The sequence below is a fragment of the uncultured Paenibacillus sp. genome, from assembly GCF_963515335.1.
Classification (GTDB): domain Bacteria; phylum Bacillota; class Bacilli; order Paenibacillales; family Paenibacillaceae; genus Paenibacillus_I.
The window spans coordinates 1-51,466 of sequence record NZ_CAUPYC010000023.1 but is presented as its reverse complement, the minus strand read 5'-3'; the positions used below and the strand labels follow the sequence as shown (position 1 = coordinate 51,466).

The following is a 51,466-nucleotide window of genomic DNA, read 5'->3' as shown; positions in this document are numbered from 1 at the left end:
CGCGCCCGTGACTGCCATCATGATGAAACCCATCAGAATCGCCATGGCGGAACCCATCCCCAGCTGGTTGAGGTCAAACACCGTGCGCTGGATGCCCATAATGAGCGAGTTGGTCGTGCCTTCCGGACCGCCGCCCGTAATAAGCCGTGTCTGTCCGAACAGATTGAAGGAAGCAATGACCGTCGTGATCATGATGAACACGGCGACATTCCGGATGTCCGGGAGCGTAATGTGATAAAATTTCTTGAACGCGCCCGCGCCATCCAGATCGGCAGCTTCGTAGAGCGTATCGTCCACCTCGTCGATGGCATTCAGAAACAGAAGCATATTGAACCCGATCGTCCACCATACCGTTGCGATCAGAATCGTAATCCACGCCTGGGGCTGCTCATTCAGCCACCGGATCGGCTCGCCAAGCTTCAAAGCGGCCAGCGCATTATTGACGAAACCGCCATTCTCGTTAAACAGCCATCGGAAGACGGCGGATACGGCCGTTACCGAGATGGAATAGGAAATAAAAAACACCGTCCGGTAGATGGTTTTCAATCCGGCCGGCAGTTTGTCGATCATAAGCGCAAGCCCCAGACTGACCAATACGAGAGGGGGAACGCTGATAAGCACGAATATCAGGGTGTTTTTTAAAGCTTCCATGAAAATATCATTGTAAATCGTTCCTGGCGTCAGAAGCGCCAAATAATTATCGAATCCGGCAAATGTGCGTTTGCCGCTCGCCACGTTCCAATTGTAGAGACTGGCGAACACGCCGTATGCCAGCGGAATCAACCAGAACAACACGAATGCCAGCACAAACGGGGCAACGAACAATAACGCCCATTTGACGGTCGATTTGCGGCTGGTCATAGACACCGCCCCCTTCGACAAAATGTAGGACGGCCCCGAGCAAATAGCCATCTTGCCCGGCATACACGGAGCCGTCCGAATCCGAATGCATTACGGTTGTGCAGCCGCGATTTGCTGTGCTTTGCCCGTCGCTTCTTCCAGAAGCTTCATGACTTCATCTTTCGTGATATTTTCCGTCGTGACGATTTTACTGAACACGGTTTCATTCATGAAGCGCATCTGCTCGCCGAACTGGTAAACCTGCGGTGCCTTGATGAAGGTATCGAATTGCTGGATATTGGCATAGGGCAGCGGGTATTTGTCTTGATTCGCCGTCACCATCTCCATTGTCGCCTTGTGCACCGGAGCTTGGCCCGCATCCGCCCAATTGATCAAATTCTCCGGAGTAAACATGTATTTCAGGTAGGCGGCAATCCCCTCAAGCTTTTGTTCGTCTGTAACGCTCGCCGGTACCGCGATGGTATTGGAATTTCCGTAAGCGCCCGGTTTGCCGCCGAGCGTCGGTACGGGCGCCACGCCGAGCTTGTCCGCATATTTTTCTTTGGCGGCCCCGTAGAACCACGGACCCGTCAGAGCGACCGCGGATTGGACCGAAGCATTCGCGTCCTTCGCCTCTTTCATGAACGATTGAAACTCACCGTCAAGGCCGAGACCTGCGGGGGAAATCTTGTCTTTGAAAATCATTCGGTTAAAGACAAGCAGCGCATCCGCAAACTCGGACTGATTGAAGTTCAGGTAGTTGCCGCTTGCCATGTTGATGCCGTTTTGCCCCGCAATGGTCATCATGTAGAATTCAACCAGACCGCTGGACGGCACGCCCATCGCGTACAGGCCGGGATCTTTGGCCTGCAGTTCCTTCTGGAGAGAGACCAGCTGGTCGTAGGTTGTCGGAGCTTCCGCCACAAGATCCTTATTGTAGAACATCGTCAGCGGATGGATGTCGAGCGGCAAAGCGTACATGGCTCCATCCAATTTCACCAGATCGACTCCCGCCGGGTGGAAATCGGTCTCCTTGATCCCCGCCTTGTCCATAATCGGGGCAATATCCTGGATCAGACTGTCCAGTTTATAGGTTTGAAGATCGCTGGAGCGGATCATCACCAGATCGTAGTCGCCGGATTTGAATTTGGTGTAATGGTCCTTTTCCTGCATTTCTTTCACGACGTACTTGTCCTGCGACCGGTTAAATCCATCGGTGATTTTTTTCATATAGCCGCCGTCGCCGCCGGTGAAGCCGTTGATGAAGGTGATTTCGATTTTCTCGCCGCTGCCTTCCGTCGAACCAGCCGCCCCGCCTTGATTGGCGCCGCTTTCATTGCTGCCGCTTTCGTTTCCTCCGTTGCCGCCGTTCGCGCATCCCGCCAACACCAGCGACAAAACAAGCAAAAGACTTAACCATTTTACCGCTTTGCTCAAAATGATCCCCTCCGTGTCGGATGATTGAATCCACAATCTTGCCCAGCCGTTATTCCAATCGCCTGCTTCCGCCTTGCTTTTGCCCGCCGCATCACCACCTTCACCGATAATTTAAAACGATTTAAATTTTCTGCAAAAAAATTTACACGCCCTTTTTCGCCCCGCATGATTCACGGACAATCAGGTTTGTCGCAACGACGCTCTGTTTCTCTTCCGCCGGCTGTCCGTTCAACAGGGCGATCAGTTTCTGCGCGGCGATAATGCCTACCTCTTTCATCGGCTGGTGAATCGTAGTCAGGGCCGGCTGGATAAGCGATGCAAGCTCGATATCGTCGAAACCGACCAGGGAGATGTCCTCCGGGATGTTGATGCCTTTTTCTCTGAAAAGCTTCATGGCGCCTACGGCCATCAAGTCATTGCCGGCAAACAATGCGTCAAACGGAATTTCTCTGCCGACCAGCTCGGCCGCCGCCTCGTAACCGGCTTCCTGCGAGAAATCTTTTTCCAGAACCAGCAGCGGATCGAACGGAATATTGTAATCCCGCAGCGCTCTCCGGTATCCTTCCAACCGGTCGTTGCCTGCTTGATGATCCAACGGTCCGGAGAAGTGGGCAATCCGTCTGCGGCCGAGTCGAATCAGATGATCCGTTGCGGCATACGCGCCGCCGATGTCATCTCTCTCCACGCCAAGCACATCGTCATGCAGCCATTTTCCAAGGTAGACGAGCGGGAATCCGGATTCGATCAAACGCAGCAGGTTGCGGTCCTTCGTGGAGGCGGAGGACACAATAACCCCGTCCGCACGGCGATTGCGCAGCACCTTGTCATAGGCGGCCGACAACTCCTGCTCCGACGGATTAAGCGAAAGCAGCAAATTGTACCCGTAGCCGTTCAAAACCTCGGTTATCCCCTCTAAAAGCTGCGAATAATACGGATGGGAGAATACATGTTGGGAGGTGTTCGGGATAATCAGCGCGATCGTTTCCGTTCTCTGCAATCTCAGGCTGCGTCCGATTTCATTCGGTATATAGTTGATTTTGTCGGCGGCTTCTTTCACCAGCTGTCTCGTTTTGATGCTTACTCTGTTATCGCCCGATAGGGCAAGCGAAACCGTAGCCGGCGAAACGCCGGCCAAACGCGCGACATCTTTGATCGTTATATGTCTCGCCATAATACCCCTTATTAAATCGATTTAATTTATATATCAAAAATAGCACCGCTTTCAAACCGTGTCAAGGGGAGCCCGTATTTATTCCGATTGATTCCGCCTTCCTGATAGAGTCGGCCCCGGATTATTCATTCTTCCCCTGCGGACCGCTTGCTTCTGTACCAATACGTGTAGATCTCTTTATAACCGAATTTATCGTAGAGCTTGTTCGCAGGCGCGTTGTTCCGGATGACCAGCAGATAGCTTTTTGAGGCGCCGCCCAATGCCGGCCATGCGTTCAAAGAATACTCTCAACCGGCAAGTGCCGTATCACTCCGTTTCCTTGACTGCGCAAAAAAGCCGTCCCGGCAAAGTGAATCCGCCCGGGACAGCCGTTAGGTGCATGGTTATCGCCTTTATTGCACCGAAGCTTCCGCTTCCGGCGTTTTGTTCACGATGATTGCGCTGGATGTCTCCGCATCCCACGTTACATCGGTGTCAAGCGCTTCGCTGAGGAAGCGCAGCGGAACCAGGACACGGTTGTCCTTCACCTTGCCGGGAACGTCAAGCGTTACCTCTTTTCCGTTAACCGTAGCGATCTTGCTGCCGAGCTTCAACTTCACTTCGACATTGTCTCGCTTAACGGTGATCGTTTTTGTAGCCGGATCATAGGTCACGTCCGCCTTCAGCGATTCGGAGATCGCGCGGAACGGAACGAGGGTGCGTCCGCCTTCAGCGACGGGAGGCACGTCAAAGCTTACCGTTCTGCCGTTCACGTAAGTCTTGATGTATTTGTCGCCCAGTTTGGTTTTCAGCTTGCTGAGCTTCTTGTACCCGTCGATATCGGCTGGATCCTCCGCCACCGCCTCCGCCTGCACATCCGCTGCGGCCTTCAGGTCGCCGTCCTTCTCAAGCGAGTAAACGACATCGGTTACCGATATCTCGGCATTCACATTAATGTTGTATTTGATTTTCAGGAGCTTCGCGATGCGGTCGCCTGCCGGCTTGCCCTTCACGTTCTCATGTGCGTTCAGCAGACCTTTGGCGCCTTTTTTATCTTTTTTGTCTTCATCGTCATGCCCGGAGTCCGATTCCCTGTCGTCGCCGTACACCGAATCGGTTACCGTGCCGCCTTTCGCTTTGCCTTTATCCTTTTCCACTTTAACCTTCGCCTGGTCTTCCTTGTCTTCCTCGTCTTCCTTATGTTCCTTTTCCTCTTCTGCATCGCCTGTTTCCCGCTTGTCATGCGTTTCCTCTGCTTTCTGTGTTTCCTGTGTTTCCTGTGTTTCCCGGCTCTCTTTGCCGTGTTTTTCGTTGCTTCTAGCGTTGGCTCCTGCAGCGGCAAACGCCGTGGAAGCCATGAGGCCAAAAACCAGTGCAATAATTAAAATTGCCGATTTTTTCAATTCAATCCCTCCGTCGATAATGTAGTTGTCCTGTCATTATAATTTTCGGATGAAAAATGATTTTTGTGTAGGTATATGGTACGATTTGTCTATTTTTTTTAAAACATAAACCAAAAAAACCGACCCTTTTGCGCCGAAAAAGGACGGTTTCTTCAGTCAACTCGTCAACTTGATCAGTTTGTCGTTTCTCTCTTCCCGCTCTTCTTCAGAAACGAGATCATATTTCTTCAACAGATGAAACAGCTCGTTCAAGGTTTGCTGCGTACGCTCATTTTTTAAAAATTGCCGCATCCTTTCACCCACTTGTTCCGGCAAAAAATCTTTCTGGCTTTCCAGCTTCCGCAGCACGTCTTCAAGGGAATGATCCAAATTGCATTCTCCCATCGGCAATCACCTCCTCCGATCAGATTCGATTTCCGTAGATGCTTTTTCGCCCGCCGCGCTATTTTGATAATAGCAGAAACCGTTCAAAAAAGCGCATATTCCCCGGCCTTCCTGCAAATACTGGAAAAAACGTTGCGGGAGGCGCTCCATGATCACGTTATTTTTCTTTCTCTTTTCGGCAGCGATGTTCCTCGTGCTTATCGCATTTGATTTCATGATCTATCAGCGTCCGGCAACATGGCTCATCGGACATCTGTTCTCTCCGGTAACGGCCGCCGGAAAATGGACAGTTCTGTTGGCCTATACTGCCGGCTTGGCGTCAGCCGTATGGAACGATATCAGGCTGCGGCAATGAATAGCGAGAAACTATCTCCTTACCAGCTGTTCGTGCTTATCGTGTATCTGGAGATCGGGTCGGCCGCCGTGATCGGGTTCACGCCAGGGGCCAAACAGGACGCATGGCTATCCGTAATCATCGCCGCCCTTATCGGAACCGCGCTGACAGCCTGGCATAGCATGATTCTTCAGCAATATCCCGGAAAAAACCTGTATGAAATTTTGGGCCGGCAAATCGGCAAAAAAGGCGCGCTAATCCTCACCGCGGTCTACACGACCTATTTTTTGTATTTATCGGCACGTGTGGTCCGCGATTTCTGCGAGCTGATGAACACCGTCATTTTCGTAAGAACACCCTTTGAAATAATCGCTCTGACCGTCATGATGGTCATCGTCTACGGCGTTTATCTCGGGATCGAAGTATTGGGCCGAACTTCGGAGATATTTACTCCGTATTCACTCGGTTTTCTGCTGCTGGTCAGTATTATGCTTGTGTTCGGCGGAGACGTCCAGCTTCACCATATCCTGCCTGTGCTGCCGGACGGACTGCTTCCGGTATGGAAGGGCTTGTTCCCGACCGCCGTCACCTTTCCATTCGGAGAAATGGTCGCTTTTCTCGTTATCGGCGCGGCGTTGAAGCAAAGCTCCTCGCTTGCCAAGACGATGTTGTCCGGCATCGCGGCCTCCGGAGTGCTGCTCATTTATTTCTCCTTTCTAAAAGTTTTCGTCCTGGGCGGCGATGTGATGGAACGGTCTATGTTCCCCCTGCTGGAAGCCGCCAAATTCGTTTCCATTGCGAATTTCGTCGAACGGTTGGACGCGTTAATCGTGTTCACGATGATGACCGGGTTGTTCATCAAGATCAGCCTCTTTCTTTATGCCGCTCTCAAAGGCATCGGTTTCCTTTCCGGCAAAGATTACCGGCCCTTTGCGCTGCCTATGGGCTTGCTGGTGGTCGTGGCGGCGATCGTCATCGCCTCCGGCATCGGCGAGCATGTGCAGGAAGGGCTGATCCTGGTCCCCTATTGGCTTCATCTTCCCTTGCAATATGGGGTTCCGCTTGTTATCGGTTTGGTTGCCCTCCGGCATAAAAAGAAAAAAAGGGAGTTGACGGCTCATGGCTCCGACTAACGATACCTTCAATGCGCTGCAGGAAGCGATAGGAGACACGGCGGACTTTCACTCCGAAGAGTTCCTCGTAGGCAAGGAGCCCGTAACGGTTTCCTGGCTGACCTCGATGACGGATGGACAAATGATTGCGGATAAAATTATCGCTCCTCTTGCGATCTCGGCCGATGAGGCCGATCCGGCCGGGGATGAGACCCGGCTGGGGAAGCTGCTTAGGCGGCACATCCCCGCTTCGCAGCTGAAGCAAACGGACAGCGGCAAGACGGCCGTCCAACTGCTGCTTGCCGGTTATGTCCTGCTCCGCAGCCGTCAAGGCTCAGGTTGGCATGCGGTAGAAGCAGCCGCACAAAATTACAGGTCCGTTACGGAGCCCTCAACCCAGACGATTATCCGCGGGCCCAAGGAAGGTTTCACCGAGTCTGCCGAGGTCTCGATCGGTTTACTCCGAAAAAGGCTGCGGAACCCGAATCTTCGCTTCGAGCGGTTTACGGTCGGCAAAGAAACCGAGACCCCCGTCTATCTGGCTTTCGTCAGCAACATTGTGAATGAGGGCATACTGAGAGAAGCGCGGCAGCGAATGCGCCGCATTGAGATCAACTCGGTCTTTGATTCGGGAAACCTGGAAGAGCTCATCACCGACAAAATCCACTCGCCGTTTCCGCTTGTTTATAACTCGGAGAGGCCGGATACCATCGCATCCCATCTGCTTGCGGGCAAGGTAGCGTTGATTGTGGAAGGCAGTCCCTTCGTCCTGACCGTGCCGGTCGTTTTTCAGGACTTCTTTCAGATTTCGGAGGATTACTACCAGCCTTACATGATGAGCTCGTTCATCCGCTTCATCCGCTATCTCTCGTTCCTGTTGGCCTTGCTGCTGCCTTCCATCTATGTCTCCCTCATCACTTTTCATCAGGAGCTTGTCCCTACGGAGTTTCTGCTCAGCGTCATGGCTCAACGGGAAGGCATTCCTTTTCCCGCGGCCGTCGAGGCCTTCCTCATGGAAGTGACGTTCGAAATATTGAGGGAAGCGGGCATCCGGATGCCCAGAGCGATCGGAGCAACCGTCTCCATTGTCGGCGGTCTCGTCATCGGACAGGCCGCCGTCGAGGCCGGGATCATCTCGAACATTATGGTTATCATCGTGGCGCTGACGGCCATATCCAGCTTCGTTTCGCCGATCTACAGCTTTTCCATATCGACCCGGCTGCTGCGATTCGTACTGATTTTGCTTGGCGCAAGTTTGGGGATGTACGGCGTTCTCCTCGGCATGATCGTCATGGTGCTCCATCTGTCTTCGCTGCGCTCGTTCGGCGTACCTTATCTGACTCCTTTCGCGCCCTTTAAGCTTAAAGAAATGAAAGATGTCATGCTGCGCTTTCCCATCAAGAGCTTAAAGAAAAGGCCGGTTTACCTCAAAACGAAAAAACCGCTGAAGCAGGAGTGACAACCATGAAATCGACCACCGTCTTTTTGCGCCGGTGCGCTCTCCTCTTCTTGGTATGCGCATTGACAAGCGGCTGCTGGGACCGCCGAGAACTTAACGACATCTCAATCGTGACGGGCATCGCAATCGACAAAGGCAAAAACACCAAGTACCGGATGAGCATCGAAATCGTAAACGTCGCGAACATGAATCCCAAGCAAGGGGGGAACAGCGCCCCTTCCGTCGTTTATTCGCTTGAAGGGAATTCGTTGTCCGAGCTGTCCCGCAAAATGAATTTCGGCGTATCGAGATCCCTTGTTTATTCGCACATGCGCACGGTCATAATCAGCGAAGATATAGCCCGCTCCGGCACGATGGCTTTTTTGGAATACATGAACCGCGACCGCGAAATACGAAACGATTTCAACCTGCTTGTGGCGAGAGGATCGAAAGCGAGAGATGTTCTTACGATAACCTATCCGTTCCAGAAGGTGGCCACGCTCAAGATCCATAAACAGCTGCAAACCCTTAACGAGGAGTGGGGGGGCGATCCGAATATACGGATGAATCACGTCATCGAAGCTTACAGGTCGGAGGGACGCCAACCTGTCATGACGCTCGTCGAGATCCACGGCTCGAAGAGCAAACCGGAACAAAACGTGAAGAGCGTTACGCCGACGATGGTAACGCCGGTCGGTTTGGCCGTGTTCAAGCAGCTCAAAATGGTCGGCATGATGAACACCGAGGATTCCCGAAGCTACTTATGGACGCAAGACAAGCTGAAAACGACCTCATTGACCGTTCCCGAGAGCGGGCATACGTTTTTTGACGTACGCATCCTGCACAGCCAGACGCAGATCAAGACGAATTACGATGGCCGCAGGCCGCGTATACAAGTGTTGATCAATATGGAAGGCATCCTTGAGGGGCTTCAGTCCCGGATGAATCTTGATGAGGTCGATACTTTTGAGCGGCTGCAAAACAAGGTCAACCGAGCCGTCGAACGGAAGGTGCTGTCCACGATCCGAAAGGCGCAGACCGAGTACCGGTCCGATATTTTCGGCTTCGGCGACGTTATGTACAGGCAGCATCCTGCCCAATTCAAGAAGGTGAGCAAGGACTGGGACGACGAGTTCGCCCGCGCGGACGTAGAAGTTCACGCGAATATGGTCATCGTGCGTACGGGAACGGTACGTAATCCGTTTTTGTAGAAGCGCGCGGATCCCGGGGTTGCGCGCAGCCAGCGAGAAAGCACCGATTCGGCTCCTTCGAACCGCCGAATCGGTGCTTTCCCATGCCCTGCCGCTAATCGTCGACCGGCGCATACCGCTGCCTGGCCGCCGTCGGCCAGTCTTCGGCCGGCCCGTAAGGCGCCGCGGCCCCGTCGCTTGCTGCCGCAACGGCTCCCGGCTGCTCAGCCGACGCATCCGACACATCGGACACATCCGATGCGGCGGCAAGCGAGGCAACCATCTTAACGGCCTCTTCCTTGGGCGAGTTGACAATCTCATATAAAATACCCATCATCGCATCATCCTTCCTTCTACGGTGTCTTACAACGTATACGTGCGCGGGCCCGGCTAAATGCCAAGACAGCCCATTTTACGGATTCCTCGGTACAAGACGGACCCCTATCCGCCGACATTACGAAGGCCCCTGCTACTTTTTGCAGGGGCCTTCGGTACAGGCCAGGGCTAAGCTAAATGAAGTTTTAGTCGCACCCGTCCGGTCCACAAACCATGCCTTCGCCGGTATCCTGCCGCTGCGATTGTTTGGCCAACTCCTCCTCGATCGCTCGCTCCAGCGTTTCCCTCGTCCATACGCCGCGCAGCACCGTTTCGCCGATGACGATCGTCGGCACCGCCGTAATCTGCGCATTATTTCAAGCATGCGCCAACGCTTGCTTGTGCGCACCCCGGTATTTGCCGGACTCCAGCGCCTCGCGGTACTCCGCCTCGTTCAAACCGATTTCTCCGGCCAGCTTCACCAGCACATCCACCTGACCGATGTCCAGCTCCTCCTGGAAGAAAGCCTTGAACATGCGGTGATTATAGGCATTGCCTTTGCCCTGCTCCTTCGCATACTGGAACCCTTCGAACGCCAGATGGGTATGCGGCTGTGGAGAAACCCGCGGCAGCACCATTTTCACACCATATTGTTCGGACATCGGGTACACCGACTGCTTCCACACGCGCGTCTGTTACCGCAGGCACGATTATGCATAATTCGCATACTCCGCTACTGATCTGGTTTTGGGCGATTTTCCTTGTGGCGCATGATAAACGCGGTGTTTCCGCTGTTTTTCTGTCACGCGAACTGGAAATCTCCTACCCGACCGCGTGGCTATTGCTTCATAAGATTCGCAAAGCCATGGGAGATCGCGATGCACACTACCAGCTGGCTGGTTTGGTCGAATTGGATGATGCGTTCTTCGGAGCACCAACAGAAGGCGGGAAACGCGGTCGCGGCACGGATCAAACGCCAGTGCTTGTTGGAGAATCGCTCAATAAGCAAGGAGCACCGCAATACGTCAAGATGCAGGTGATTCCGGATGTCAAAGGCAAGACACTCGTTGAGTTTGCTAAACAACACATCGAACCAGGTTCGACGATCAGTAGCGACGCGTATCGTTCGTACAACGCACTCGCTGAAGAATATAAGGCTCTTCGCCGACAGCATCGCTAGTGGCGAAGAGCCAAAATTAGCAACTTTTTGTGGCCGATAAACCTTGATAACACAGGCTTTTTTCAGTTTTTAGCACATTACTTTCCGAATCCATGATAATGCTTATCCACAACCAATGTTGTGACATAGCCGACAAACGACTCCTGCCAAAAGCTGTTTTTCACCACCATCGCTCCAAACCCGACTAACCGGCCGTCAAGCTCCGCACTTATTAGAAAATCCGTGTTCGATTCAAGGCCGCGCATAAATACGGCTCTTAGAGAATCCGCATTATTCGGTTGGCTTGGTCAAAGCTGTTTTAGCAGTGTCAACACCTCGGCATAATCATCCGGTCTGGACCTGCGAATAGCCAACACAGCGACTCCCCTCATCGCCTGTATATATGAAGCCATTGTACTATAATTTGGGTGCATGAAAAATCCCGCACTTCGGGAACGTCCATTTCTGGAACCCAATGTTCTCCGTGCGGGAGCTCTGAACGACTTGCAAGCCGGGATTTCTAAAAAATGACCTGTCTCTTTCTTCTTTGAGGAATGACGGGAGACGTTGAGGTGGAGGTCGAGTTCAACTCGAACTCCCTCAACACTTTGTCCACGACCAGACGGGCAGCCGCGAAGCTTGGTGCATCCGACCGCGGCTTCGCCGCCTTGCCGCCGGCGCCGGGCTTCGCCTGCTCAATAATGGCCTGCTTCAGCTTCTCGGGGCTGTCGGCAATGCGCAACACGCCCCGCTCGGCCCAAAACTCGGCATTTCCTTCCTCCTGGCCGGGCAGCGGACGATACACCACAGCGGGAACCCGCAAGGCCATTGCTTCCGCAATCGTGATCCCTCCCGCCTTCGTGACGATACAGGAAGCTGCTCTCATCAGCTTCTCGATCTCCTTCACATAACCAAAAACATGGACATCCGAGACACCCGAATAAAGCGCCTCCAGCTCCATGTACATACGTTCGTTCCGACCGGCAACCAGGATAAAAGCGAACCCGTCATCCATCAGCAAGAGCTCACGCATGACGGCTTTGAGATCCGGCAAGGTGCCGTTCGCGCCGGCCATCACCAGTACATATCGCTTTTTCGGATTCAGGCCGTATTTTCGCTGAATTTCCGATACGCGAACGGGCTCGGCGAATCTTCCCCGCAGCGGGATGCCCGTGACGGATATCCGGTCCTGTTTTACCCCCCTTGCCACCATCGAATCCTTCAATGCTTTCGTAGCCACAAAATAACCGTCCGTTTCCGGATGGATCCAACGATTGTGCAGCACATAATCGGTAATCACTGTAAATCCCGGCGTACGGCAGTCCGAGGCGCGGCGCAGTTCGTACATCGCCAGGAACGGAAAAGTATGAATAACGGCATCCGGCTGCTCTTGATCGAGCATTTTTTTTAACCGGCCCGCCCCAAAGGAGTGAAGCCACCTGCCGAACAGACGATCCGGGCTCATTTCGTTTGTAATATGGTAGATCCACCCGTAGATATTCGGGAACCAGGCGGCGCTTTTGTCATAAAGAAACCGGAACAGCCCGTTAAAGCGAGGATGCGATTCCGCAAAAAGGTCGATCATTTTCACATCCTCGATCCCTTGTTCAAGGAATTGCTGTTTGAGCGCCTGAGATACCTGATAATGGCCGTCTCCAAACATCGCGTACAAAATCAGTATTTTGGGTCGTCGGTTCAACGGTAACATCTCCCTCTCTGTCTGCACTGTGACCCAGCCTATCCGGCCGCATATACAAACTGTACACAGGAATAGTCATATCGAAATCAACCCATTATAAATTTTTTATTAAGAAATATAGAATGTAGGCATTTCAAATATTCAAGTACCTGTCTGGAATGCCATACCAGCCCTTTTACTTGCCCTATGAGCTGCAAAGGCTCCCGGTATGAACCAGGAGCCAGAAAATTTTATTTTTATTCTTCACCAGGCTCAATTCCCCAAAATACCTGGGATAATCCGAGACTCCGTCCGCTTGTTCATTCGGTTCTCGACTTAAAACGAATTGTGATCGCTTAAATACATAATCATGATCTATATTAAAAAGCTTAGCCAGCGACTTGAGGGCCGGTCGTGTCCATAGAACACGATAGGGGTCCGGCTTATTTCCCATTACGAACCTCATTCATATAGCGGGTGTAAGCTTCAAAAGTTTCAATGTCGTGTTCCTCAGGTTCAAGGTCTGATTCGGCCAATTGTCTCAAAACATCCTCATTCGTGAATATGACTTTTGTCATTTTTTTCTTTTCTTCTTCCGTAAACTTTTTAGAAACAGAAACGTTATATCCAAATTGTTCTTCGATGAGATGTATCAAATCATCCAGTTCAATTTTGGTTTTGTTGCCCAAACTTTTATCAAACTGCTCTTTTGTAATGAAGTCCACGCCGATCACCGTCCTTTGTTTCATTATATCAAATCTTCATGTAGTTCTCACACGATAGTTGGCTTTTTTCGGATTTTCCACATTCCCTCAACATGCCATTAACGTTCATCGAACAATCGGGTGGTATTCTATCCGCAAACAGCATTCCGGGAGGGATTTCAATGCGGCTCGCATTGTTTACCGACACGTTCATTCCGCAAATGAACGGCGTCGCCCGCACGCTGGAGCGTCTGACCGGTCACCTGCAGCGACGGGGCGTGGAGCATCTCATCTTTACGCCGAAAAGCGCGGACGACGATTTCTATGTGGATCCGGTCCGTCCCATTGCCAGCATTCCGTTCTTTCTGTACCCCGAATGCCGGCTTGCGCTTCCGAATGTAACGGCCCTTCGCGCAGAGCTTGACCGCTTCAAACCCGACTTGCTCCATATGGCCACCCCGTTCAACATCGGCCTCTGCGGCCTCCGCTATGCCCGCAAAAACCGCATCCCGCACGTCGCTTCCTACCACACTCACTTTGACCGATACCTGGAATACTACCGCATGGGAATGGCGATCCCTTTATATTGGACCTACATGCGGTGGTTTCACCGGTCATGCGGCCTCACTTTCGCACCGTCCAACGAAACGATCGGTACGCTCAACCGGCAAGGCTTCCGCAACGTGCGGCTGTGGTCGCGGGGCGTGGATTGCCGGCTGTTCACACCCGACAAACGCAGCTCCGAGATTCGCGAACGGTACGGAATTGCAGCGCCGCTCATTCTGTTGTATGTAGGCCGGATTGCTCCGGAAAAAGATATCGATACGCTGTCCGCGATCATGAAGGCTTTGCCCGATTCTGTAAGCTCCCGTGTCCATTGGCTCATTGTCGGGGACGGCCCGCTGCTGCCGGAGCTGCGGGAGCAGGCGCCGGACAATGTGACGTTTACCGGCTATAAGGAAGGCGAAGAGCTTGCGCAGCTCTATGCCTCAGCCGATCTGTTCGTGTTTCCGTCCGGCACCGAGACGTTCGGGAACGTCGCGCTCGAAGCGATGGCTTCGGGCTTGCCGGTCGTCGGCGCCGATGCGGGCGGCGTGAAGGAAACCGTCGTCCACGGGCTCACCGGAGCATTATGCGCTCCGCGCGATCCGGCCTCGTTCATCCGGGGCATCGGCACGCTGGCGGAGAGACCGGAACGTCTGGCCGAAGCCGGAGCCGAGGCGCGCAGAACGGCCCTCACCCGTTCCTGGGATTCGGTATTCGACGGGCTGCTGGACAGCTACCGGCAGACCGCCGACGGACGGAGCCTCGTGGATTCCGGCGTTTATCCCGCTTAATCGGACCGGTCTGGTCAGGCGCCATAATGAACTGGACGGGGAGTCGCCCGAGCTTGTGTTGCGGGTAGCGATTAATTCCAACCTTGCATGATCTGCTTGGCTGCGCGAATGCCCGACAAGTATGCGCCGTGTACGGTTGCCGCATGATCCCGGCAAGTGGCTTCCCCTGCAAAAAACAAACGCGATCCGACCGGCTCCGCAAGCCGGTCATAATCTTGCGGATTTGCTTCGGTTGCCATATAGGAATAGGAACCGAAGGCATACGGGTCTTGCTTCCATCGGGTGACGAGCCGGCTCTCAGGCTCCGGAATCGAGGCTCCGAACATGTCCCTTAATACCTTCATCGCGGATTGGACAATCGCTTCGTCCGGGAGCCGTTCCATTTCGGCGGCTTCTTTTCCGGCGATGAAGGCAAGCAGCACGGGTGCCCCGCAGTACTTGCACATGTTAAAGATTTCTGTCCAGCTTCCACTCGTGCGGCCGGCATAGCCGAACAAGTCGCTATCCATCGGCCAGAATACATTCGGAAATTTGAGGTACAGTTTATTCAAAACACCCATTCCCAATCGCCGGATCGCCGTACGCTTCTTTTCCGGCAGCGGAGGCGCGAACCCGATTTGTTCCTGCTTGAGCACGCCTAACGGAACGGTTACCAATGCGCGACCGGCCTCAAAGGAAGAGGTTCGCGCAATGACATTGACGCCCTCCTCCGTATACGAGATGCCGGTCACCGGCTCTTGTAATCGGATATCCAATCCCTCGGCCAGATATCGGACAATTTGATCGTAGCCTCCCGGGAAAAGAACATCCTTTCCTTTACATTTGCCGTTACGTTCCCACCATTGCCCCGACAATTGTTCGACATCCGCGGCATACTCTTGCTCGATTCGGGCACGGACGGCGTAATTCAGCTTGATGCGTTCATCGTGCCCCTCAATGCCTGTCTCTTTTCTGGCGTGATGCAGCCGTGCCGCGAGCGACTTGCCCTCATCTGCTGCAATGGAGAGATTCTTAGCGCCTTGCATTACTTTATCAAGTAAAGCATTCACATGTTTAACTTCAGGCTCGGACATGATCTGCCCGCGGGAATCGAATAAGACGATCGAATCATAGTCCGTTGCTTTCGTCTCGATCTTCAGAGCCTCGGCCAATGCATAAATCGGGTTATCGATTATGCCGTGAATCCAGGATGCGCCCGTATCCAGCGGCAAACCATCGAGAGATCTATCCGTCCGAATCCTCCCTCCGATCCGCGCCCTCGCCTCCAGAACGGTAACCCGACGACCTGCATCGACAAGAAGTCTGGCGGCGCCAAGGCCGGCAATCCCGGCACCGACAACGATGATTTGTTCCTCTCTCGCATATTCCTTGTATCGATTCGACGTGTTCAACTGCTTACCCACCCTTTCAAGCTCTCCTGTGATGAATCAGCACCTACCTGCATTGTGCCCTGGAAGGAGACAGATTTTAACTCTGACATTTCCCGAATCACTGTCTCCTTCGTCATGACGTGCAGAACATACACCTTGTTATGCACGAAAAGCCCTTTTCGTGGAATCCAAGTGCAAAACATGCACCTGGACTCCACAAAAAGGGCGCAACAAAGGAAATCGGCACAATTGAAGTGCAGCTTCTGCACCTCATGTCCCCGGAACCGGCGATACCTCGAGACAAGGTGCATAAAATGCACTTGATCTAACCGGGTTCCGGCGAAAAACATGCCATTACCGGCGCGCTGCGGCGCCGCATGGCGGCGGCGTTAATGCTGCGGGGTTTCCAGCCGCCTCGCCGCCTGCGACAGCGTATAGTTGATCAGGAAATAGATGGCCGCGACCAGAAGCAGGATTGGAAAAACGAAATCGAAATCGGCCATTATGATTTTCGCGTTATGCATAAGCTCCGCAAGGCTTACGATGACGACGAGCGAAGTATCCTTGAGCAGCGATATGAATTGGCTGACGATCGGCGGCACCATGCGGCGCAGTCCGATCGGCAGCACGATATGCCGCAGCGTCTGCATGTAAGTCAACCCGGAAGCGCGCGCGGCTTCCACCAAACCTTTTTCGACCGAATGAAGACCGCTTCGCACGAGCTCGGATATCATGGCCGCCTCGAAAACGGTAAGCGCCACAATCGCCGACCAGAACGGCGTGATTTCCATGCCGAGCTCCGGCAAGCCGAATCGGGCGAAAAAAATGAGGAGCAGCAGCGGCAAATTCCGGATCGTTTGCACAATCGCGCCGAGTGCCTGAGAAAGCGCCGGCACGCGCGCATAACGGATCGCGCCGATGATGCAGCCCAGAATAAAGCTCAGGGCGATCGCAAGCCCCGCCAGCCTGAGCGTCATGCCCAGCCCTTCCATCAGAAACGACAAATTGTCGGGCGAATAAGCGCCGATGAAATCCATCCCCGTCCCTCCTCCTTATCCGGTGCGCGCCAGCCGCTTCTCCAGCAGCCGCGTCGCGTAGCTTAGCGGGAAAGTGAGCAGAAGGTAGAGCAACCCCGCCATAAACAGAGCGTTGACCGTCTGATACGTTTCCGAATTGACGATATCGGCGTAAAACATCAGATCGAAGCCGGAGACGACGCCGAGGATCGACGAGTTTTTGACGAGATTCAGGAACTGGTTGCTGATCGGCGGCACGACGATCTTGATCGCCTGCGGCAGCACGACGTGCCGCATCGTCTGAACATAGCTGAGACCGGACGAGCGCGCCGCCTCGCTCTGTCCTTTGGGTACGGCCATGATGCCTGCCCTGATCGCTTCCGCTATGTAAGCGGACGTATATACCGTCAGGCCGATCGTGCCCGATACGAAGCCGCTCCATATAATGCCCAACGCCGGCAAGCCCAGAAAAAAGATATACACAACGAGCAGCAGCGGAATATTGCGAAAAAACTCCACGTATGCCGTGCCGAGCCACCTCAGCGCCCTCACCGGGGTCATCCGCATCACCGCCACCACGGTGCCGAGCATGAAGCTGCCGGCCAAAGCGATCAGACTGGCGTAGAGCGTGTTGCGCAAGCCTTCCATATATTCATCCGAGTAATCGAACAGCAGGGCAAAATCGATCATCCGCCTTCACTCCTCCCTCTACAAAAAACGCCCTTTCCGCCATTCGGAAAGGGACGTTTTCCTTTCTCCGTCATTACTCTGCCGGCGGCGTCTCGCCCATCCACTTCTCATACAGCTTCGCGTACTCGCCGCTGTCCTTCATCTCCTTCAGGAGCTCGTTAACCGCCTCGACCAGCCCCGTCTCGCCCTTCTTGACGGCGATGCCGTACGGTTCGTCCGTGAACGTGCCGCCGACGACCTCGTAATTCGGATCCTGCTGCGCCATGCCGAACAGGATCGCGTTATCCGTCGTCAGCACTTCCCCTTGGCCCGCGCGCAGCGCGGTAAAAGCTTCCTGATAGTTCTCGTATTGCTGAACCCGCAATCCTTCCACTCTGTCCTCGATATTCTTGATCGAGGTCGCGCCCTTGACGCCGAGCACCTTCGTGTCGGCCGTTACGCCGTCGATGCTGCGGATCGGACTGCCTTTCTTCACGAGCAGCGACTGTCCGGCCTTGAAATAAACGTCCGAGAAGTCGACCTCTTTCTTGCGCTCCTCGGTGATCGTCATCGTGGCGATGATGAGATCGATCTCCCCGTTGTTCAGCATCGGCATCCGCGTCTTGGAGGTGACCTCCTTCAGCTCCAGCTTCGTTTCGTCGCCGAGCAGCTTTTTGGCGATCGCCTTGGCCATGTCGACGTCGAAGCCCTCTACTTCGCCGGTTCCCGGATCCTTCAGGCCGAACAGCTTCGTATCGTATTTGACGCCGGCGACCAGCTTGCCGCGCTCCTTGATTTCGGCGAGGATGCCGCTGTCCGCCTCTCCGGCCGCACCCGCATCGTTGCCTCCTGCGCCGGCGTTTGCGTCCGCATTCGCGTCGGCACCGTTGGCCCCATTGCCTTCTTCATTGCCGCCGGACGCGTTTCCTCCGCCGCAGGCGGACAGCACAAGCAGCAAACAGACCAGCAGTATTCCGACGAACGGCTTCTTTGCAACTCGTTTCATGAATCTTCTCCTCTCCGGTCAAGCGATTTATTTATCCAGGCGCTGCTTTCGTGGTTCATTCAGTGATGCAGCAGCCTGCTTAAAAACAGCTTTGCCCGCTCCTCCCGCGGATTCGAGAAAAAAGCCCCGGGCTCGTTCTCCTCCACGATCGCTCCCTGGTCCATGAACACGACGCGGTCCGCCACCTCGCGGGCGAACCCCATTTCGTGCGTGACCACGACCATCGTCATGCCTTCGCGGGCGAGCGTCTTCATGACGTCCAGCACCTCGCCGATCATTTCCGGGTCCAGCGCGGAGGTCGGCTCGTCGAAAAGCATAATGTCCGGCTTCATCGCGAGACCGCGCGCGATGGCGACGCGCTGCTGCTGGCCCCCCGACAGCTGGGACGGGTAAGCGTCCGCTTTCTCGGGAATGCCCACCTTCTCCAGGTAAAAAAGAGCCGTTTCCCTCGCTTCCTTCGACGAAACGCCATTCACTTTAATGGGGGCCAGCGTGATGTTGTCGATCACCTTCATATGCGGGTAGAGGTTGAAATGCTGAAATACCATGCCGATATTTTTGCGAAGCTTGTTGATGTCCGTATCCCGGTCATTCACGTTGACGCCGTTCACCGTCAGCTCGCCGCGGTCTATCGTTTCCATGCGGTTAATGCAGCGGATAAGCGTGCTTTTCCCCGAGCCGGAAGGGCCGATCACGACGACGACCTCTCCCTGCCCGATATGTAAGTTGATGTCGCGAAGCACATGATTGTTGCCGAAATGCTTGTTCACTTGGCGGAATGTGATCATAACCGGCAGCCTCACCCTCTCCTACCCAGCCCTTTTAACCATGTTTAAAACCATTTACCCTTAAGAGTATGCGGGTAAACCCCTGATTTTTCCAAACGACAAAAAAGAAGCGTGCCCGGCCGGGCAGCGCCTCCAACTTCTTGATTGAATACGGTTGATTGGTTTTCAAGCCGGATCGCCCGTTTATGTCCGACGGCGACGAACCAAGCCCAAGTAACAGCCCACGGCACACATATTGCACACGGTGATCACCAGACCCATCGGCAGAGCCGTCAGGCTGCCGCCGAGGCCGACCAGCGGTGAAACAACGGCGCCGAGCAGCATCGAGGACAGGCCCATCAAGGCTGCCGCGGTGCCGGCAGATTTCTGATGATTCTGCAGGGCCAGCGAGGAGCCGGTTGTGCTGACGATGCCTATACACGCGACGATGATGAACAACGGAGGCAGAACGTAGGCCAGGCCGGCTCCGGCAATCAGAATGAGCAGCAGAATCAAACCGTTGACCGCCGAGAGATAGAGTCCGAATGCAAGCACTCTTCTCTCCCCGAATCGCAAGGCGATCCGCGCCGCAAGCTGGCTCCCGACGATAAAGCCCACGCCGTTGGCGGCGAACAATAAGCTGAACACCTGCGGCGATACGCCGTAAATCTCCTGCAGAATAAAGGGAGAGCCTGCGATGTAGGCGAACAGCCCGGCCGAAACCAATCCCAATGCCAGCACATACCCCATAAATTCACGGTCAGCGAGGAGGCGCCGCATGACGGACAGCGACTTGCCCAATCCTCCCTTGACGCGGTTGTCGTCGGCGAGGCTTTCCGGCACCGCGTAGAAAGCCGCGAGCAGCATGCAGGAGCCGAGGGCTGCCAGCACCAGAAAAATGCCCGGCCAGGCAATGACGGCCAGTAATAATCCGCCCGCGATCGGGGCCAGCACCGGGGCGGATCCGCCGACCATCGACAGCATGGCGAAGAACCTGGTCAGCTCGGTTCCGGAATAATGATCGCGCACGATCGCGCGTGCGATCACGATGCCGAAGGCCCCGGCAAAGCCCTGGATAAGGCGCAGCATGACGAAAACCTCGATCGACGGCGCCGCCGCGGAGAGCAGGGAAGCAGCGACGTAGCTCGACATGCCGATGAGCAGCGGCTTCCGGCGGCCTGCCGCGTCGCTGACCGGTCCCGCAATCAGCTGACCGCAGGCGAGCCCGAGGAAAAAAGCCGTCAAGCTTAGCTGCGCAGTAGCGGAGTCTGTCTGAAAATCGCCGGCCAGCATCGGCAGCGCGGGCAAATACATATCGATCGACAGCGGCGCCAGTGCCGTCAGAGAGCCAAGCACCAGCACCAGCTGGAGCCGGCGGTTTCTGGCCGTACGCTTGGCTTGCGCTTCGGAAAGAGATGCCTCCATCTCAGCTCTTCACTGCCAAGAGCCCGTTCAGTTCCGCCAGCTCCCGGGCCAGCATCTCTTCCGTGTACTTGCCTTGCCCGAAGCCGATCATCGCCCGAAGCGGCATATAGCGCATCATCGCCAGGAACATCTCGGGATTGTCGCCGAGCGCTTCCTCCAAACCGAAATTCGTAATGAAGGCTTTGGCTTTCCCGGCGGTCTGCGGGTGCGCCATCAGATCGCCGATGTTCGTATTGCGGTCGAACACGACGGCAAGCGGCTGGCCCGACTCGACTTCAACCGAAGCCGACAGCACGATGTCCCGCGACGATTTGCCGACCAGAAGCTCGAACGTTCCGGTCTCCACATGCCAATCCTTGCGGTCGACATTGTAGTAAGCGAATGCTCTTTTGTCCAGCTCGAAGGTTACGGTCTTCCGCTCTCCCGGCTGAAGCTCGACCTTCGCGAACCCTTTCAGCTCCTTCCGCGGACGGATGACGCTGCTCTCCACGTCCCGTACGTATAGTTGCACGATCTCTTTGCCGGCCCGGTCACCCGTATTGGCCACCGTTACGCTGACTTGCAGCTTCTCGTTATCCTTAAGGCTCTGCTTGTCCGCCTTCAGATCACTGTATTCGAACGTGGTGTAGCCGAGGCCATGGCCGAAAGGGAATAACGGCTCCACTTCCTTCATGTCATAGTAGCGGTACCCGACGAACAGGCCTTCCTTGTATTCCACGCGATCGCCCTCGCCCGGGAAATTCAGGAACGACGGATTGTCGCTAAGCTTGACCGGGAACGTCTCCGCCAGCTTGCCGCTCGGGTTCGCGTCGCCGAACAGCAGCGCCGCCACGGCCCCGCCGAACGCCTGGCCGCCAAGGTAGCTTTCCAGCACGGCCTTCACCTTGCCGATCCACGGCATTTCCACCGGCGACCCGTTGCTGAGTACGACGACCAGGTTCGGCTGCACCTCGGAGACCGCTTCGATCAGCGCCCGGTGGTTGTCCGGAATCGCCATGTGGGTGCGGTCGTAGCCTTCCGATTCGTAGCGGTCCGGCAGCCCGACGAACAGAACGGCCGCATCGGCGTTCACCGCCGCCTCCTTCGCCACCGCAACCAGCGCATCGTCGATGTGGTCGCTTTCCAGCTTATAGCCCTGCGCATACATGAACTCGACCGACTCACCCGCGACCGCCTTCATTTCTTCCAGCGCATCGTCAAGCTTCGTCGGATTCACGTGCGAGCTGCCGCCGCCTTGATAACGGGGCTTCTTCGCGAACTCGCCGATCACGGCGATCTTGCCCCGCTTGGGAAGCGGAAGAATGCCGTCCTCGTTCTTCAGCAGCACCATGCTCTCCTGCGCCATCTCGCGCGCCAGCGCATGATGCGCTTCCGCATCGAAGGATGCACCGGGCTTCCGGTTTTCCGTCGTCTTGAAAATAAACGTCAGCAGCCGCTCCACGGCAAGGTTCAGCGTTTCCTCCGGCAATTCGCCGCTCTTCACCGCCGCGGCGAGCTTCGCATCGCCGATTCCGGCGCTCGACGGCATTTCCAGCTCCAGTCCGGCCCACAGCGCGTTCACGCGTTCGTTCACCGCACCCCAGTCGGACACGACAAAGCCTTCAAAACCCCACTCGTCCCGCAATATGTCGGTCAGGAGATACGCATTCTCCGACGCGTATTCCCCGTTGACCCGGTTATACGAGCACATGACGCTCCACGGCTGAGACTGCTTGACCGCGCCTTCGAAGCTCGCCAAATAAATTTCGCGCAGCGTACGCTCGTCGATGACGGCGTCCACGGACATCCGGCGATGCTCCTGATTGTTGGCGGCGAAATGCTTCAGCGAGGTGCCTACGCCCTGGCTTTGCACGCCCTTGATATGATGCGCGGCCATTTCCGACGAAAGATAAGGATCCTCGGAGAAATATTCGAAATTCCGGCCGCACAGCGGCGACCGCTTGATGTTCGCTCCAGGCCCCAGCAGAACGGCCACGTTCTCCGCCTGGCACTCTTCGCCGAGCGCCTCCCCCACGCGGCCGATCAGCTCGCGGTTCCAGGAAGCGGCCATGCCCGCCGCGGACGGAAAACAGGTGGCCGGCACGCTGTTATGCAGGCCAAGATGGTCGGCGCTTTCTTTCTGCTTCCGCAGCCCGTGCGGGCCGTCCGTCACCATGAGCGACGGAATGCCAAGTCTTTCGATGCCCTTCGTGTGCCAGAAATCGAGACCCGAGCACAGACCGGCTTTTTCCTCCAGCGTCATTTGATCGATCAAGCCACGAATATCTGCCTTCATCGCGCAAACCCTCCTATGATTGGTTAAGCGTTTTCTTATCATTAAGCTTAACCCGCCGGATACTGATTTTATGGTAATATTATTATACGAATTGTATTTATATGAGAAACTGGAGGCGTTATGCGCAACCTGACACCGGATGATACCGCCTATATTTGCAAGCTGATATGCGAGACTTTCAGTATACGGGCTCGCCCGTTCAGCCATGATGAAATCGCCGCCTTCATCGACTCCTCCGCCCCGGCGAATGTGCCCGTCATCCGGACATCCGCATTTCTGGAAAACTTCCTCATCGTGCGCCTCCCTGCCGGGCAGCAGGATGCAGCCGCCCTGGTGATCGGCCCTTCGCTTTTTGCGGAGCTGTCCGAGAAAACGGCGGCGGGTGTGCTGAACGACAACGATGTGCCCCATACCAAGCATTCAGAGTGGCTCCGACACTACGCGAGCCTCCCGGTGATCGATCAGATCAAGCTGCTGCACGCCGGTATGCTGATCCACTATCTGGTTCACGGCGAGAAGCTGCACATGGCCGAGCTGCTCAGCCACCACAGCCTTGTGACGCAAGCCGCCCATGTCCCCCCGGACGACGTCGATATGAGCCTCGCGAGACAGAGGGAGAACAGCCTGCTGCACCACGACCCGACGGAAGAGAAGCTTCTGATGCACCATATCCGCAGCGGCAACAAGGAGGAGGTGCTGAAAGCCCACGCGGCGTTCCCGAACCACAAATTCGGAACCCTCTCCAAGCGGAGCCATCTCCGCAACCGGAAAAATCTGGCCATCTCCGCGATCACGCTCGCGACACGGGCGGCCATTGACGGCGGCTTGCTCTGGGAAATCGCCTATACGCTGAGCGATTTGCATATCCAGCACATCGAGGAGCTCAAGGACATCGGCCAGGTGGAGCGCGCGCTCGTCGAGGCGTTTGCCGATTTCGCGGACCGGGTTCGGCAGAGCAAGGAACGGGAAGAATCCGGGACGGTGGCGCTATGCCGGAACACCATTTTCAACCGGCTATACGAGGACATCACATTGAAGCAGCTTGCCGAGGTTGCCGGCCTTAACGCCAACTACCTGTCGCAGCTGTTCAAGAAAGAGGTCGGAATCCCCGTCAGCGAATATATTCAGCGGGAACGGATCGAGGAAGCGAAGAAGCTGCTCGAGCTAACGGACATGTCCTTGGCGGACATCGGCGCGCGCCTGCAGTTCAACGATCAGAGCTACTTTACGAAGGTGTTCAAAAAGCACACCGGCATGACGCCGAAGCAATTCCGCAGCCAAAACAGCGCAGCCGCAAAAAACCATTGACGGCGGACCGATAGGCCGCAGTTCTCTTCGCCGCCCCCGGAAGGAGCTGCACGGCGAGATCAAGCCGGAATAGGTCTCCATTCCCGTCAACCGGCCGCAGGTGTCTGTCGCGGCATCTGCCGCCTCTTCCCCGACCACCATGCATGTCGCGGCATCTGCCGCCTCTCGCCGGCCAAACAGGCGGACTGCCGCGATACAGGTCTGGCCTCTCATGCCGATGTGACGTGAGTTGAATAGTGGCTGATGAGCAGTAGGGGCGGGTGGTAGGCGGTGGCGAGTGGTGAGTATAGCGAAATAACTTCACTAATAGCAACCTTTGTTGCTTAATTGAAGGCCGTTTCCCCCTCGGGTCACTACATAATGAAATCCGTGCTCTATTAATGAATCGAGTTCATTATTTAGTGAACTTGATTCATTAACCACGCTGTTCCCGCGTTAAGGCCGGAAATTAGCGCAACCAATTCGCTAATAACGCACTCTTTTCGCTATGCACCCATCGAACAACTCGTACCCTCCCGTCAGCCATCACCAGCCCAACATCCAATCCACCCATCAGGTCCATATTTTTACATCCTCAACTTCATTCAAATCATAATGCGCTGGGAGGAGTGCACAAACATCGGAACAATAACAAAGGGCTGCCTGCCAAACAGATTCACGACTTCGCGGACAACCCTTTGTGCCGTACTCTGCTGCTGTTGCTGCCGTAAACGGGAACAACCGTTATTCCATAATAATGCGGACGCCCCAAGGTTCGATCTCCAACTGCTCGCCGGACGCAACCGGAACCTCCGACAGCAGCTCCCGGCCGTCGCCGTGCGCGTAGCGGAACGAAACCGCCTCGCTTGAATAATTGAAGTAATAACGGATACGCCTGTCCTCCGCGTTAAACCCGGTCTTCACGATGAGCGGGAAGGCGAGCTCCTGGTCGGCTCCCCACAACCCGGCCTCCTGAACGGCGCTTTTCAGCACGCGGCTGATCGCGTTCGGGCTCGTCATGCAGCCGACATAGGTCGCCGAGCCCTGCCCGAACCGGTTGCGCGTAACCGCCGCGTAATCGCCCCATTGCGGATGATCGTAATAGGCCAGCACCTCCGCCGTCGTCGGCGTCAGCAATTCCATCCACGTTCCGACCGCCCCCGCTTCCTCATTCAAAGCCAGCGAGTTGCCCTTCAACCCGACGTTCTTCGGCTCGACGAACATGCTGTACCCCACGCCGCAAGCCTCGTGGATGATCCCCGGCTGCTGCGTGGCGCGAACCTTCACATGTTCGTCCGCAAACCCGCTTTTAAATGAGTAAACGACATGGCCGCCGGCCTTCACGAATGCGTTCAGCCGCTCCAACGCCTCGTCCGGCACCGCGTACAACGCCGGAACGACGATCACCGCATAGTCGCCCAGCCGTTCGCAGGACGGCTGAATGAAGTCGCACTCCACATTCATTTTGTACAGCTCGTCGTACATCCAGCGGACGACGTCGTTGTACGTTTTGCCGTCCGGCAGCTTGAACCATTCCATCGCCGACAGCGCCTCGTTGCTGACCATGACCGCAACCCGGCTGCGCTTGCGCAAATTGACCAGCTGTTTGCCCAGCCTGCCGAAATCGCGGCCGATCGTCTTCGCCTCGTCGTACACCGGATTGGGCAGAAAATCGTGGCTCAGCAGCCCCTTCCAATACGTCTCGAACGAGTTGTGGATCGAATGCCAGTGCCAGTATGCGACCATGTTGGCGCCCGATGCCAGATGGCTGAAAGCCAGCAGCCGCAACTGCCCGGGATATGGCGTCCAATGCGGGAATGCCTGCGCCTGCGTCTCCAGAACGAGGTAATTGCGGCCCTGCTTCAGCGAACGCGACATGTCGCCGCCGAACGAGATTTCAATCCCCGTCAATTCATCCTGCGAAGGATGATAAATGTCGACGCCCACGATATCGAACGGCTGGGATGCCGCAAAATGATCCACCGACGGCTGCACGCCATACGAATATCCGCGCCATTCGAAGTCGAAGTTCTGCGTTACGAACTGGTCCGGCCGCTTGTATTCATTGACGATCGCCGCCTGCCACGACAGGAAATCCGCCGCCAGCTTCCGCTGATACCGGGCGAACTCCGCGCCCAGACTGCCGTTGATCGTGCCGACGACCGACGGGAAGTCCTCCCAGCTGTTGATCCGGTTGCTCCAGTAATCGAGGCCGAACAGCTTGTTGATCCGATCGAGCGTCCCGAACTTCTCGCGCATGTACTTCACGAACCCCAGCTGCACGTTCGGCCCGGCCGTGTCGTAATGCTTCGTCTCGTTGTCCGTCTGATAGCCGATCACGGCCGGATGATCCTTCACGCGGCCGATCAGCTTGCGGATGATCCGTTCGGCGTAGAACAGGTACACCGGGTTCGTAATGTCCATAATCTGCCGCGCTCCGTAGCGTCCCGGCCCTTTGGCCGTTACGGCCAGCACGTCCGGATGCTCCTTCACCATCCACGTCGGAATCGCATACGTCGGCGTTCCCACAATGACGTGGATGCCGGCTTCATGCATCGCATCCAGCACCCGGTCCACGGAGCTGAAATCGAACACGCCGTTCTGCGGCTCGTGCGTGCTCCAGGTCGATTCCGCGATGCGGACCGTGTTGATGCCGGCTTCCTTCATCATCCGGATGTCTTCCTGCAGCCGGTCGCAAGGCATATATTCATCGTAATATGCGACGCCGTACAACAATTTATCCATCAGCCCTTGATCGCTCCTTCCGCAATGCCGTGCATGATGAACTTCTGGAAGAACGCATAGATGAGGATGACCGGAATTGCCGTCAGAACGAGTGCGGCCAGAATGAGCGACCACTCCTTGTTATACTCGCCGAACAGCATGTTGGTAGACAGAATCAAGGTGTACCGGTCCGCATTCGTCAGCATCAGCAGCGGCAGCAGAAAGTCGTTCCAGATCCACAGGAAATTCAGAATGGCAATCGTGACCGTAATCGGCAGCAATAGCGGGAAAATGATGCGGAAAAACGTCTGGAACTCGCCGCAGCCGTCGATCGACGCCGCTTCCTCCAGCTCTCGCGGAATCGATTTGACGAACCCGTGATACAGGAAGATCGCCATATTCACGCCCAGACCGATATAGATGACGGCCAGTCCGTACGTGGTACCCTGTACCGACAGCGTTTTGGCCATGCGGGTAAGCGGAATCATAATGGAATGAAACGGAACCAGCATCGACGCGATGAACAGGAAAAAAATGACGCCGCTCACGCGGCCTTCCGTGCGCGACAGCTTGTATCCGGCAAGCGCGGCGCAGAGTACGATGCCGGCGATGCCGAGCGCGGACACGGTTACGGAGTTCACCGCGCTGTTCAGCAAATTGATTTGCTTGAACGCCGCCGCGTAGTTCTCAAAGCTGAGGCTTGTCGGCAGCGACAGGAACGATTCGAACATTTGGCCTTGCGTCTTGAACGAATTGATCAGCACCATATAGATCGGGAAAAAGGAAAACGCGGCGCCGACGGCAAGAATCGCTGTAATAAGTCCGGATGTGAATGCTCTCGCCCTCATGCTTCCACCTCTCTTTTCTTCATGACGGTGACCTGGATCAACGTGAAAATCAGGATGATGACGAACAGGATGACCGATTTGGCGCTTGCATATCCGTACCGGAAGTTATTGGAGAATGCCTCCTCGAAAATATTCATGGTAATGACCTGCGTGCTTCTGCCTGGACCGCCGCCCGTCAAGCCGTACACAACGTCGAACACTTTAAAGGCGCCGTTCAACGTAAGGAACAGGCAGATCGTGACGGCATGCGTGATCATCGGAAGCGTCACGTTCCGGAACGTCTGGAACGGGCTTGCGCCGTCGATGACCGCCGCTTCCTTCAGTGACTGCGGCACCCCTTGCAAGGCGGCCAGGTAAATGATCATCATATAGCCGACGCCGTTCCAGAGCGACACGATGATAATCGACCAGAAGGATACGTTCGGATCGCCGATCCAGGCCTGATCCAGGAAGGTCAGCATCGTTTTCTCCGCGATTTGCGGCAGTACTGAAGAGAATATGAACGTCCACATGAAGGCGCTGATAATAATACTGATCATGTTGGGCATGAAGAAGATCGTGCGGAAAAAGCCTTTGCTTCTCGTTCTCTGTTCGATCAATACCGCCAGCAGCAGAGCGATCACATTTTGCAATACAATGATGAACACGACATATTTAAGCGTAAACCAAAGGGAATTCACAAAATCCGGATCTTCGCCGAGCGCTTCGGCGAAATTGGCGAAGCCGATGAAATCATAAGTCCGGTTCAAGCCGTTCCAATCCGTAAAGCTGTAAAACATGCCGCCGAGCGTCGGAATCAGCAAAAAGACGGCGTACAGCAAAAAAGCGGGCGCAACGAATGCAAACAACGATAAATATCTTTTATAGCTCTTGTTCGGCATGGTGTCTCTCCTCTCCGAGGTGTCCGGGCACAAAAAGGAAGGAGGCCAGAAGAGTCTCCTCTTTCCTCCTTCCGGGACCGCTCACCTTACTTGTTGACCTTGTTGAAATCTCTCCATGCTTTATCCAGCGCCGTCAATACGTCGCCCTGCTTAAGCTGTCCTGCGTAATAAGCCTGCAGCGCTTTGCCGACCTCGTCCTTGACGGATTGCGGAATCGCGGGATCCTGATACGATTTGCCTTCCTTGACGTAAGCGGTGGCGTCATTCACCCACGGGTAGCTCTCGAACGTGTGCACCGTGGCGATCGGATTGAATTTCAACGATTGGAAGAAGGCGTTCGAGGCCTGGTCGTCCAATACGTAATTGATAAAATCCTTCGCCACTTCCTTGTTCTTGCTTGCCGAGGACACAGCCAGCGAAGTGGATGCGCTGAGATTGATCATCGTCGCTTTCGGGTTGTCATTTATCGGCAGAGGCGCGACGCCGAAGTCCAAATCAGGATTCGATTTCAGAATTGTCTCGGCATACCAGGGGCCTTGCAGCCACATGGCCGCGTCGCCTGCCGCGAACGCCGCCGCTCCGTCGTCGCCGCCTACCTCGGTCGCCCTGGCGGTGCCGTTGGCATTAATCAGGTCAAAGATGTCGAACATCGCTTTCATTTCGGAGAACGAGCCTTCATTATTGTTCATGCGCTCAATGAAATCCGGGTTTTCCGTATTGACCAGCGCGCCTACAGCAAGCGGCAGTACCAACTGGGGAATCCAGGATTCCTTATAAGAGAGAAGGAAAGGCGTTACATTATTCGCTTTCAGCTTCTCTACAACTTGCTTCATTTCGCTGAGCGTTGTCGGCGGTGTCAACCCGTTGTCCGCAAAAATTTTCTTGTTGTACAGGTAACCCCAGGACAGCGTCTCCAACGGCACGGCCACCACTTTACCGTCCGTCGTCGTGACCGACGGCTTCACGCTGTCAAGCAGTTTGCCGACGAAAGGCTGATCGGACAAGTCCTCCAGATACCCGGCCTTGTAGTAAGACGGAATCTCGTTGATCGCATGAAGCGCGAAGATATCGGGTCCGTCCTGGGCCGCGAGACGCGTTTTCAGAATTTGGGCTGCCGTATCGGCGGTCGGCATTTCGAGTTGAACGGTGACGTCGATGTTCTTCTCGGCCTTCTCCTTGGCCGCAAAGTCGGCAATGAATTTGTCGTACTGCTCTTTCAAACGCGGCTGTGCAATGAACACTTTCAACGTTACGCTTTTGGCCTCTCCGACGCTGCCGGCATTGCCGCCTGCCGCCGTATCGGCATTCCCGCCATTGTTTGCGTTAGATCCGCAGCCTGCGAGCAACGATGCGGCCAATACCGTACCGATGACGCCTTTCCATACTTTCTTCATTCGTTTAGACCTCCCGGGTGATGGCTGTTGTTGTTTGCGTTTTCATTATAGCTCCAAAATGAAAGCGATTAATTGGACGGGATTAACCGCTTCGATTGGACGATTTTAAACCTCATCCGCCTGTTTTTTCATCTCACCGGGTGCAATGCCGAAATACTTTCTGAATACGCGGTAAAAATACGAAACGTCCTCGTAGCCGGCCATTTCGGCAACCGCTTTAATGGACAAATGCTCATCCAGCAGCCAGTCCCGGGCTTTTTCCATCCTAATTTGCAGCAGGAAGTCCGTGACGTTGCGGCCGTATTGCTGCTTGAATACCTTGCTTAAATATTCCTTGCTGACGAAAAATACTTTCGCCAGATGCTCCAGCGTAACCGGCTTGTCGAAATTGCGCTCGATATATTGCCGAACCTCTTCCAGATTCAATTTGTTTTTGTACTTGCGCTGCTGGGTAAGCTGCTCCAAGGCCTGCATGTAATGAAGCAGCAAAAAAGCGACCGCCTCCTTGGGCGAGGCCAGGGCGGCCTGGCTGACCGGTTCGTCGGCCGTTTCCAAATCAAGCGAATTATCGACCGTGAGCTCCTTCAAAAAAAGCATCATCTCTTGAACGACCCGCTCAAGCAGCTGCAGCCGCATCCCTTGGACGGCAGCCAAATCGACGGTCATTTGGCCGAAAACGCCCAGTACGCCTTCCGCGTTCAAGTCATTGAAATGATGGCGCAGCCGCTGCTTCAGCGCTTTGAGCGTTTGTGCCAGCTCAAAATCCATGAAAAGCAGACGCTTCTCCTCGTTCGCTAGCTCGAGCTCCGCTTTGCACTTCAGCAGCACGGCGTTCAATTCCTTCGGATCGATCGGCTTGAGCAAATAATCGACGGCCCGGTAACGAATCGCGTGTTTTGCATAATCGAAATCTTCGTACCCGCTCACGACGACGATTCTAATGTCGGGATACCGGTCGTTCAGGATCCGGAGCAGCTTGACGCCGTCGGCTCCCGGCATGCGCATATCCGTAATGACGATTTGCGGCGATACCTCCTCGATGACGCGCACAGCCTCGAGGCCGTCTTCCGCCTCTCCGGCGATTTCCATCCCGTATTGCTCCCATTGCCCGAACGTCCGTATGATGTCGCGGTTCCAGTTCTCATCATCGACGATGACGACTTTTATCATGCTTCGAGCTCACCCCCTGTTGCGGCGGGAATAATGAACGTGACGAGCGTACCTTTACCGGGTTCGCTGTCGACCGTAACGCCGTACGCTTGTCCGAACTGCATGCGAATGCGCGATGCCACATTGTGCAGGCCGATCCGGTTGCCGTGCGTCCACACTTGGCCGATCTCGGCATCGAGTCCCTTCCTCAGTTCGGCAAGCCGCCCGGCGTCCATGCCGATGCCGTTATCGCGCACGCTGATCCGGACATTTTCTCCGTCCCGCACGATTGCAACCTCAAGCTGCCAATCGCCGGGTTTGGCCTCCAAACCGTGAAAGAAGGCATTTTCCACGATCGGCTGCAGCGTCAGCTTCGGAATCCGGGCCGTGCTTGTCCGTTCCCCGACTTCGATGTTATAGCGCAGCCTTGTTGAGAACCGCTGCTTTTGGATCAGCATATAGTTGTTCAGGTGGTCGACCTCAGACCGGACGGTGGCCAGGTCCTCGGGCTCCCGGATCACATAACGAAACATATCGCTGAGCGACTTGACGATCTCATAGCTGTCCGCCGGATTTTTGGCGAACAGCATGCTGCCGATCAGCTGAAGCGTGTTTTGCAGAAAGTGCGGATTGATCTGCGCCTGCAGCGCTTTGAGCTCCGCCGTCTTTTTCTCCAGGCTCATGCTGTATTCTGTCTTGATGTGCTCCCGGATGCGGTGCGACATGCCGTTCAGCCGCGTTTCCAGCAGCCCGATCTCGTCGATTCGTCCGCTGTGCGGCGCCTCCGTTTCCTTGATCATGCTCAAGCCTTGCAAGGATCTGGCCAGCGCAACGATCGGCTTCGATGTCCGCCAAGCCAGCGCTACGGCAATTAGAAGCGCCACCATAACGGAGATTGCGCCGATGATCACCCCGTAGTACATGGTCGCTTGCGCGCTGCGGTTGATAAAGCTCGTCGGAATAATCTTGATGAGCTTCAACCCGACCGGATCAATCGTCGTGTAAAATACATATTCATGCTGCGTCCGGATGCGGCCCTGATCGTTCCCGGAGCGGTTTACCGCTTCCATGATGGAAGCGGGCGGCGCTTCCCCGTACGGCTGATACAGAATGCTCCCGTCCGGCCTGGCAATGAGCACCGTGTCCTCCTCGGAGGGATTGAGCAAGCTTAACGTCTGGTCGAGCATGGTCCAGCGCACTTCCAGCGATATCCCGCCAAGCACTTCCCGGTTCTCGAACCGGTTAAAGCTGCGGATTAACAGAAACTTCTCCCGGTCGCCGCTTTTCGTTTGGATCATGAAGTTCTTTTGCTGAGCGAACAGGTCCGCATAGAGGGAAGGCACTTGCGCCGGCGTTTCAAGATCGCTTTGCATGGCGTTGATGGTGAACAGCTTGTTCCGCTCCGTTAAATACAACTGAAGCCCGACCACATTATTATTCCCCGAATAATAAACGGAGGTCATCGTATCGATCATGTTCCGCTGGGCGGCGAATCGGCTGGAGAGGCTCGCCTCTTCCGATAGGGCCATATAATCGCTTAAGTTAGGGCTGATCAGAAGCGTATAGATCAGATTGTTCAGCCCGGCGAATTGCTCGCCCAAATAGATGCCGGTCCACTTCATGTTGGACAGGTTCGTGTCGATGACCTCATTCTCCATCGATCGGCGGTTGTTTTCCGCGGCCAAGGCGGTGACGGCTATAATGGGCAGCACCGACAGCACGACCATCGTCAGGATCAGCTTATTGCGGATGCTTCGGCGGAACGGCTCCGTCAATCGGCGGTACAGTTTCGCAAACATCATCTATTGGGCCAACCGCCTTTCTTGTCTGAAGTAGCTTAAGTATAGCCGATCGTTGTCAGAAAGGTGCAAGCAGGTAAACAAACGCCTTGCATGGCAAGGCGCTTGTTTGTCGAACCTATTCGGTTAGCGCAATACGATCGTGTTGAAAGACTCCGGCTCAAGCTCAAACGTGCGCACGCCCGTTCCGTCAGACAAGCTGAGGGTGCGCGTTACTTTGTAAGGATTCGCCGTCACCACGATTCGCGTTCCGTCCGGCTTCTCGAAAGCAAGCGAGTTCCCGGTCCAAGAACCTTTAAGGCCGATACGCTTGTCGCCCGGAGCGACAAAATGCGCGAAATGCTTCATCACGTAGTATTCGGGATTCTTGAAGGCTTGTCCGGCCGCAGGATCCACCGTGATCATCGAGTTCTGCTCCCAGCCCCAGGTGCTCCGCCCTTTCGGCTCAAGCGCCATGTTCCAGTAAATATAGGCGTTTACCCCGTTCGTGAAATAATGCTGGTACAGATTGAACACATATTTGGCGTAAAACCACGTGTTCTCCCCATCTCCGCATTCATTCTCCGTCTGCATGTAGCGAAGCTCCGGGTAGCTGAGGACGGTGCGCTGAATGCCGTATTTTCCCGCCCATTGATAGCCGACGCCTTTGACATATTTGTAGGCTTCCGGATCGCTCAGGACGGTATTCGCGTAAGCGTTGAAATCCTGATCCTTTTTCTTCATCCATTCATCCCACGGCTCCGGCGCATTGATCGTTCCGAGCCAGATTTCCGTGTCGAGCCCATGCTTCTCGAAGGCCGGCCCCAAATAATCGCGGATGAAATCGCGGAGCTGCTCGCCCGTCCATACGCAGGAAGGGAATTTCTGGTCGGCGACGACCTCGTTCTGGACATGGATCTGATGAATCGCAATGCCTTCCTCCCGGTAAGCTTGCACGAACTTCACGAAGTATAACGCATAAGCCTCGAGAATTTCCTTCTCCCAGCGCAGCGTGCCGTAATTATAAGCCTTGGGGAATTTCATCCAGGCCGGCGGGCTCCAGGGAGAAGCGAACAATTTGAGCTCCGGGTTCAGCTTCAACGCTTCCTTGATATAGGGAATCAGATACTTGCGGTCCCGCTCAATGGAGAAATGCTCCATCGCCAGGTCGCCGTCCGTCTCGTTCAGGCTGTACCATTCGAGCGCGTAATCGCTGGCTCCGATCGGAAGCCGGCAAATGCTGAATTTATGGTCGCCTTCGGGATGGAAAAGCGAATGAAGCACGTTTGCCCGATCCTCCGCGGACAGACGGCTCAAGGCGACGTAGCCCAATTCGTTAAAGCAGCCGCCGAACCCTTCAACCGTTTGAAACGTATCGCTCGTCATCGTCAGATTGGCGGTGCCGGCTGCAACGGCATCCGAAGCCTGCCGCGGCGTCCAGCGGCTCGCCTCCGTGCTCGAAATCCATTGAATGGCGGACTGTTCCATGCCAATAACCTCCATCGGTTATGTTCTTCTTGCTTTCTCACGCTCCTTATTATAAATTGAAAACAAATAGGAGCCGATTGTCCAAACAACGAGGAATTTACCCAAATCAAAGGTGGAAAAAGGCATGTCGAATATAACTCCCTCCGGCGACCGTTACCGTCATGTCCATTGGCTGCCTGCGATCGATTGGAACGTCAAGTTTTTCGGTGCGCATGAGCAGCGGGTTTCGCAGGACTGGAGCGTGCCGAAGGAATCCCATATCGGCTTCGAAATCGTCCTGGTTCTCGAAGGCTGTCAGGAGACGGTGATGGAGGAAAACCGCTACCTGCTCCGGCCCGGCGATATGATGCTCATTCTGCCCGGGTTCAAGCACGTCAACCGCTGTGTGTCAAAGGGCGGCATGCGTTATTTTTGCGCGCATTTCAACGTGGACGATCCGGCCTTCCGGCAGGAAATGATGAAGCACGACCGGGTTGTGTTTCCGGAAGGCTCCGAGGAGAACGGCAGGCTCAGGGGCGTGCTGGATCAATGGATCGCCATGCTGCGGCGCCGGGGCGGGTATTCGACGGCGGACCGTTTTCGGATGCAGGCCCACTTGTTTGAGCTGTTCGGCATACTCGCGCAAATGGTTTCTCCGAGGGGAGAGGCGGCCGAGACGCTGCCGCCGACCTCGGTGCAATATGCCAAAGCGATTGCGGAAGCGATGAAGGCCAATTTCAACCCGCATCTGCCGGATGAGGAGCATTCACAGGAAAGCGCGTTCCGTATCGAAAATATCGCCTCCTCCCTCGGTATCAGTCCGGGGTACTGCCAGGAGGTATTCCGCAAGGTGTACGGCATCTCGCCGCGCAGATATTTATCGGAGCTCAAGCTGCACGAAGCGAAGGTGATGATCGGACAGCCCGAGCTGACGCTCAAGGAAATCGCGTCCCGTCTCGGCTATTCCCAGTTGGCCCATTTCAGCAGACAGTTCAAGCGCTGGACCGGCATGAGCCCCTTGCGGTTCCGGCAATCCGGGAACGAAGAAACGCCCCGCTGATTGCGGGGCGCGATCGCCTGTACGATGCGATGAACGATATGGGCACCTGGAGGAAAAATTATTTTCGCTTATTCCCCAGCCCTTGTCCCCTCCCGTTTACATTTTTTCCAATGCGCTTTTCCGGCTGCAATCCGCCTGTCTTATATGCCTTCGATCGTAAACTCAAAGCTCATATCCTCGTCGGCCTTAATCAGGTATTCATCATGCACCGGAGCTCCCCAGCTGTCGTCTCCGCCGACCCCCATCTGTCTGCAGGCAACGGTGACAACGGAATAATGCACCCGCGGAAGCTCGAAATGGTGATTGGCATGCTCGAGCTCGAAGGCCGTGTACGGCGAGATGTTGCATTCCACCGGAGCGGCAGCGGACGCGGCGATCCGGATGCCGCGGCCCTCGCGGTTCGTCAGGTTTATCCGGCGCACGCCGGTGCGGTTGCCCGACTCCTGCGGGTAAACATAGCCGGACAGATTATCGGACACCTGGTTGCGGAAAATGCCGAGCCTCGCGCCTTTGACCCGGTCCGCGTAATTTTCCAAGGGTCCCATGGCGTACCATTCCATTTGGTCATAATCCGCCGGAACCTTGAAGGAAACCGCGAAAATCGGCAGTTGAGGGAGCCCCGCGGCACCCTCGTAATCGGACTTCACCCGAACGCTGCCGTCCGGATTGACGGTATACGCGATCCGGACAACCACCTTATCGCTGATCGCTAATTGATAAGTAAAGGCCACCGTCACACTGCCCTCGCCTTCCGCTTCCGCAACGTCGATACCGACACATTTCCGGGCCAAGCTTGCTGCGTACCAGAGACCGGAATGAAAGCTTTGGCCGAAGCCCCTGTCATTATCGGTTGTGGCGCGCCAGAAAAGCGGCGCCGGGTGCAGCGCGATCATCTCGCGACCGGCATATTTCAGCGATACCAGCGAGGCGGCCTGCTTGGAGAACAGCGCCGTGAAATCGTTGCCGTGTACGCCGATAATCACATCTCCGCGCACAACGCGCAATGGTGCGTGCACGGCTGCCCCGACATCCGCCGAATCAGCCTTCTCCTCGACCCGGAAAACATGCTCGCCGAAGGCAATCTCATAGCCCGCATCGGCCCAAAGCGTGCTTTCCTTCAGCTTGAATGCGACATGAACGGCATATTCGCCCGCTCCGGCCATGAGTTCTTCATCGGTCGGCCATTCAAACGCCACCCGCTCTTCAGTCTGCGGAGCGACAACCGCCTCAACCGATTTGCGGAACAGCTCCCTGCCTTCATGCAGCAGCACATATTCCAGCGTATAGCCGCTTGTATCCACGAACAGGTTCTCGTTTGCAATCGAGACGCCGTTCCTGTCCGGAATAAGCTTCACGTTCTGGTACAGGAACTTCACTTCCTGCATTTTCGGCGATTCCTCACGAGTGGCGTATACGATGCCGTTCGTGCAGAAATAGTAGTCCGTCGGACGGTCCCCGAAGTCGCCGCCGTAAGCCAGGAATTCCCTGCCGTACCGGTCCTTCTTGTAGATCGCCTGATCAATGTAATCCCAGATGAAGCCGCCCTGATACATCGGATATTTCCGTTCCAAATCCGTATATTTGTACATGCCCCCGAGCGAATTGCCCATGGCGTGCATATATTCGCAGCTGATATAAGGCTTTTCCGGATTCTCCGTCAAATATTTCTCAATATCCGCAGGCTTCGCATACATCCGGCTCTCCATGTCGCTCGTATCGTTGTAATCGCGGTTATGGAACACGCCTTCGTAATGGACCAGACGGCTCGAATCGACCGATCGGAAGTAGTTGCCGACGTTCCGGATCACTTCGCCGGCATACGACTCGTTTCCGCAGGACCAGATGAGAATGGACGGATGGTTCTTGTCCCGCTCATACATCGATACCGCCCTGTCAAGCACGATGTCCTGCCATTCCGGCTTGTTGCCGGGCACGTTCCAGGAAGGGTCGACCGCGCCCAATTTCTGCCACGTGCCGTGGGTTTCAAGATTCATCTCGTCGATCACATACAATCCGTATTCGTCGCATAGCTCGTACCATAAGGTCTGGTTCGGATAGTGGGAGGTGCGCACCGCATTGATGTTGTTGCGCTTCATCGCCGCGATATCCCACAGCATATCTTCCTTGGTTACCGCACGGCCCCTGCGCGGATTGAATTCATGCCGGTTCACGCCCTTGAACACGATGCGCTGCCCGTTAAGGCGCATAATCTTATCGGCCATTTCAAACCGGCGGAAGCCCACCTTCTGCGGCACAACCTCCACCAGCCTCCCCGATGCGTCGTACACCTGGATATACAACGTATGCAGGTACGGCTGCTCCGCGCTCCAAAGCGCCGGACTGTCCGCTTTAAGCGACAGCTCCGCTTGGTGTGCCGAAGCTCCCCCTTCCGCCGAGGCCGTCAGGCGGCCCTGCGCGTCATAGAGCTCGGCGACAATTTTCACTCCCTGCGGTTCCGGAGACATGAATGTCAGAGCCGCATACAGCGTCCCCTTCGTGAAGGATTCATCCAATTCCGTGCGGATACGGATGTCATAGACGTGGATTTCCGGCACCGTAAACAGATACACTTCCCGGAATATCCCCGAGAATCGCCAGAAATCCTGATCTTCCAGCCAGCTGCCGGTACTGCGCTGATACACCTCAACGGCCAGTTTATTCTCGCCCTCCGCCAGGCAAGGGGTAAGATCAAACTCGGCCGGCGTGAAGCTGTCCTCGCTGTAGCCGATGAACTCGCCGTTCAGCCAAACATAGAAGGCCGATTCCACACCTTGAAAGGAAATATGCACAGGTTTGTCCTTCATATGAACCGGTACATGGAATGTCTTCACATAGCTGCCGACCGGATTATGATCCGTCGGGATGTCAGGAGGACGAACGTCACTGTGTCCCTCCCAAGGATATATCGTGTTGACATACTGCGGTGTTCCGTAGCCCTGCAGTTGAATATGTCCTGGAACGGAGATGTCTCCCCATCCCGCGCAATCGAAATCCATACGGTAAAAATGCTCCGGCCGGTTCGCCGGATTGCCGGAATAGCTGAACTTCCAGCTGCCGCCCAGGCTATGACGCATGGTCATGGAGCCGCCGTCCTCCGCTTCCGCCAGCGTTTCATAATAACGGTGGTCTGAGTGCGCCGGAAGACGGTTAACCGCGAACACGTTCAAATCTGTGAGCCATTTAAGGCTTGGAGTAGTCAATATGGTCACGCTCCCTGTTTATATCAGCATAAAGTTTTATTATTTTACCGATCCCATCATCCCGGCCACGAAATGCTTCTGCATGATGAAGAAGATGAGCGCCGTCGGCAGCGTTGCGATCACGATGGCCGTCATAATAACGCCATAATCCGGGGTGTAGCCCGCGCCGAGGTTGGAGATGAGCAGGGGGATCGTCTGATTCTCCGGCGACTGCAGCACGACGAGCGGCCACAGGTAATTGTTCCAGCTTGCCATGAAGGTGATAATCGCGGCGGCCGCGTAAGTCGTTTTCATGGTCGGCACATAAATGCGGAAGAAGACGCCGAGCTCGCTCAAGCCGTCGATGCGGCCCGCTTCCAGCATATCCTTCGGGAACATTTGGGTGCTCTGCCGGAAGAAAAAGATCAGAAACGCCGACACCATCGACGGCAGCACCACGGACGACAAGGTATCGATGCCGATGAGAGGCATGGTCTGCGAAATCGAACCGAACATCCGGAACAACGGCACCATCAGTGCGGCGAACGGAATCATCATCGACAGCAGCAGAATATTGAATACGATATCCTTGGCCCGGCTTCTGAATATTTCAAAGCCGTAGCCTGCGAGCGATCCGATCAGCAGTGCGAGGATCGTAGTCGAAACGGATATTTGGGCAGAGTTTATCAATGCCGGCACAAGTTCGACGGTATCAAGCAATTTCGTAAAGTTTGCGCCCAGGTTGTTTCCCGGCAGCAGCTGGCCCTTGGTCACGTCAACCGATTTGTTTGTAGCGCTCACGATCATCCACAGGAACGGAAACACCGACGCCAGGGAGACGATGGTCAGAACGATATACGTAAGCGTGCGTTTCACTTTATGCATTATTTTCTGTCACCTGCCACTCTGAACTGAATGATGGAGAAGATGACGATCATAATCACGATCGCGTACGAAACGGTCGCGGCATAACCGAAGTCAGGCGTGTATTTGAATGAGAGATTGTAAATGTATTGGGAAATGGACATCGTCGCATTGCCCGGTCCGCCTCTCGTAATATTCATCACTTCATCAAACAGCTGGAGCGTACCGATCGTCGATGTGATGGACGTAAACAGAATAATCGGCTTCAGAATCGGAACGGTAATCTTGTAAAATTGCTGGAAAGCGTTGGCGCCGTCGATTCTGGCCGCTTCATAGATCGAATTGTCAATGTTCTGCAGCGCGGAAAGGTAAAAAATCATGTTGTAGCCCGTCCAGCGCCAAGTGATCGCAATGATGATGGTGATTTTCGCCCAGAACGGATCCGTGAGCCATTGGATCGGCGCGGAAATAATCGAAAGCTTGAGCAGCATCAGATTGATCAGACCGGCCTGGCCGAATAGATATTTGAAAATAACCGAATACGCGACGAGCGAGGTAACGGCAGGGAGGAATATGGCGGTACGGAATAAGCCTTTGCATTTCAGCTTCGGGTCATTGAGCAAAACCGACACGAACAGCGCCAGCACAATCATGATCGGTACCTGCACAAGCAAATAAATAACGGTGTTTCTCACGGAAGCCAGGAATGTCGGATCCTTGAACAGCCGGATGTAATTATCGAAGCCGACGAATTTGAGGTTCGTGCCGGCACCGGACTGAAAAGACATCATAAGCGCTTGAATCATCGGATAAAAATAAAACAGCGCAATCATGGCGACGGCCAATATAATGAAGGACCAGCCCAGGACGGCCGTTTTTGCTCCGATGCTTCTGTTTGATTTCGCTGCTATCACTTCAAGTCACCCCTAACGTAGGCTTGAAAATAAGAGCCTTGGGAGGAGAGATCCCAAGGCATCCGGTCGGCTTGGCGCTTTACTTCAGTTGTGCTTCCGCCTGTGCCTGCGCATCGGCGAGAACCTGATCGATCGGCTTGCCGCCGAGGTAGTTCTGCATTTCCACAATCAGGATGTCTTCGATTGCATACGTGTGCAGGCCGTAGTTGACTTGCGGGATTTGCTCCGTCATAGCCGCGAATTCGGCGATAATCTTCTGGCCTGAGAAGAATTCGTCGGCAACTTGATAAGTGTCGCTGCCGGCTGCCGGCTTGAATGTTCCGATCGCCCCGATTTCCTTGATGAACATCTCATATACATCAACGCTGGAGCCGAAGGTCTTTGCCAGGAAGTCGGCTGCCTTCTCTTTGCCTGGAACGTTCAGGACATACCAGGAGCTTCCGCCCAGATTGGACGCGTTAACGGAGTTTGCTGCGCCCGGCAGCTTAGGCTGGCCGACCATCGCCCATTTTCCGGATTGGGAAGCTTCCTGCTTAATGGACGGCGTGATCCAGTTCCCTGTAGGTACGGAAGCAACTTGATCGCCGTTAAAGCCGGCCAAGAATTGGCTCCAGTCGGATACCGGGTTAACGATGCCTGCGTCAAGCAGCTTCTTGTACGTTTCGAAGGCGATCTTCAGTTCTGCGTTGCCGGCCAGGTTAGGCGTCAGGCCGTCCTCTTTGAGGTACCAGGAGCCTGCGGATTGAATCATCGTCCGGATGATGCCGAGATCGTTAGGATCCAGGGAAAGCATGTTTTTACCGGTGGCTTCTTTTACCTTCTTGCCGATTTCGATATATTGATCCCAATCGATGCCTTTCAGATCGTCCACCGTGTAGCCGGCTTGCTGCAGATAATCCGTTCTTACATACAACCCGGTTACGCCGGTATCGAACGGAACGCCGTAGTTTTTACCGTCCATGCTCGTTGCCGCAATCTTGTACTCTGCGAAATCCTCCGGCTTGAAGGTGCCGGTCAGCTCATAGAAAGCATCCGGATAAGCCTGCAGGAAGCTTTGTGCCCGGTAGTCTTCGATGAGCACAATGTTCGGAAGTCCTTTCGTTGTGCCGGAGCTCAGGCCCGTGTTCAGCTTCTGAACGATGTCCGCTTGCGCGTTCTCGACGATATTCAATTTGAAATCGGGAAACTCTTTGTTGTAGGCTTCTTGCGCGATGTTCAGCGCTTTAATATTGAAAACCGGGTCCCACGCCCATACGGTTATTTCATTCGTTTCCGCCGTCTGTCCTCCGCCGGCGCCATTGTTTGCGGTTTCACTATTGTCCGAGCCTGAGGAACATGCACTGAGGATCAGGATGCTGACCAACAATAAAGCGATTACTTTTTTCATTGCTTCCGCCCCTTATCTGAGTAGTTTGCAGATTGTAAGCGCTGTCCCGCTTACACTTCTAGGATAGCATCCGCAATGTATCGGCCGTTAGGACGATCTTTTACTGAATTTGTGATATTATCACATGTTGTACACGCTTTCATTGAGCGTGTTTGTATTATTTTTAGAAACATGTACATTTTTTATTCCGCAACAAGCGGCAGTACGATCCGGACCTTGGTGCCTTCGCCCCGTTCGCTTGAAATCGACACGCCATAAGCTTCGCCGTAAATCAGCTTAATCCGCTCATTTACATTGCGCACCCCGATGCCTGTGAACAGCTGCCGTTTGTTTTTGACATTGGGAAGCGCACTGTCAACCGTCACCTCCATACCGTCGCCGTTATCCACGACTTCGCAGATCAGCAATTCGCCTTCCCGCCACACCATTACATGGATAGATCCCTCGGGCTTGCGGTTGAACGCATGAAAGAAGGAATTCTCTATAAAAGGCTGAAGAATCAGTCGCGGAATGTGGTATTGCAGGCAGTCCGGCGCTGCGAAATAGCTCACCTTAATCCGGTCTCCGTATCTTTTCTGATTGATGAAGACATAATTTCTCAAATTCACAAGCTCCTGCCCGATCGTGATCGTCTCGCTCACATGGCCGATTGCGTTCTGAAGCAGCGAGATGAGCGCGTTGATGGTGGCAGCCGCTTCTTCCTTGCTCCCCTGCTGCACCAGGAATTTGATCGAGGCAAGCGTATTGTACAGAAAATGCGGGTTGATCTGCTGCTGCAGCGCTTCAAGCTCCGCGTTGCGGATTTGCTTCTGGGACTGTACGAGCTTCTCCACATAATCATGCAGCTCATCAAGCATCGCATTGAATGCGTGCCCGATTTGTCTCGTCTCGTAGCTGCCGCCGACTTTCACATAGTGGCTGAAATCGAATTTGGACGCGCTGCCGATTTGACGGACCAGCATCGATAACGATCGGGTCAGCCGCCGGGAAATCAGAAATACGATCAGAAGCGCCGCCATGACCACCGCGGCAACAATCAGGACAATCGCTTTACGGTCGATGAAATGGCCGATTGCGGTCTGCTTGTCGATGAGATTAACCAAATACATATCGAACGGCGCAAGATATTCGGACAGTACGATAAGTTCCTTGCCCATGACCTTTGCGGTGCGATAATCCGCGGATGTCCGTTCCATCTCTGCCGCATAGCCCAGCAGTTCCGTGGCTTTGTCGCCGATTAAATCGGTTCTGTTGCTGGACACAATAACGCCCGATCTGTCCATGACGAGTATATCGTTACCCGGGCTGGTGTAGTTGGCATAGAAGCTTTTCCATTCACTTTCGGGTATCGCGAAATACATCGTTCCGTAGCTTTTTCCGGTCATTCGTTCCATCAGGGCTTTGGAGGCGACAATCGTCGGTTCGGCGCCGACCGCCTTTGCCTGCCCGGAGTAATCATATTGGTAGAACAGCCTTGTCGGCTTTAACCGCGTATCGCGGGTAATCGGGTGATTCCGCAGCTCCTCGTCATTAATCGGCCAATACGTGCGGTCCGTGGAATAGCCGATGCCGTTGATGCCCATCACATAGACTCCCGCCTCATAGGCTTCCAGACTGGAGCTGACGCGCTTCATTTGTTGACTAAGATTATAATAAGCCCGCAGCAGCTTAACCGGGTCGGTGTACTCCTCCGATAAAATCCGCTTGATCGTGCCGCTCTGCGCGACATTGTTCGAGGCGATCACGACGGACTGATGATAGGACTCGAAGCTTTCCTTGATCTGCGTCAGCACTTTGAAGTTGGTAATGCTGAACGTTTCGATAAAAAAGCGTTCCGACATGCGGATGGTGGTCCAGGTGATAATAACGGTAACCGCAATGATGCTTACGACCGTGACGAGGAACATTTTCACCAGAAGGCCGCTTTGCTTGAATCTGCCCGAGAAAAATCGCATATCCATCCCATTTCTTATCGCGAAAGTTGTTTGCGTCGGTACTGGCTTGGCGACAAACCCGTGATCTTTTTGAACACCTTGCAGAAATAACTGTGATCCGAATAACCGACCATGCCGCCGATTTCGGAGATGTAGGCATTGTCCTTGACGAGCAGCTCCGAGGCTTTGGCAATCCTGACACTGTTCAAATATTCAATGAAGCCTTCCTTGTTGTGCGCGGCAAAATAGCTGGAAAGATAAGACGGGTTAAAATGAAAATGTTTCGCCACCTCGGTCAAGGTCAGCGGCTCCGCATAATGCTGGTCGATATAGTCAAGGAGCTTTCTCATATTCGGGTTTCCCGTCTGGCTATTCCCGGACGCGATGCATTGTTCCGCTTCCTTGATAAAGCGGTTCAGATGGCCCGCCGCTTGTCGGGCATGCCGGGCTTGATCGATGGCTTTGAAGTAGGCGTATTTCGCGTCATCCAAATCCTTGGTGTCATAATTCATGTTGCCGAGCAGGACGGTTACATTAAAGATGATGTTGCTGAGAAAGGATTTGAACGTGAATGCATCATTCGTATAACATCCGGACAACACCGCCACATGCTCCTGCAGATAACCGAAGGCCGCTTCGAAGCGTTCCCTCTTGATTTCCGCCGTGAATTTCTCCAGATTGAAGCTCTCGCATTTCGGCTCCGGTATCGGAAGCTCACGCGGTATAACGAGCCGTCGGTCGGGAAAGTAGAAGCGATACCGCAGCAGCAGCTTCCTGCTCTCTTTGTAGACCGCGCCCAGCTTCGAAAACTCGCCGAACGGCTCGCTCAGGGCGAAGGCGGCCTCCGGCGCGCAATCGGCGATGTCTCTCGCAGCGGAGATCAAGTTATCCGGATTTGCCTCCTCAAAGTTCAGGACAATGACAAGCGAATGCCCGCCGGCCGGGAACGCATGGCACACCACGCGGCCCGCCCGCTCGTGAAAGGACCTTTCCAGCTTGTCCTCTAGACGATGCGATTCGGTCCCCTCTTCTGCTGCCGGATTGTCAAAATCCGCGGCAAGCAGGCAAAAACGCTTGTATGGAAAGGTCTGTGTCACCGTTTCCGTATCATAAACGGTCTCGAAGCCGTTCACCAATCTGTCGATCATTTGCGAAAGCGAAGGCTCCGAACCGTTTGCTTGCTCCGTAAACTGCAGAGACGGAATGCGGCCTGCGGCGGACTTCAGTGTGTCAAGCAGTCCCTGCGCCTCCAACTTGGGCTTTAAAATATAATCGGCCACTCCGCTCTGAAAGGTAGACCTGACATAATCGAATTCTCCGAAGCTGCTTAGGACGATCACTTCAATATCCGGGTATCGGGCCTTGACGGTTCTTGTCAATTGCTCACCGTCCATGATCGGCATTACGATATCGGTAATGATAATGTGCGGGCGGAGAGTTTCGATCGACTCAAGCGCTTCCTGCCCGTTCGAGGCTTCGCCGACGATCTCGAACCCTTCCCGCTCCCAATTCAGATAGTGCTTGATTCCCTGTCTGATCAAGATCTCATCATCTACAATAAGCACTCTGCAAAGTTCTCCGGCGGTCAAGACGATCCCCCCAAAATCATAACTTCGGCCATGCATATTACGAAAGAGCTCTTGTCTATTATATCCGTATCGACAAACAAGGCGCCACTTCAGCACAAAGTAAAAAGAACAGCCGTCGCGGGCAGAATGTCCGCCAGCTGTTCTCGCAGTTCGAAAAACATGTAACCGCCGATCGCTTGAACCAGCGGCCGGCTCACCGGAATTCGGGCGGTGTCCGCCTGGCGACACCGGTCAGAATGGCCGCTTCGATGACGGCATGGCGCACCTTCGCCACGACGTGTTCGTTGAAAATGCTCGGGATGATGTACTGCTCGTTCAACTCGGACGCCGACACGACGGATGCGATCGCGCGCGCCGCGGCCAGCTTCATCGGCTCGTTGATCGCCCGGGCCCGGCAATCCAGCGCCCCCCGAAACAGGCCCGGGAATACAAGAACATTGTTGATCTGGTTCGGATAGTCGCTCCTTCCCGTCGCGAGAACACGCACAAGCGGAAGAGCTTCCTCCGGAGCGATCTCGGGCTGCGGATTGGCCATGGCGAACACGATCCGCTCCGGCGCCATGCGCCGCACGTCTTCCGCGCTCAGGACGCCGCCTCGCGAAACGCCGATAAAAACATCCGCCCCGGCAATCACATCCCGCAAGGCGCCGGGCGCATCCTCCACCTGCGGCTGCTCGGCAAGCCATCTCCACATCGGATAAGGATAGCCGCCGCCCCGGACGATAGCGCCCTCCCGGTCGACGGGAACAAGCCGCCGGACACCGGCCGCCAGCAGCATTTTGCAGATGGACACGCCCGCCGCGCCGATGCCGTTCACGACGACCCGGACATCGCCGACCTTTTTGCCGGTCACCTTCAACGCGTTCAGGAGCCCTGCGATCACGACAATCGCGGTTCCGTGCTGGTCGTCGTGAAAAACGGGAATATCCAGCTCCTCAACCAGCCTGGACTCGATCTCGAAGCACCGCGGCGAGCTGATATCCTCCAGATTGATGCCGCCAAAGATCGGGCTGATCGCCTTGATCGTGCGGATGATTTCCTCCGTATCCTTCGTGTCCAGACACACCGGGAACGCGTCGACGCCGGCAAGCTGCTTGAACAGCATCGCCTTGCCCTCCATGACCGGAGCCGCCGCGTAAGGACCGATGTCGCCGAGTCCGAGCACGGCCGTTCCGTCGGTCACCACCGCCACCGTATTGCGTTTGATCGTCAGCGAGTAAGCTTTGTCGACGCTTTCATGAATCGCCATGGAAACACGGGCCACGCCGGGCGTATACACCCTGGACAAGTCGTCCCGGTTGCGGACCGGCATATTCGGCTGCACTGAAATTTTGCCCCCCAGATGCGCCAAGAACGTGCGGTCGGACACGTTGACGACCGTAATGCCGTCCATCCGCTTCAAACAATCGACAACATGCGTCTCCTCGTGATCGACAACATGAATCGTAATGTCGCGCACGGAAATGTCCGGGCCGGGCCGGATGACGTCGATCGAAGTAATGTCGCCGCCGGCTTTGCTGACCGCCGATGCGACATCGCCGAAACTGACCAGACGGTGATTCAATTCCAGACGCAGAATGATGCTGTTATAAGCCATGCGGCATTGCCCCTTCCGAAAGTGGAGATCAGGTTCGATGCATGAACGGTGAATCGAAACCTATCTCGTCTATCATCATACCAAATCTATTGCGTTTGGTATACCATAAACCAAAATAATATGGTACACTGGGCGTATACCCAAGGGAGGGAATCCGAATGCCGATCATTACATTCCAGACCTCTGGCAAATCCATCGAGGTCCCACAAGACGCGAATCTGTTGCGGACGTCCATTCGTCACGAAGGCTCCGTCCCCTTCAAATGCGGAGGCGGACTTTGCGGCACCTGCAAGGTGCGAATCGTCGACGGGAACGGCAACCTGAGCAGGATTATGAAGAAGGAAGTGGACCGGCTCGGCCAGGAAAAGCTCGATCAAGGCTTCCGGCTCGCCTGTCAAACGTTCGTTACAGGGGACGTTACGATCGCATGGGGAGAACAGGACATCGAAAGGTTGAATAAAATCGCGCAGCGGCGCATCAATGCGGCGATTCAATGATGAACCGGCGGCAGGGGCGCAAGCCCGGCCGTCCCTTTTTTTGCCGGTGAGGCATGTTGGCTTCCACTGATGATTCATCCCTCGCTTTGTTTCGGAGAACCCGGTCAAACACGCCCTTCATTTGCTCTGCTGCCACTTTGTTCTGCTCGACGGCAAGCATGAGATCAACGAGATGATTGAGATTTGCTAACGATATAATCTGCTGTCCGAATCGCTAAAGCAACGGTTGTAAGTGTCGGATTCGTTCCGAGGGAAGGCAAGACACTGTTATCGGCTACATATAGGCCGGACACACCGTGAATTTGACCATACCTGTCGGCAGCAGAGGTGGCGGGATCATCACCTATGCGGCAGCTTCCCGCTTCATGGTTATCATCCCCCGGGGGGCGTAGAAAGATTTCCGGTTGACCGTCTACTGAAACCAAGATTGCTCCTATAGCCGAAAAAGCCTTTCTCATGGCCGACGTCATTTCCCGGAGCACATTCAGATCTTGTTGAGTATAGGAGTAATTTACTTGTATCACCGGCAGGCCATATTCATCAATCCGGTACGGATCCAATATGATTCTGTTTTCAGCCCGTGGTTCTACCAGACCGTAACCGTTTATGCCGATCGCGACCTCTTCAGTTGAAGGTCGCCCTCTTCTATACATCTCCAGCTGATACGGACGATCCGCCGTCTCCGGCACCAAAATGTCAAGCGGCCCTAAATCCTCTGGAAAACCCTTCCGCTTGACGATTGCAGTACCTCTTATTGCAGAATGATCGATTAAATAACGGCCGATGGCGGTACCTCTGATACCCGAGTGAAGCAACAGACGCGGGGTTTCAAAAGTGCTTGCCGACAGCACAACGTTTTTTGCCCGGAGGACATATGATGTTTTGTCCGGGGACATCACCTTTACACCATTCGCTTTCCCGTGTTCTGCGAGCACCTGTACGGCGCGGGCGTTTACAGCCAAGTCGAATGGCTTTATGTTCATAGCTTCGGCGAGAAAATGGATGGAACTGAAATATGCGTTGGAATGAACCTCTCCGTATTTCGTTGGTTTCATGTCGACCGCCATCGGGAAATGGGTCGCTTCAGGAAAACCGTTTGCCCGTAGCAGATTAAGAAAGATTTCAGTGAGAGCCCCATTGTGGATAAAAGGCTTCGTTACTTTCATGACCTCTTCAGCGATGTTGTAGTACTTCTCCATCTCTTTGAAAGGAACGGGATATCTTGCAAGCACGTGCAGTGGCATGCGTGGAGTAACCGCCGCCCATTGTATCGTCCTCCCCCCTAGAGCAAAGATTTGTTTTGCGCCGGAAAATTCGGGGAGCGTCTTGCCAATGTATCTTGTTGCAAACGGATTTGCGACAAATTTCTCCGCTCGTCCGCCGGACAATATAGCAAGATTCCATGCATGTGCGGGCAGTAAAAGATTTCCGGCCTCAATCATGCCGATTCGCATGCCATTATTCCGCCACCGGTCGCACAATCTCCATAGGACCGCCCCCCCTCCCGCTCCGCTGCCGACAATGAGCACATCATATTCCATTCCAAGCATTTGCGTAAGCGAGGCGGGCGGAAAAATCCGATCCGCGAAAACTTCGTATGTAACCATATCCGATCACTCCTGACGAATGATATAATCTGCCGTTCGAATGGCGAGGGCAGCGGTCGTCAGTGCCACGTTTGCCGTGCCGACAGAAGGCAACACGCTGTTGTCGGCGATGTAAAGGCCGGATACGCCATGAATTTGACCATATCTGTCGGTTGCAGAAGTGGCGGGATCGCCGCCCATGCGGCACGTTCCCGAATCATGGTGCAAATCCCCTGGAGGCATCAGGTAAATCGCCGATTGGCCAACCCTTGGAATCAAAGTGATTCCAAGAGCGGAGGATAGATGATTCACAGCTGCCATTGCCTGAAGTATAACAGCTTGATCCGTATCACTATAGGAAAAATGGACTCGGATCTCCGGCACACCGTACTCATCTTTTCTATTGGAATCCAGAGTGATCATGTTCTCAAAGCGGGATTCAACCCTGCCGTAAGCAAGGAAAAGAATCTCCAATTCCTCCATCAGCCGTTTTTCTTGGTAAGTTTGGTACCAGTCATAGGAGTCAGGTCCTCTTAGCTGTATTTGGTAGTGCCTTTCCGCCGTTCCCGGCATTAAAATTCCTAATGTCCCCAATACCTCAGGGAACTCCGCGCGGCTTATTCTCCCGGTGGCTCTGATTGAGGAATGGTTTGTAAGATAATGGCCGATCGCTCTTCCGTGAATACCTGAATGCAGAAGCAGTCGGGGGGTTTCGAATGTACTTGCCGACAAAACCACGTTTTTCGCTTTAAGATTATAAATTTTTCGGTCCGGGGACATGACTTGTACACCAGTCACTTTCCCTTTGTCAACCAGCACTTGGACGACACGGGCCCTAACCGCCAAATCGAAAGGCCTACGATTTAAAGCTTGAGCAAGGAAACCCATGGAGCTGAAAAAAACATCAGAATCCGGTTCCGCATAGATCCTCGGTTGAAGATCGACCGCCATTGGAACCGCCATTGCCTCCGGAAAACCAATCCGGTGCAGGCGACCCAGCAAAATTTCTGTCAAAGAAGACCCCTGGGTATAGTTGTGAGTAACGTTCATAGCCTCTTCTGCGATATAATAATAAGCATCCATCTCCTCGAGTGAAACGGGCCAACCGGCAATCTCGGACAAACTCATGCGGGGACTGATCATATTCCAAAATAAAGTTCTTCCTCCCAATGCAAACAACTGTCTTCCTCCGGCATATGCCGGAAAAGATCCGGGTAAAGGTTTGGATACATCATAAAAAAATCTGTCTAAACGTTCATTGTCCATCATGGGGAGATTGCGCGCCTGCGCAGGGAGTATAGGCCCCCCCCTTTCAATGACGCCGATTCGTTTACCGCTGTTTTTCCACTGTTCGCATAACCTCCAGAGAACGGCTCCTCCTCCCATACCGGTTCCCGCGATGAGGACATCATATTCGGTCTCAGCCATATTTTCCAATGAAGTCAGGGGAATCCAGTGTGTTAAATAGTCCGTTGGGATCACCCGACATCACCGACCCTTATTCTCACTACTGTGACATCCCCTTTCGCTTCATTGGCGTTATTTCCAGCTGATTCCCGCTTCCCTCAACAGCCTCTTCAAAGCTTTTGCGGCGATTATGAAGAAATCCGGATCTGCTATACCCGGTCTGCCTTTCGGTTCAATCGATATAACCCCTGAATAATTTTTCTCTTTTAATGCAGCGAGTAACTTTCTTATTTCACCGTCTCCATCGCCGGGCGGAACCACTTCCCCTGTATTAACCCTCGCATCTTTCATATGAATATAAGAAATGTAATCTTTTACAAGAGGATATGCATCCGTCATCGGAAGAACTTGGGCACGTATGAAATTCGCGGGATCGAACGCTAAGCGCAGATGGGGCGAGTTGATCGTGCCGAGTATATCGCGGGCGCGATCCCCGGTATCCACATAAAAAGGGGGGTTAACAACATGCTCTCCCATGTGCAGCGCGTCGAGCTGGGCATGATGGAGCCCTTTCTTGGATTGTGCCGTTCACACAGTTGAGTATAGTGAAAGCGCATTCATCATACCATGTATGCTTTTGTGATAAATTTGTCCTGAAATATTCATAGCCGTGTAATTCGAGTGGATGAACTGGATAAATAAAGAAAATATCCTCACTTTTCACATATTATCGACCACCATCACCATTGATCCATTGTCTACTCTTTAAGCCGATACGAAATATATGGTCGTTATTACTTAAAATGGATGTTGAGAGTTGGAGCTATCCTATCTTGGCATTTGGCTTTTTTTCATTTTCCCATGACCTATGCACTTCGTGGTAATCCTAGGTAGATTTCTGGTTTAGGCGTAGCC

44 protein-coding genes and 1 pseudogene are annotated in these 51,466 nt (G+C 54.5%); 9 read left to right on the top strand and 36 right to left on the bottom strand.

The window, feature by feature from the left end; genetic code table 11:
- The 6 genes from RWM61_RS09765 to RWM61_RS09740 form a co-directional block, all read right to left on the bottom strand.
- On the bottom strand, nucleotides 1-861 hold an 861-nt coding region (locus tag RWM61_RS09765), incomplete at its 3' end, for a sugar ABC transporter permease (RefSeq protein WP_314000081.1).
- A gap of 90 nt (nucleotides 862-951) precedes the next feature.
- Nucleotides 952-2,277, bottom strand: a complete 1,326-nt coding sequence (locus tag RWM61_RS09760; protein WP_314000078.1) for an extracellular solute-binding protein — start codon at nucleotides 2,275-2,277, stop codon at nucleotides 952-954.
- Nucleotides 2,278-2,419: 142 nt separating this feature from the next.
- On the bottom strand, nucleotides 2,420-3,448 hold the full coding sequence (locus tag RWM61_RS09755; protein WP_314000076.1) for a LacI family DNA-binding transcriptional regulator: 1,029 nt from the start codon (nucleotides 3,446-3,448) through the stop codon (nucleotides 2,420-2,422).
- A 125-nt stretch (nucleotides 3,449-3,573) separates the two neighbouring features.
- Nucleotides 3,574-3,726 (bottom strand): hypothetical protein, encoded by a 153-nt coding sequence (locus RWM61_RS09750; RefSeq protein WP_314000074.1) that lies wholly within the window; start codon nucleotides 3,724-3,726, stop codon nucleotides 3,574-3,576.
- Nucleotides 3,727-3,840: 114 nt separating this feature from the next.
- Nucleotides 3,841-4,830: a copper amine oxidase N-terminal domain-containing protein gene (locus tag RWM61_RS09745; protein ID WP_314000072.1), complete on the bottom strand. Its 990-nt coding sequence runs from the start codon at nucleotides 4,828-4,830 to the stop codon at nucleotides 3,841-3,843.
- Nucleotides 4,831-4,986: 156 nt separating this feature from the next.
- On the bottom strand, nucleotides 4,987-5,214 hold the full coding sequence (locus RWM61_RS09740; protein WP_314000090.1) for a hypothetical protein: 228 nt from the start codon (nucleotides 5,212-5,214) through the stop codon (nucleotides 4,987-4,989).
- Between the two features lie 148 nt (nucleotides 5,215-5,362).
- Between RWM61_RS09740 and RWM61_RS09735 the strand changes: the two genes are divergently transcribed.
- Genes RWM61_RS09735 through RWM61_RS09720 form a run of 4 tightly spaced genes read left to right on the top strand, consistent with a single transcriptional unit; the run spans nucleotide 5,363 to nucleotide 9,309 of the window.
- Nucleotides 5,363-5,569, top strand: a complete 207-nt coding sequence (locus tag RWM61_RS09735) for a hypothetical protein (protein WP_314000070.1) — start codon at nucleotides 5,363-5,365, stop codon at nucleotides 5,567-5,569.
- Nucleotides 5,566-6,681, top strand: a complete 1,116-nt coding sequence (locus RWM61_RS09730; RefSeq protein WP_314000068.1) for an endospore germination permease — start codon at nucleotides 5,566-5,568, stop codon at nucleotides 6,679-6,681. The genes RWM61_RS09735 and RWM61_RS09730 overlap by 4 nt, the downstream gene beginning before the upstream one ends.
- Nucleotides 6,668-8,119, top strand: a complete 1,452-nt coding sequence (locus RWM61_RS09725) for a spore germination protein (protein WP_314000066.1) — start codon at nucleotides 6,668-6,670, stop codon at nucleotides 8,117-8,119. The genes RWM61_RS09730 and RWM61_RS09725 overlap by 14 nt, the downstream gene beginning before the upstream one ends.
- Before the next feature lie 5 nt (nucleotides 8,120-8,124).
- Entirely contained in the window at nucleotides 8,125-9,309 is a 1,185-nt protein-coding gene (locus RWM61_RS09720) for a Ger(x)C family spore germination protein (protein ID WP_314000063.1), read from the top strand.
- 94 nt (nucleotides 9,310-9,403) lie between these two features.
- On the opposite strand, the gene RWM61_RS09715 is transcribed toward RWM61_RS09720, so the two are convergent.
- The 3 genes from RWM61_RS09715 to RWM61_RS09705 form a co-directional block, all read right to left on the bottom strand.
- Nucleotides 9,404-9,625: a hypothetical protein gene (locus tag RWM61_RS09715; protein ID WP_314000061.1), complete on the bottom strand. Its 222-nt coding sequence runs from the start codon at nucleotides 9,623-9,625 to the stop codon at nucleotides 9,404-9,406.
- 184 nt (nucleotides 9,626-9,809) lie between these two features.
- The gene (locus RWM61_RS09710) at nucleotides 9,810-9,959 is read right to left on the bottom strand and encodes a hypothetical protein (protein ID WP_314000059.1); all 150 of its coding nucleotides are present in this window, start codon (nucleotides 9,957-9,959) and stop codon (nucleotides 9,810-9,812) included.
- A 21-nt stretch (nucleotides 9,960-9,980) separates the two neighbouring features.
- Nucleotides 9,981-10,265 carry a DsbA family protein gene (locus RWM61_RS09705; RefSeq protein WP_314000056.1) on the bottom strand — a complete coding sequence of 95 codons (285 nt, stop codon included), beginning with the start codon at nucleotides 10,263-10,265 and terminating at the stop codon, nucleotides 9,981-9,983.
- 23 nt (nucleotides 10,266-10,288) lie between these two features.
- On the opposite strand from RWM61_RS09705, the pseudogene RWM61_RS09700 reads away from it, so the two are divergent.
- A pseudogene (locus RWM61_RS09700) lies at nucleotides 10,289-10,783 on the top strand (IS1595 family transposase); the annotation flags it as partial.
- Nucleotides 10,784-10,860: 77 nt separating this feature from the next.
- On the opposite strand, the gene RWM61_RS20260 reads toward RWM61_RS09700, so the two are convergent.
- The 3 genes from RWM61_RS20260 to RWM61_RS09690 all read right to left on the bottom strand — a co-directional run bounded on the left by RWM61_RS20260 (nucleotide 10,861) and on the right by RWM61_RS09690 (nucleotide 13,165).
- Entirely contained in the window at nucleotides 10,861-11,028 is a 168-nt protein-coding gene (locus RWM61_RS20260) for a GNAT family N-acetyltransferase (protein WP_399538306.1), read from the bottom strand.
- Nucleotides 11,029-11,282: 254 nt separating this feature from the next.
- Nucleotides 11,283-12,461, bottom strand: a complete 1,179-nt coding sequence (locus RWM61_RS09695) for an MGDG synthase family glycosyltransferase (protein WP_314000053.1) — start codon at nucleotides 12,459-12,461, stop codon at nucleotides 11,283-11,285.
- A gap of 422 nt (nucleotides 12,462-12,883) precedes the next feature.
- Nucleotides 12,884-13,165 carry a hypothetical protein gene (locus RWM61_RS09690; protein WP_314000051.1) on the bottom strand — a complete coding sequence of 94 codons (282 nt, stop codon included), beginning with the start codon at nucleotides 13,163-13,165 and terminating at the stop codon, nucleotides 12,884-12,886.
- A 161-nt stretch (nucleotides 13,166-13,326) separates the two neighbouring features.
- On the opposite strand from RWM61_RS09690, the gene RWM61_RS09685 reads away from it, so the two are divergent.
- Nucleotides 13,327-14,481, top strand: coding sequence for a glycosyltransferase family 1 protein (locus RWM61_RS09685; protein ID WP_314000049.1), 1,155 nt, complete (start codon nucleotides 13,327-13,329; stop codon nucleotides 14,479-14,481).
- A 71-nt stretch (nucleotides 14,482-14,552) separates the two neighbouring features.
- On the opposite strand, the gene RWM61_RS09680 is transcribed toward RWM61_RS09685, so the two are convergent.
- The 7 genes from RWM61_RS09680 to RWM61_RS09650 form a co-directional block, all read right to left on the bottom strand.
- The gene (locus RWM61_RS09680) at nucleotides 14,553-15,884 is read right to left on the bottom strand and encodes an FAD-dependent oxidoreductase (RefSeq protein WP_314000047.1); all 1,332 of its coding nucleotides are present in this window, start codon (nucleotides 15,882-15,884) and stop codon (nucleotides 14,553-14,555) included.
- 356 nt (nucleotides 15,885-16,240) lie between these two features.
- On the bottom strand, nucleotides 16,241-16,888 hold the full coding sequence (locus RWM61_RS09675) for an amino acid ABC transporter permease (protein WP_314000045.1): 648 nt from the start codon (nucleotides 16,886-16,888) through the stop codon (nucleotides 16,241-16,243).
- 15 nt (nucleotides 16,889-16,903) lie between these two features.
- The gene (locus RWM61_RS09670; RefSeq protein WP_314000042.1) at nucleotides 16,904-17,557 is read right to left on the bottom strand and encodes an amino acid ABC transporter permease; all 654 of its coding nucleotides are present in this window, start codon (nucleotides 17,555-17,557) and stop codon (nucleotides 16,904-16,906) included.
- Nucleotides 17,558-17,630: 73 nt separating this feature from the next.
- Nucleotides 17,631-18,542 (bottom strand): transporter substrate-binding domain-containing protein, encoded by a 912-nt coding sequence (locus RWM61_RS09665; protein WP_314000040.1) that lies wholly within the window; start codon nucleotides 18,540-18,542, stop codon nucleotides 17,631-17,633.
- Nucleotides 18,543-18,601: 59 nt separating this feature from the next.
- The gene (locus RWM61_RS09660) at nucleotides 18,602-19,330 is read right to left on the bottom strand and encodes an amino acid ABC transporter ATP-binding protein (protein WP_314000037.1); all 729 of its coding nucleotides are present in this window, start codon (nucleotides 19,328-19,330) and stop codon (nucleotides 18,602-18,604) included.
- Between the two features lie 183 nt (nucleotides 19,331-19,513).
- Nucleotides 19,514-20,734 (bottom strand): multidrug effflux MFS transporter, encoded by a 1,221-nt coding sequence (locus RWM61_RS09655; protein WP_314000035.1) that lies wholly within the window; start codon nucleotides 20,732-20,734, stop codon nucleotides 19,514-19,516.
- Nucleotide 20,735: 1 nt separating this feature from the next.
- Nucleotides 20,736-23,009 carry a glycoside hydrolase family 3 C-terminal domain-containing protein gene (locus RWM61_RS09650; RefSeq protein WP_314000032.1) on the bottom strand — a complete coding sequence of 758 codons (2,274 nt, stop codon included), beginning with the start codon at nucleotides 23,007-23,009 and terminating at the stop codon, nucleotides 20,736-20,738.
- 120 nt (nucleotides 23,010-23,129) lie between these two features.
- Here RWM61_RS09650 and RWM61_RS09645 point away from each other — a divergent pair, with 120 nt between their 5' ends.
- Complete coding sequence (locus tag RWM61_RS09645; RefSeq protein ID WP_314000030.1) at nucleotides 23,130-24,317, top strand: helix-turn-helix transcriptional regulator; 1,188 nt, start codon at nucleotides 23,130-23,132, stop codon at nucleotides 24,315-24,317.
- A 723-nt stretch (nucleotides 24,318-25,040) separates the two neighbouring features.
- Here the strand turns inward: RWM61_RS09645 and RWM61_RS09640 are convergent.
- The 7 genes from RWM61_RS09640 to RWM61_RS09610 form a co-directional block, all read right to left on the bottom strand.
- Nucleotides 25,041-27,041: a beta-galactosidase gene (locus RWM61_RS09640; protein WP_314000027.1), complete on the bottom strand. Its 2,001-nt coding sequence runs from the start codon at nucleotides 27,039-27,041 to the stop codon at nucleotides 25,041-25,043.
- A complete protein-coding gene (locus RWM61_RS09635) occupies nucleotides 27,041-27,868 on the bottom strand; it encodes a carbohydrate ABC transporter permease (protein ID WP_314000024.1) in 828 nt (275 codons plus the stop codon). The genes RWM61_RS09640 and RWM61_RS09635 overlap by 1 nt, the downstream gene beginning before the upstream one ends.
- Nucleotides 27,865-28,749 carry a sugar ABC transporter permease gene (locus RWM61_RS09630; RefSeq protein WP_314000022.1) on the bottom strand — a complete coding sequence of 295 codons (885 nt, stop codon included), beginning with the start codon at nucleotides 28,747-28,749 and terminating at the stop codon, nucleotides 27,865-27,867. Before RWM61_RS09630 ends, RWM61_RS09635 begins: the two co-directional genes overlap by 4 nt.
- An 86-nt stretch (nucleotides 28,750-28,835) precedes the next feature.
- Nucleotides 28,836-30,143 carry an extracellular solute-binding protein gene (locus RWM61_RS09625; RefSeq protein WP_314000019.1) on the bottom strand — a complete coding sequence of 436 codons (1,308 nt, stop codon included), beginning with the start codon at nucleotides 30,141-30,143 and terminating at the stop codon, nucleotides 28,836-28,838.
- Between the two features lie 105 nt (nucleotides 30,144-30,248).
- The gene (locus tag RWM61_RS09620; protein WP_314000017.1) at nucleotides 30,249-31,313 is read right to left on the bottom strand and encodes a response regulator; all 1,065 of its coding nucleotides are present in this window, start codon (nucleotides 31,311-31,313) and stop codon (nucleotides 30,249-30,251) included.
- Nucleotides 31,310-33,091: a sensor histidine kinase gene (locus RWM61_RS09615; RefSeq protein ID WP_314000088.1), complete on the bottom strand. Its 1,782-nt coding sequence runs from the start codon at nucleotides 33,089-33,091 to the stop codon at nucleotides 31,310-31,312. Before RWM61_RS09615 ends, RWM61_RS09620 begins: the two co-directional genes overlap by 4 nt.
- Before the next feature lie 126 nt (nucleotides 33,092-33,217).
- A complete protein-coding gene (locus tag RWM61_RS09610) occupies nucleotides 33,218-34,558 on the bottom strand; it encodes a glycoside hydrolase family 30 protein (protein ID WP_314000015.1) in 1,341 nt (446 codons plus the stop codon).
- Nucleotides 34,559-34,682: 124 nt separating this feature from the next.
- Between RWM61_RS09610 and RWM61_RS09605 the strand changes: the two genes are divergently transcribed.
- Complete coding sequence (locus RWM61_RS09605; protein WP_314000012.1) at nucleotides 34,683-35,597, top strand: AraC family transcriptional regulator; 915 nt, start codon at nucleotides 34,683-34,685, stop codon at nucleotides 35,595-35,597.
- A gap of 140 nt (nucleotides 35,598-35,737) precedes the next feature.
- Here RWM61_RS09605 and RWM61_RS09600 read toward each other — a convergent pair whose 3' ends face one another.
- The 7 genes from RWM61_RS09600 to RWM61_RS09570 all read right to left on the bottom strand — a co-directional run bounded on the left by RWM61_RS09600 (nucleotide 35,738) and on the right by RWM61_RS09570 (nucleotide 47,061).
- Complete coding sequence (locus RWM61_RS09600; protein ID WP_314000010.1) at nucleotides 35,738-38,677, bottom strand: glycoside hydrolase family 2 TIM barrel-domain containing protein; 2,940 nt, start codon at nucleotides 38,675-38,677, stop codon at nucleotides 35,738-35,740.
- Nucleotides 38,678-38,836: 159 nt separating this feature from the next.
- On the bottom strand, nucleotides 38,837-39,661 hold the full coding sequence (locus RWM61_RS09595; protein WP_314000008.1) for a carbohydrate ABC transporter permease: 825 nt from the start codon (nucleotides 39,659-39,661) through the stop codon (nucleotides 38,837-38,839).
- Nucleotides 39,661-40,473, bottom strand: a complete 813-nt coding sequence (locus tag RWM61_RS09590; RefSeq protein ID WP_314000086.1) for a sugar ABC transporter permease — start codon at nucleotides 40,471-40,473, stop codon at nucleotides 39,661-39,663. Before RWM61_RS09590 ends, RWM61_RS09595 begins: the two co-directional genes overlap by 1 nt.
- A gap of 160 nt (nucleotides 40,474-40,633) precedes the next feature.
- Nucleotides 40,634-41,941 (bottom strand): extracellular solute-binding protein, encoded by a 1,308-nt coding sequence (locus tag RWM61_RS09585; RefSeq protein WP_314000005.1) that lies wholly within the window; start codon nucleotides 41,939-41,941, stop codon nucleotides 40,634-40,636.
- Nucleotides 41,942-42,123: 182 nt separating this feature from the next.
- Nucleotides 42,124-43,896, bottom strand: coding sequence for a sensor histidine kinase (locus RWM61_RS09580; RefSeq protein WP_314000084.1), 1,773 nt, complete (start codon nucleotides 43,894-43,896; stop codon nucleotides 42,124-42,126).
- Nucleotides 43,897-43,910: 14 nt separating this feature from the next.
- Nucleotides 43,911-45,500 carry a response regulator transcription factor gene (locus tag RWM61_RS09575; protein ID WP_314000002.1) on the bottom strand — a complete coding sequence of 530 codons (1,590 nt, stop codon included), beginning with the start codon at nucleotides 45,498-45,500 and terminating at the stop codon, nucleotides 43,911-43,913.
- A 157-nt stretch (nucleotides 45,501-45,657) separates the two neighbouring features.
- A complete protein-coding gene (locus RWM61_RS09570) occupies nucleotides 45,658-47,061 on the bottom strand; it encodes an NAD-dependent malic enzyme (protein ID WP_314000000.1) in 1,404 nt (467 codons plus the stop codon).
- Nucleotides 47,062-47,219: 158 nt separating this feature from the next.
- Here RWM61_RS09570 and RWM61_RS09565 point away from each other — a divergent pair, with 158 nt between their 5' ends.
- Entirely contained in the window at nucleotides 47,220-47,558 is a 339-nt protein-coding gene (locus RWM61_RS09565) for a 2Fe-2S iron-sulfur cluster-binding protein (RefSeq protein ID WP_313999997.1), read from the top strand.
- 164 nt (nucleotides 47,559-47,722) lie between these two features.
- On the opposite strand, the gene RWM61_RS09560 is transcribed toward RWM61_RS09565, so the two are convergent.
- From RWM61_RS09560 to RWM61_RS09550, 3 genes are read right to left on the bottom strand one after another with little or no spacing between them, the layout of a single operon-like run.
- Nucleotides 47,723-49,165 carry a GMC oxidoreductase gene (locus tag RWM61_RS09560; protein WP_313999994.1) on the bottom strand — a complete coding sequence of 481 codons (1,443 nt, stop codon included), beginning with the start codon at nucleotides 49,163-49,165 and terminating at the stop codon, nucleotides 47,723-47,725.
- A 6-nt stretch (nucleotides 49,166-49,171) separates the two neighbouring features.
- Nucleotides 49,172-50,626 carry a GMC family oxidoreductase gene (locus RWM61_RS09555; RefSeq protein ID WP_313999992.1) on the bottom strand — a complete coding sequence of 485 codons (1,455 nt, stop codon included), beginning with the start codon at nucleotides 50,624-50,626 and terminating at the stop codon, nucleotides 49,172-49,174.
- A 57-nt stretch (nucleotides 50,627-50,683) separates the two neighbouring features.
- Nucleotides 50,684-51,088 carry a sugar phosphate isomerase/epimerase gene (locus RWM61_RS09550; RefSeq protein ID WP_313999990.1) on the bottom strand — a complete coding sequence of 135 codons (405 nt, stop codon included), beginning with the start codon at nucleotides 51,086-51,088 and terminating at the stop codon, nucleotides 50,684-50,686.
- Nucleotides 51,089-51,466 lie beyond the last annotated feature (378 nt).

Coding starts and splice junctions, on each gene's coding strand:
- RWM61_RS09755 (WP_314000076.1), bottom strand. CDS start 3,448: ATGGCGAGACATATAACGATCAAAGATGTCGCGCGTTTGGCCGGCGTT.
- RWM61_RS09740 (WP_314000090.1), bottom strand. CDS start 5,214: ATGGGAGAATGCAATTTGGATCATTCCCTTGAAGACGTGCTGCGGAAG.
- RWM61_RS09735 (WP_314000070.1), top strand. CDS start 5,363: ATGATCACGTTATTTTTCTTTCTCTTTTCGGCAGCGATGTTCCTCGTG.
- RWM61_RS09730 (WP_314000068.1), top strand. CDS start 5,566: ATGAATAGCGAGAAACTATCTCCTTACCAGCTGTTCGTGCTTATCGTG.
- RWM61_RS09725 (WP_314000066.1), top strand. CDS start 6,668: ATGGCTCCGACTAACGATACCTTCAATGCGCTGCAGGAAGCGATAGGA.
- RWM61_RS09720 (WP_314000063.1), top strand. CDS start 8,125: ATGAAATCGACCACCGTCTTTTTGCGCCGGTGCGCTCTCCTCTTCTTG.
- RWM61_RS09715 (WP_314000061.1), bottom strand. CDS start 9,625: ATGATGGGTATTTTATATGAGATTGTCAACTCGCCCAAGGAAGAGGCC.
- RWM61_RS09705 (WP_314000056.1), bottom strand. CDS start 10,265: ATGTCCGAACAATATGGTGTGAAAATGGTGCTGCCGCGGGTTTCTCCA.
- RWM61_RS20260 (WP_399538306.1), bottom strand. CDS start 11,028: ATGCGCGGCCTTGAATCGAACACGGATTTTCTAATAAGTGCGGAGCTT.
- RWM61_RS09685 (WP_314000049.1), top strand. CDS start 13,327: ATGCGGCTCGCATTGTTTACCGACACGTTCATTCCGCAAATGAACGGC.
- RWM61_RS09675 (WP_314000045.1), bottom strand. CDS start 16,888: ATGGATTTCATCGGCGCTTATTCGCCCGACAATTTGTCGTTTCTGATG.
- RWM61_RS09670 (WP_314000042.1), bottom strand. CDS start 17,557: ATGATCGATTTTGCCCTGCTGTTCGATTACTCGGATGAATATATGGAA.
- RWM61_RS09665 (WP_314000040.1), bottom strand. CDS start 18,542: ATGAAACGAGTTGCAAAGAAGCCGTTCGTCGGAATACTGCTGGTCTGT.
- RWM61_RS09660 (WP_314000037.1), bottom strand. CDS start 19,330: ATGATCACATTCCGCCAAGTGAACAAGCATTTCGGCAACAATCATGTG.
- RWM61_RS09655 (WP_314000035.1), bottom strand. CDS start 20,734: ATGGAGGCATCTCTTTCCGAAGCGCAAGCCAAGCGTACGGCCAGAAAC.
- RWM61_RS09650 (WP_314000032.1), bottom strand. CDS start 23,009: ATGAAGGCAGATATTCGTGGCTTGATCGATCAAATGACGCTGGAGGAA.
- RWM61_RS09645 (WP_314000030.1), top strand. CDS start 23,130: ATGCGCAACCTGACACCGGATGATACCGCCTATATTTGCAAGCTGATA.
- RWM61_RS09640 (WP_314000027.1), bottom strand. CDS start 27,041: ATGGATAAATTGTTGTACGGCGTCGCATATTACGATGAATATATGCCT.
- RWM61_RS09635 (WP_314000024.1), bottom strand. CDS start 27,868: ATGAGGGCGAGAGCATTCACATCCGGACTTATTACAGCGATTCTTGCC.
- RWM61_RS09630 (WP_314000022.1), bottom strand. CDS start 28,749: ATGCCGAACAAGAGCTATAAAAGATATTTATCGTTGTTTGCATTCGTT.
- RWM61_RS09625 (WP_314000019.1), bottom strand. CDS start 30,143: ATGAAGAAAGTATGGAAAGGCGTCATCGGTACGGTATTGGCCGCATCG.
- RWM61_RS09620 (WP_314000017.1), bottom strand. CDS start 31,313: ATGATAAAAGTCGTCATCGTCGATGATGAGAACTGGAACCGCGACATC.
- RWM61_RS09615 (WP_314000088.1), bottom strand. CDS start 33,091: ATGTTTGCGAAACTGTACCGCCGATTGACGGAGCCGTTCCGCCGAAGC.
- RWM61_RS09610 (WP_314000015.1), bottom strand. CDS start 34,558: ATGGAACAGTCCGCCATTCAATGGATTTCGAGCACGGAGGCGAGCCGC.
- RWM61_RS09605 (WP_314000012.1), top strand. CDS start 34,683: ATGTCGAATATAACTCCCTCCGGCGACCGTTACCGTCATGTCCATTGG.
- RWM61_RS09600 (WP_314000010.1), bottom strand. CDS start 38,677: ATGACCATGCGTCATAGCCTGGGCGGCAGCTGGAAGTTCAGCTATTCC.
- RWM61_RS09595 (WP_314000008.1), bottom strand. CDS start 39,661: ATGCATAAAGTGAAACGCACGCTTACGTATATCGTTCTGACCATCGTC.
- RWM61_RS09590 (WP_314000086.1), bottom strand. CDS start 40,473: ATGATTGCGCTGTTTTATTTTTATCCGATGATTCAAGCGCTTATGATG.
- RWM61_RS09585 (WP_314000005.1), bottom strand. CDS start 41,941: ATGAAAAAAGTAATCGCTTTATTGTTGGTCAGCATCCTGATCCTCAGT.
- RWM61_RS09580 (WP_314000084.1), bottom strand. CDS start 43,896: ATGCGATTTTTCTCGGGCAGATTCAAGCAAAGCGGCCTTCTGGTGAAA.
- RWM61_RS09575 (WP_314000002.1), bottom strand. CDS start 45,500: ATGCATGGCCGAAGTTATGATTTTGGGGGGATCGTCTTGACCGCCGGA.
- RWM61_RS09570 (WP_314000000.1), bottom strand. CDS start 47,061: ATGGCTTATAACAGCATCATTCTGCGTCTGGAATTGAATCACCGTCTG.
- RWM61_RS09565 (WP_313999997.1), top strand. CDS start 47,220: ATGCCGATCATTACATTCCAGACCTCTGGCAAATCCATCGAGGTCCCA.
- RWM61_RS09560 (WP_313999994.1), bottom strand. CDS start 49,165: ATGGTTACATACGAAGTTTTCGCGGATCGGATTTTTCCGCCCGCCTCG.
- RWM61_RS09550 (WP_313999990.1), bottom strand. CDS start 51,088: ATGGGAGAGCATGTTGTTAACCCCCCTTTTTATGTGGATACCGGGGAT.